General features: G+C 64.7%; 58 protein-coding genes and 1 tRNA gene (1 of these 59 cut by a window edge). 33 read left to right on the top strand and 26 right to left on the bottom strand.

The genetic code is table 11. The features are described from left to right. The 4 genes in view from cheA to AC5FRW_RS10255 are tightly spaced (at most 13 nt apart) and all read left to right on the top strand, a layout consistent with a single transcriptional unit that may run on beyond the window. On the top strand, positions 1–728 hold the 3' portion of the coding sequence (gene cheA / locus AC5FRW_RS10270) for a chemotaxis protein CheA (RefSeq protein ID WP_493568359.1). Its footprint begins 1,219 nt before the window's first position; only the last 728 of its 1,947 coding nucleotides appear in the window; its start codon lies off the left edge, out of view; the stop codon is at positions 726–728. 13 nt (positions 729–741) lie between these two features. Further along, positions 742–1,551 carry a CheR family methyltransferase gene (locus tag AC5FRW_RS10265; RefSeq protein ID WP_493568358.1) on the top strand — a complete coding sequence of 270 codons (810 nt, stop codon included), beginning with the start codon at positions 742–744 and terminating at the stop codon, positions 1,549–1,551. After that, a complete protein-coding gene (locus AC5FRW_RS10260; RefSeq protein ID WP_493568357.1) occupies positions 1,548–2,777 on the top strand; it encodes a HEAT repeat domain-containing protein in 1,230 nt (409 codons plus the stop codon). The genes AC5FRW_RS10265 and AC5FRW_RS10260 overlap by 4 nt, the downstream gene beginning before the upstream one ends. A gap of 5 nt (positions 2,778–2,782) precedes the next feature. Next, positions 2,783–3,646 carry a CheF family chemotaxis protein gene (locus AC5FRW_RS10255; RefSeq protein ID WP_493568356.1) on the top strand — a complete coding sequence of 288 codons (864 nt, stop codon included), beginning with the start codon at positions 2,783–2,785 and terminating at the stop codon, positions 3,644–3,646. An 84-nt stretch (positions 3,647–3,730) separates the two neighbouring features. Here AC5FRW_RS10255 and AC5FRW_RS10250 read toward each other — a convergent pair whose 3' ends face one another. From AC5FRW_RS10250 to AC5FRW_RS10240, 3 genes are all read right to left on the bottom strand, one after another. Beyond that, the gene (locus AC5FRW_RS10250) at positions 3,731–4,609 is read right to left on the bottom strand and encodes a CheF family chemotaxis protein (RefSeq protein WP_493568355.1); all 879 of its coding nucleotides are present in this window, start codon (positions 4,607–4,609) and stop codon (positions 3,731–3,733) included. Positions 4,610–4,719: 110 nt separating this feature from the next. Next, positions 4,720–5,148, bottom strand: coding sequence for a DUF7112 family protein (locus AC5FRW_RS10245; protein ID WP_493568354.1), 429 nt, complete (start codon positions 5,146–5,148; stop codon positions 4,720–4,722). A 6-nt stretch (positions 5,149–5,154) separates the two neighbouring features. Beyond that, the gene (locus AC5FRW_RS10240; protein ID WP_493568353.1) at positions 5,155–5,550 is read right to left on the bottom strand and encodes a 30S ribosomal protein S6e; all 396 of its coding nucleotides are present in this window, start codon (positions 5,548–5,550) and stop codon (positions 5,155–5,157) included. 140 nt (positions 5,551–5,690) lie between these two features. On the opposite strand from AC5FRW_RS10240, the gene AC5FRW_RS10235 reads away from it, so the two are divergent. After that, positions 5,691–6,719 (top strand): LLM class flavin-dependent oxidoreductase, encoded by a 1,029-nt coding sequence (locus tag AC5FRW_RS10235; RefSeq protein ID WP_493568352.1) that lies wholly within the window; start codon positions 5,691–5,693, stop codon positions 6,717–6,719. 87 nt (positions 6,720–6,806) lie between these two features. Then, positions 6,807–7,136, top strand: coding sequence for a hypothetical protein (locus tag AC5FRW_RS10230; protein ID WP_493568351.1), 330 nt, complete (start codon positions 6,807–6,809; stop codon positions 7,134–7,136). A gap of 107 nt (positions 7,137–7,243) precedes the next feature. Here the strand turns inward: AC5FRW_RS10230 and AC5FRW_RS10225 are convergent, their stop codons facing one another. From AC5FRW_RS10225 to AC5FRW_RS10215, 3 genes are read right to left on the bottom strand one after another with little or no spacing between them, the layout of a single operon-like run. Next, positions 7,244–7,660 (bottom strand): dCTP deaminase/dUTPase family protein, encoded by a 417-nt coding sequence (locus tag AC5FRW_RS10225; protein ID WP_493568350.1) that lies wholly within the window; start codon positions 7,658–7,660, stop codon positions 7,244–7,246. A 31-nt stretch (positions 7,661–7,691) separates the two neighbouring features. Next, positions 7,692–8,774 carry an aminopeptidase gene (locus tag AC5FRW_RS10220; protein WP_493568349.1) on the bottom strand — a complete coding sequence of 361 codons (1,083 nt, stop codon included), beginning with the start codon at positions 8,772–8,774 and terminating at the stop codon, positions 7,692–7,694. 49 nt (positions 8,775–8,823) lie between these two features. Beyond that, a complete protein-coding gene (locus AC5FRW_RS10215) occupies positions 8,824–9,807 on the bottom strand; it encodes a Gfo/Idh/MocA family protein (RefSeq protein ID WP_493568348.1) in 984 nt (327 codons plus the stop codon). Positions 9,808–9,999: 192 nt separating this feature from the next. On the opposite strand from AC5FRW_RS10215, the gene AC5FRW_RS10210 reads away from it, so the two are divergent. The 3 genes from AC5FRW_RS10210 (at position 10,000) to AC5FRW_RS10200 (ending at position 12,977) form a co-directional block, all read left to right on the top strand. Beyond that, positions 10,000–10,965 (top strand): C-terminal binding protein, encoded by a 966-nt coding sequence (locus AC5FRW_RS10210; protein ID WP_493568347.1) that lies wholly within the window; start codon positions 10,000–10,002, stop codon positions 10,963–10,965. 214 nt (positions 10,966–11,179) lie between these two features. Beyond that, entirely contained in the window at positions 11,180–12,103 is a 924-nt protein-coding gene (locus tag AC5FRW_RS10205) for a S49 family peptidase (protein ID WP_493568346.1), read from the top strand. Continuing rightward, positions 12,090–12,977 (top strand): hypothetical protein, encoded by an 888-nt coding sequence (locus AC5FRW_RS10200; protein ID WP_493568345.1) that lies wholly within the window; start codon positions 12,090–12,092, stop codon positions 12,975–12,977. The genes AC5FRW_RS10205 and AC5FRW_RS10200 overlap by 14 nt, the downstream gene beginning before the upstream one ends. 368 nt (positions 12,978–13,345) lie before the next feature. On the opposite strand, the gene AC5FRW_RS10195 is transcribed toward AC5FRW_RS10200, so the two are convergent. Continuing rightward, on the bottom strand, positions 13,346–14,251 hold the full coding sequence (locus AC5FRW_RS10195; RefSeq protein WP_493568344.1) for a serine/threonine-protein kinase RIO2: 906 nt from the start codon (positions 14,249–14,251) through the stop codon (positions 13,346–13,348). Positions 14,252–14,398: 147 nt separating this feature from the next. Here AC5FRW_RS10195 and AC5FRW_RS10190 point away from each other — a divergent pair, with 147 nt between their 5' ends. From AC5FRW_RS10190 to AC5FRW_RS10165, 6 genes are all read left to right on the top strand, one after another. Beyond that, positions 14,399–15,394, top strand: coding sequence for a hypothetical protein (locus AC5FRW_RS10190; RefSeq protein ID WP_493568343.1), 996 nt, complete (start codon positions 14,399–14,401; stop codon positions 15,392–15,394). 129 nt (positions 15,395–15,523) lie between these two features. Then, complete coding sequence (locus tag AC5FRW_RS10185; RefSeq protein ID WP_493568342.1) at positions 15,524–16,735, top strand: ABC transporter substrate-binding protein; 1,212 nt, start codon at positions 15,524–15,526, stop codon at positions 16,733–16,735. After that, positions 16,728–17,990, top strand: coding sequence for an ABC transporter substrate-binding protein (locus AC5FRW_RS10180; protein ID WP_493568341.1), 1,263 nt, complete (start codon positions 16,728–16,730; stop codon positions 17,988–17,990). The genes AC5FRW_RS10185 and AC5FRW_RS10180 overlap by 8 nt, the downstream gene beginning before the upstream one ends. 1 nt (position 17,991) lies before the next feature. Next, on the top strand, positions 17,992–19,236 hold the full coding sequence (locus AC5FRW_RS10175) for an ABC transporter substrate-binding protein (protein ID WP_493568340.1): 1,245 nt from the start codon (positions 17,992–17,994) through the stop codon (positions 19,234–19,236). Position 19,237: 1 nt separating this feature from the next. Beyond that, positions 19,238–20,251, top strand: coding sequence for an FAD-dependent oxidoreductase (locus tag AC5FRW_RS10170; protein WP_493568339.1), 1,014 nt, complete (start codon positions 19,238–19,240; stop codon positions 20,249–20,251). 78 nt (positions 20,252–20,329) lie between these two features. Continuing rightward, the gene (locus AC5FRW_RS10165; RefSeq protein ID WP_493568338.1) at positions 20,330–20,563 is read left to right on the top strand and encodes a DUF7576 family protein; all 234 of its coding nucleotides are present in this window, start codon (positions 20,330–20,332) and stop codon (positions 20,561–20,563) included. An 11-nt stretch (positions 20,564–20,574) separates the two neighbouring features. On the opposite strand, the gene AC5FRW_RS10160 is transcribed toward AC5FRW_RS10165, so the two are convergent. Beyond that, a complete protein-coding gene (locus AC5FRW_RS10160; RefSeq protein WP_493568337.1) occupies positions 20,575–21,237 on the bottom strand; it encodes a hypothetical protein in 663 nt (220 codons plus the stop codon). Positions 21,238–21,338: 101 nt separating this feature from the next. On the opposite strand from AC5FRW_RS10160, the gene AC5FRW_RS10155 reads away from it, so the two are divergent. Then, complete coding sequence (locus AC5FRW_RS10155) at positions 21,339–21,671, top strand: DUF8062 family protein (protein ID WP_493568336.1); 333 nt, start codon at positions 21,339–21,341, stop codon at positions 21,669–21,671. A gap of 9 nt (positions 21,672–21,680) precedes the next feature. Here AC5FRW_RS10155 and AC5FRW_RS10150 read toward each other — a convergent pair whose 3' ends face one another. The 4 genes from AC5FRW_RS10150 to AC5FRW_RS10135 form a co-directional block, all read right to left on the bottom strand. After that, on the bottom strand, positions 21,681–22,100 hold the full coding sequence (locus AC5FRW_RS10150; RefSeq protein ID WP_493568335.1) for an acyl-CoA thioesterase: 420 nt from the start codon (positions 22,098–22,100) through the stop codon (positions 21,681–21,683). Then, positions 22,097–22,627 carry a peptide-methionine (S)-S-oxide reductase MsrA gene (gene msrA / locus AC5FRW_RS10145; protein WP_493568334.1) on the bottom strand — a complete coding sequence of 177 codons (531 nt, stop codon included), beginning with the start codon at positions 22,625–22,627 and terminating at the stop codon, positions 22,097–22,099. The genes AC5FRW_RS10150 and msrA overlap by 4 nt, the downstream gene beginning before the upstream one ends. A gap of 79 nt (positions 22,628–22,706) precedes the next feature. Further along, a complete protein-coding gene (locus tag AC5FRW_RS10140) occupies positions 22,707–22,919 on the bottom strand; it encodes a heavy-metal-associated domain-containing protein (RefSeq protein WP_493568333.1) in 213 nt (70 codons plus the stop codon). A 137-nt stretch (positions 22,920–23,056) separates the two neighbouring features. Further along, the gene (locus AC5FRW_RS10135) at positions 23,057–24,688 is read right to left on the bottom strand and encodes an NADH-quinone oxidoreductase subunit D (RefSeq protein WP_493568332.1); all 1,632 of its coding nucleotides are present in this window, start codon (positions 24,686–24,688) and stop codon (positions 23,057–23,059) included. An 84-nt stretch (positions 24,689–24,772) separates the two neighbouring features. On the opposite strand from AC5FRW_RS10135, the gene AC5FRW_RS10130 reads away from it, so the two are divergent. Together AC5FRW_RS10130 and AC5FRW_RS10125 are read left to right on the top strand one after the other, a co-directional pair. Beyond that, complete coding sequence (locus AC5FRW_RS10130; protein ID WP_493568331.1) at positions 24,773–25,462, top strand: helix-turn-helix domain-containing protein; 690 nt, start codon at positions 24,773–24,775, stop codon at positions 25,460–25,462. Positions 25,463–25,469: 7 nt separating this feature from the next. After that, complete coding sequence (locus AC5FRW_RS10125; RefSeq protein ID WP_493568330.1) at positions 25,470–26,294, top strand: lipoate--protein ligase family protein; 825 nt, start codon at positions 25,470–25,472, stop codon at positions 26,292–26,294. 3 nt (positions 26,295–26,297) lie between these two features. Here AC5FRW_RS10125 and AC5FRW_RS10120 read toward each other — a convergent pair whose 3' ends face one another. Beyond that, entirely contained in the window at positions 26,298–26,582 is a 285-nt protein-coding gene (locus AC5FRW_RS10120; RefSeq protein ID WP_493568329.1) for a DUF8101 family protein, read from the bottom strand. Between the two features lie 104 nt (positions 26,583–26,686). Between AC5FRW_RS10120 and AC5FRW_RS10115 the strand changes: the two genes are divergently transcribed. After that, positions 26,687–27,517 (top strand): deoxyribonuclease IV, encoded by an 831-nt coding sequence (locus AC5FRW_RS10115; RefSeq protein ID WP_493568328.1) that lies wholly within the window; start codon positions 26,687–26,689, stop codon positions 27,515–27,517. Positions 27,518–27,712: 195 nt separating this feature from the next. Here the strand turns inward: AC5FRW_RS10115 and AC5FRW_RS10110 are convergent, their stop codons facing one another. Then, entirely contained in the window at positions 27,713–29,284 is a 1,572-nt protein-coding gene (locus AC5FRW_RS10110) for a sensor histidine kinase (protein ID WP_493568327.1), read from the bottom strand. 89 nt (positions 29,285–29,373) lie between these two features. Here AC5FRW_RS10110 and AC5FRW_RS10105 point away from each other — a divergent pair, with 89 nt between their 5' ends. Next, positions 29,374–30,114 (top strand): TrmB family transcriptional regulator sugar-binding domain-containing protein, encoded by a 741-nt coding sequence (locus tag AC5FRW_RS10105; protein WP_493568326.1) that lies wholly within the window; start codon positions 29,374–29,376, stop codon positions 30,112–30,114. A gap of 82 nt (positions 30,115–30,196) precedes the next feature. After that, positions 30,197–30,949, top strand: a complete 753-nt coding sequence (locus AC5FRW_RS10100; RefSeq protein ID WP_493568560.1) for a class I SAM-dependent methyltransferase — start codon at positions 30,197–30,199, stop codon at positions 30,947–30,949. Here AC5FRW_RS10100 and AC5FRW_RS10095 read toward each other — a convergent pair. From AC5FRW_RS10095 to AC5FRW_RS10085, 3 genes are all read right to left on the bottom strand, one after another. Further along, positions 30,918–31,427 (bottom strand): DUF7965 family protein, encoded by a 510-nt coding sequence (locus AC5FRW_RS10095; RefSeq protein WP_493568325.1) that lies wholly within the window; start codon positions 31,425–31,427, stop codon positions 30,918–30,920. The two genes, AC5FRW_RS10100 and AC5FRW_RS10095, sit on opposite strands and share 32 nt — an antisense overlap. After that, a complete protein-coding gene (locus AC5FRW_RS10090; protein ID WP_493568324.1) occupies positions 31,420–31,842 on the bottom strand; it encodes a CopD family protein in 423 nt (140 codons plus the stop codon). The genes AC5FRW_RS10095 and AC5FRW_RS10090 overlap by 8 nt, the downstream gene beginning before the upstream one ends. A 277-nt stretch (positions 31,843–32,119) precedes the next feature. Next, positions 32,120–32,764: a DUF7095 family protein gene (locus AC5FRW_RS10085; protein WP_493568559.1), complete on the bottom strand. Its 645-nt coding sequence runs from the start codon at positions 32,762–32,764 to the stop codon at positions 32,120–32,122. A gap of 94 nt (positions 32,765–32,858) precedes the next feature. Between AC5FRW_RS10085 and AC5FRW_RS10080 the strand changes: the two genes are divergently transcribed. From AC5FRW_RS10080 to ncsA, 4 genes are all read left to right on the top strand, one after another. Beyond that, complete coding sequence (locus AC5FRW_RS10080; RefSeq protein ID WP_493568323.1) at positions 32,859–34,481, top strand: sensor histidine kinase; 1,623 nt, start codon at positions 32,859–32,861, stop codon at positions 34,479–34,481. 59 nt (positions 34,482–34,540) lie between these two features. Beyond that, complete coding sequence (locus tag AC5FRW_RS10075) at positions 34,541–35,581, top strand: DUF2332 domain-containing protein (protein WP_493568322.1); 1,041 nt, start codon at positions 34,541–34,543, stop codon at positions 35,579–35,581. A gap of 66 nt (positions 35,582–35,647) precedes the next feature. Continuing rightward, positions 35,648–36,367 (top strand): lipase family protein, encoded by a 720-nt coding sequence (locus AC5FRW_RS10070; protein WP_493568321.1) that lies wholly within the window; start codon positions 35,648–35,650, stop codon positions 36,365–36,367. 41 nt (positions 36,368–36,408) lie between these two features. After that, positions 36,409–37,410 (top strand): tRNA 2-thiolation protein NcsA, encoded by a 1,002-nt coding sequence (ncsA, locus tag AC5FRW_RS10065; protein ID WP_493568320.1) that lies wholly within the window; start codon positions 36,409–36,411, stop codon positions 37,408–37,410. A gap of 14 nt (positions 37,411–37,424) precedes the next feature. Here the strand turns inward: ncsA and AC5FRW_RS10060 are convergent, their stop codons facing one another. Then, the gene (locus AC5FRW_RS10060) at positions 37,425–38,021 is read right to left on the bottom strand and encodes a HalX domain-containing protein (protein ID WP_493568319.1); all 597 of its coding nucleotides are present in this window, start codon (positions 38,019–38,021) and stop codon (positions 37,425–37,427) included. Positions 38,022–38,095: 74 nt separating this feature from the next. Next, positions 38,096–38,674 carry a DUF7504 family protein gene (locus AC5FRW_RS10055; protein WP_493568318.1) on the bottom strand — a complete coding sequence of 193 codons (579 nt, stop codon included), beginning with the start codon at positions 38,672–38,674 and terminating at the stop codon, positions 38,096–38,098. 237 nt (positions 38,675–38,911) lie between these two features. Between AC5FRW_RS10055 and AC5FRW_RS10050 the strand changes: the two genes are divergently transcribed. Continuing rightward, positions 38,912–39,049 (top strand): DUF7503 family protein, encoded by a 138-nt coding sequence (locus tag AC5FRW_RS10050; protein WP_493568317.1) that lies wholly within the window; start codon positions 38,912–38,914, stop codon positions 39,047–39,049. 4 nt (positions 39,050–39,053) lie between these two features. On the opposite strand, the gene AC5FRW_RS10045 is transcribed toward AC5FRW_RS10050, so the two are convergent. The 4 genes from AC5FRW_RS10045 to AC5FRW_RS10030 all read right to left on the bottom strand — a co-directional run bounded on the left by AC5FRW_RS10045 (position 39,054) and on the right by AC5FRW_RS10030 (position 43,616). Beyond that, positions 39,054–41,159, bottom strand: a complete 2,106-nt coding sequence (locus AC5FRW_RS10045; protein WP_493568316.1) for a hypothetical protein — start codon at positions 41,157–41,159, stop codon at positions 39,054–39,056. A 225-nt stretch (positions 41,160–41,384) separates the two neighbouring features. Continuing rightward, positions 41,385–42,587: a cell division protein FtsZ gene (gene ftsZ / locus AC5FRW_RS10040; RefSeq protein ID WP_493568315.1), complete on the bottom strand. Its 1,203-nt coding sequence runs from the start codon at positions 42,585–42,587 to the stop codon at positions 41,385–41,387. Between the two features lie 2 nt (positions 42,588–42,589). Continuing rightward, on the bottom strand, positions 42,590–42,778 hold the full coding sequence (cdrS, locus tag AC5FRW_RS10035; protein ID WP_493568314.1) for a transcriptional regulator CdrS: 189 nt from the start codon (positions 42,776–42,778) through the stop codon (positions 42,590–42,592). Positions 42,779–43,004: 226 nt separating this feature from the next. Then, positions 43,005–43,616: a double zinc ribbon domain-containing protein gene (locus tag AC5FRW_RS10030; protein WP_493568313.1), complete on the bottom strand. Its 612-nt coding sequence runs from the start codon at positions 43,614–43,616 to the stop codon at positions 43,005–43,007. Positions 43,617–43,834: 218 nt separating this feature from the next. Between AC5FRW_RS10030 and AC5FRW_RS10025 the strand changes: the two genes are divergently transcribed. The 5 genes from AC5FRW_RS10025 (at position 43,835) to AC5FRW_RS10005 (ending at position 47,754) form a co-directional block, all read left to right on the top strand. Continuing rightward, positions 43,835–43,908, top strand: a tRNA-Tyr gene (locus AC5FRW_RS10025). Between the two features lie 274 nt (positions 43,909–44,182). Then, positions 44,183–45,535, top strand: a complete 1,353-nt coding sequence (locus AC5FRW_RS10020; protein WP_493568312.1) for a PAS domain-containing protein — start codon at positions 44,183–44,185, stop codon at positions 45,533–45,535. Positions 45,536–45,582: 47 nt separating this feature from the next. Continuing rightward, entirely contained in the window at positions 45,583–45,894 is a 312-nt protein-coding gene (locus AC5FRW_RS10015) for a HalOD1 output domain-containing protein (RefSeq protein ID WP_493568311.1), read from the top strand. Next, the gene (locus AC5FRW_RS10010) at positions 45,891–46,112 is read left to right on the top strand and encodes a DUF7576 family protein (protein WP_493568310.1); all 222 of its coding nucleotides are present in this window, start codon (positions 45,891–45,893) and stop codon (positions 46,110–46,112) included. The genes AC5FRW_RS10015 and AC5FRW_RS10010 overlap by 4 nt, the downstream gene beginning before the upstream one ends. Before the next feature lie 310 nt (positions 46,113–46,422). Further along, on the top strand, positions 46,423–47,754 hold the full coding sequence (locus AC5FRW_RS10005) for a hypothetical protein (protein WP_493568309.1): 1,332 nt from the start codon (positions 46,423–46,425) through the stop codon (positions 47,752–47,754). 70 nt (positions 47,755–47,824) lie between these two features. On the opposite strand, the gene AC5FRW_RS10000 is transcribed toward AC5FRW_RS10005, so the two are convergent. Then, complete coding sequence (locus AC5FRW_RS10000) at positions 47,825–48,898, bottom strand: glycosyltransferase family 2 protein (RefSeq protein WP_493568308.1); 1,074 nt, start codon at positions 48,896–48,898, stop codon at positions 47,825–47,827. Between the two features lie 104 nt (positions 48,899–49,002). On the opposite strand from AC5FRW_RS10000, the gene AC5FRW_RS09995 reads away from it, so the two are divergent. Continuing rightward, positions 49,003–49,500 (top strand): PPC domain-containing DNA-binding protein, encoded by a 498-nt coding sequence (locus AC5FRW_RS09995; RefSeq protein ID WP_493568307.1) that lies wholly within the window; start codon positions 49,003–49,005, stop codon positions 49,498–49,500. A 22-nt stretch (positions 49,501–49,522) separates the two neighbouring features. Here the strand turns inward: AC5FRW_RS09995 and AC5FRW_RS09990 are convergent, their stop codons facing one another. Both AC5FRW_RS09990 and AC5FRW_RS09985 read right to left on the bottom strand, forming a co-directional pair. After that, positions 49,523–51,385, bottom strand: coding sequence for a S9 family peptidase (locus tag AC5FRW_RS09990; protein ID WP_493568306.1), 1,863 nt, complete (start codon positions 51,383–51,385; stop codon positions 49,523–49,525). 149 nt (positions 51,386–51,534) lie between these two features. After that, positions 51,535–52,461, bottom strand: coding sequence for a phosphotriesterase family protein (locus AC5FRW_RS09985; RefSeq protein WP_493568305.1), 927 nt, complete (start codon positions 52,459–52,461; stop codon positions 51,535–51,537). 670 nt (positions 52,462–53,131) lie between these two features. On the opposite strand from AC5FRW_RS09985, the gene AC5FRW_RS09980 reads away from it, so the two are divergent. Continuing rightward, the gene (locus AC5FRW_RS09980; RefSeq protein ID WP_493568304.1) at positions 53,132–54,118 is read left to right on the top strand and encodes an aldo/keto reductase; all 987 of its coding nucleotides are present in this window, start codon (positions 53,132–53,134) and stop codon (positions 54,116–54,118) included. The last annotated feature ends 524 nt before the right edge of the window (positions 54,119–54,642 follow it).

Raw genomic sequence — 54,642 nt, 5'->3', positions numbered from 1 at the left:
CCCGGACCGGCTCCGTCGAACTCCGGGCCTCTCGCGAGCGCGACCACGTCATCATCGAGGTCGAGGACGACGGTGCCGGTCTCGACGTGCAGGGGATCAAGAACAAGGCCATCGAGAAGGGCGTCCGGTCGCCCGAGGAACTCGAAGCGATGGACGACTCGGCGATCTACGACCTGATCTTCCATCCGGGCTTCTCGACGGCCGACGAGGTCACGGACACGAGCGGGCGCGGCGTCGGGATGGACGTGGTCCACGACACCGTCACACAACTGGACGGCTCGGTCAACGTCGAGTCGACGCCGGGACAGGGATCGACGGTTTCGCTGCGCCTGCCGGTGACGATGGCTATCGTGAAGGTTCTCTTCGTCGAGGTCGGTGACGAGGAGTACGGCATCCCGCTGAAGAACGTCGACGAGATCACCCGCGCCGACGACAAAAAGCACGTCAACGGCAAGGAAGTGATCAAGCACAACGACGAGATCTACCCGATCATCCACCTCGGGGATACCTTCGACGTGCCCGGGCAACACGCCAACGGCGACGGTATGCTCGTCCGCGTCAGAGAATCCGAGCGACAGGTCGCCTTACACTGTGACTCGGTCAACAGTCAGGAGGAAGTCGTCGTCAAACCACTGGAGGGCATCCTCAGTGGCACGCCCGGTCTCTCCGGGACGGCGGTGCTCGGCGATGGCAACATCGTCCACATCCTCGACGTGGTGACGCTATGATGGGGGACCGACGATGAGCAAAGGTGACGAGCGTCAGTTCCAGACCCTGATCGATTTCATCGGGTCGGAGATGGACTTCGAGTCGGGCTTTTACAACGATGCGTACCTCGACCGCCGGATCACCGCTCGAATGCGCCGGACCGACACCGACACCTATCAGGCGTACAAGCGATTGCTCGAGCGAGACGACGGCGAGCGCGAGGAACTGCTCGATTCGCTGTCGATCAACGTCACCGGCTTCTTCCGCAACCCCGAGGCGTGGGAGAGTTTGCGGAGCGTTCTCCGTGACCTGACTGCCCAGAAACGTCGGGTGCGCCTCTGGAGTGCGCCCTGTGCCGACGGCCGGGAACCGTACTCGGCGGCGATGCTCGCACTCGACGACCCGGAAATCGACGACCGATCCGTCTCGATTCTAGCGACGGACATCAACCACGACATCCTCCGCGAGGCCCGCAAGGGCACCTACGAGACCTCCCATACGACCGACATCGCGAAGGAACTGGCCCCGCTCGACGATTACGAGGACTACATCGAGCAGGAGGGCGATGCGTTCCGCGTGCGCAAACCGGTCTCTGATATGGTCACCTTCGAACAGCACGACCTGATCCGTGGCGACCCGAAACGGGACTTCGATCTGGTTTTCTGTCGAAACCTGCTCATCTACATCGACGGCGAATTCAAGGTCCCCATCTTCGAGACGATCGAACAGTCGCTGCGGGCCGACGGCTATCTGATGATCGGGATGACCGAGACGCTGCCCTCCGCCTGTCGTAGTTCCTTCGAGGCGGTGGACAAGCAACACCGCATCTACCGGAAGTCATGAGCCTCTACCAACTGGAACGGGACGGCAAAGTACAGGACCTGATTCGGGCGCTCCGGGAAGCGGACAACCCCAAGGTCCGTGCGCGTGCAGCGGAGCTACTCGGAAACTTCCCAGAACACGACGACCGCAAGGACATCGTCAACGCACTGGTCGGCGGTGCCCAGAGCGACGACAGCCGCATCGCCGCCCGTGCCGTCGACTCGCTGGACGAACTCGGTGGCGACGCTATCGAACAGTTGATCGCCGACATGGCCGGCGTCGACTTCGGCGAGGACGGTGGCGCTGGGTGGGTCAAAGCCAAGGCGTTCGTGCAGGCACTTGACGCCGACGTGCCGGAGTTGCGGATGGCCGCGGCCAACGGACTCGGCCAGCTCGAACAGGCAGACACCGTCAGTCACCTCGCCGACGCCTTCGACGACAGCGACCCGCGCGTCCGGGCACGGGCCGCGCGAGCCTGTGGCAAGATCGGCGACCCGAGAGCAGTGGCACCGCTCGAATCGCTGCTGTCCGACCCGAAGGCGGCCGTCCGTCGCGAGGCAGCCAACGCGATGGGTGCGGTCGGCAATCGACAGGCCCTGCAGGCACTCTTACCGCTGTACGAGGACGACAACGAGCGCGTCCGGCGGATCGCTGTCGGTGCGTTCGGCAACTTCGGCAACGACCGGCCGGTCGACTATCTGGTCGAGTCTCTGACCGACGAGTCACCGGCGGTCCGTCAGGCGGCGGTGTACTCGCTGATCGAACTGCTCTCGAACGTCCCGACCGAGCAGAGCCACCAGATCAGGGACACCGTCGTCGAGAAACTCTCCTCGACCGACGACCGCAGCGTCGTCGTCCCACTGGTCGAGATTCTAGAAGAGAGCAGCCAGCCCGCACAGCGACGGAACACGGCGTGGCTGCTGGGGCGCGTCACCGGCGAGGAAGAGCGCACGCGCGTCATCGAATCGCTGATCGACGCGCTGTTCGAGGACGATCAGATGCTCCGGCAGTTCACCGCCACCAGCCTCGCAGAGATCGGTGGTGACGACGTGGAACGGCGCCTGCTGTCGGTCGTCGAGGACGACAGCAACGACCCGGACGTGCGCGCACAGGCGATCTTCACGCTGGGCAAGATCGGCACCGAACGCTCACGCAAGACGCTGGATCGGATCATCAACGACACCGAGAACGAGACGATCCGCAAACGCGCGTTCTCGGCTATCTCGAAACTCGGCGGACGGCGGTGAGGTAGATGGGGAACGGCGAACAGAAACTGGCCGATACGAAGGGCAAGTTCGTACAGGTCGTCACCGACGGCCGAAAGCGAAACGACATCGACTGGCAGCCCGGTCGGATCATCCTCTCGAACCGGCGGATGGTACTGGTCAGTAGCGAAGGCAAGCGCCAGATCCCGCTCTCGAAGATCACCTCGATCACGGGCCGGGACAACGTCAACAGGGCCATCGCGAAGGTGTCTGGCTATCTCTCCTTGCAGGTCGGTGCCAACGTCACCCTCATCGCGCCCCAGAACATCGAGGAGTTCGAGGCGACGCTGTACAGCGCCTTGCTCGACCAGACCGTCGTGCTGGTCAAACACCCGGCCGTCGAGGGCGGAGTCGTCCAGGACGCCGACTGGGAGAAAGGGCGCATGAAGATCGGCGACGACGCGGTCGATCTGGCGCTCACGTCCGGTTCGTTCGTCGAACTCGAAGTCGACGACGTTGGCAGCGCCGAGTTACAGACAAAGACCGTGATGGGCAAACAACGCCGCGTCGTCGAGGTCGAACACACTATCGAAGGGACCAGCGTCGAGACCCACGTTTCGGGCAGCAAAAGTGACGTGTCCGTGCTGGCGTCCTACGTCCGCCGTGGCGAACAGGCCAACGAGGTCGACGTGGAACTCTCGAAAGAAGAGAACGAGGTGCTCATGGCGCTGTACACCGGGGTGTCACCCTTCCAGATCCCTGACTTCGTCGGCATGGACATCGAGCAAGTCGAGGAGATCTACGACCGACTCATCGAGTATGGTATCCTCGAACCCGTGCGAACGCGCCGTGAAGTCGAGCTAGAGGCTCGTGGTCGCTCGATCGCCGGGGAAGCGGTCTCCGAGCAGTGACTCGCTGCAACTGCTCTTTTTGATCGCCTCGCTGGTCGCTGCCGTGGCAGTGACTGCGACCGGCCATCTCGCCGGTGAGCGCACTCAGGAGTTCACGTCTTCGAGGTAGCGACTCGCGACGACCTCGCCCTTTGGTGTGAGTGCTGGACCGTCCGGTGAGTCCTGTACGAGACCGTCGTCCTCCAGATCCTGTAGCAACATCGTCACCTGTGCGCCGTCGATACCGAGGATGTCCGCCAGTGGCATCCCCTCCATATCGCCAGTCGAGTAGATTGCGACCAGTATCTCGGTCTTGTCGTTGGTGAGTTCGATGTCGCGCAACTCCTCCATGAGGTCGCTGTACTCCAGCCGGAGGTATCGGCCGAGGATCGACATCTTTCGGGGCGAGGGCATCGCTGCCATCGTCGTCACTGCGGTCCCGTTCATCATGTGCCGGAAGGTGAGTGTCGGCCGGTTGGCACCCCCGATTTCGCGGGTCGTCCGCTGGAAGTCCGTCACTGTCGCCAGATCGACCATAAAGGAACGATTCGGCGAGCGGAACTCGACGGTCCCGTCCTCGATGTACAGGCGTGCCGTCGAGAACTCCTCGTCGGTCACCCGGCCACCGACCCGCGCGCGTTCCTTGACAGTCGTCTCGGTTCCGTTGAGGATCGCCTTGAACAGCACCGTCGAGAACTTCGTGATCTTGTCATCTTCGGCCTCGACGACCGCGACGTAGCGTTCCTGATCGCGCTCGAACGCCACCGTCACCGTCGAGTCGAAGAAGTCACCCAGATCCGGGGGGATGTGGCCGACGGCGATGTCGAACACCGACGACAACGGAATGGTGAACTTGTCGTTCTCGTTGGCCGCGAGCACCAGTCGCTTCTGGCTGAGCAGCACCCGCCCCCGAACCGGTTCGGTGGTCGCCATCACCTCCGCGTTGAAATTGCCGACGAAATCAGCGATGACGGATTCCGACATTGATCACTCGTCGTCTCCTACCGCGGCAGGAATCTTATGGGTTTCGCGCCAATATCAATCGAGAGAACGAAAATCGCCGCTGATACTGTGGGGCGACGCCGCCGAGGCACTCACTCGTCGAGTCGCTCCGCGATACTGGCAAGCGAATCGTCGGGGGCGTCGGTCGCCGAGTAGACGACCCGCTGGCCCGGTGTCCGAAGCCCGTAGGTGTATCCCGGGGTCACGATGTCGAGGTGTACCGAGCCACCGAGCGCGCAGTCACTCGCTTCGAACCACTCGACCAAGCGGTTCTCACCGTCGTCCTCGCGAGCGAGGCGCTTGTTGTCTGTGACGTGACGGAGCATCAGCGTCCCGTCGAGGGTCGTCTCGACGGCGGCGTGATAGCTCGTCCCGTCGAGCACGCACTCGATCACGTCGTCCGCCGACAGGTCGAGGTCCTCGGGCAGTTCGATCCGGGGACGGCCGGTGCGCCCGACGCGTCCGATCGTCACCCGACGGGTCTCGACGGCGTCGTGATCACTCGGAAGTCGGTCGGCCACGACCGGTTATTCGTCGTCGTCGCCTTCGCCCAGCAGGTCTGCGACCTCGCCGCTGCCGTGCTCGCTGACTTTCGCGTTGATCTGGGCGGTCTCGTCGCTGATCTCGCGGCCACGGACGGTGATGCGCTTTCGCTCGCCGTCGCGGGTCGGCTTGTAGCCGACGCCGCCGTCGGTGAGGATCGACTTCGTGCCGATGCCGCGCACGTCGGGGCGCATCGGGCGACCGGCCGCGTCGGAGCCGCCGGTGAGTTCGAGCGTGAAGCCGTCGAGACCGACGGCACTGCCGTCGACCTCGTCGCCGAGTTCGCGGCCCATGAATCGGTTTGCGTCCTGATCGTCGACATCGAGCTGGTAGGTGGTGCCGGTCTCCGGGTCGGAGAGAGCGACCGTGAATTCTGCCATACCCACTGATATTGCGCGCCACTTCAAAAGCGCGTCGGACTGTCTCTCCACTTGCCCCGACGCCACGCCGTACTCCGCTGGTACCACTCGCCGACTGTCACGGGCCGAACCGTTATTCGGCTGAGTCTCCGAGCGACGGTATGGATCTCTCCGTCGTCGACCTCTCTCCGGTTCCCGAGGGTGGTACTGCCGCCGATGCCTACGAGAACACCGTCGCAGCAGCGCGACAGGCCGAACGGCTCGGCTACTCCCGGTTCTGGGTGGCCGAACACCACGGCATGGGTGATCGACTCGCCGGGACGACACCCGAGGTGTTGCTCGCCCATCTCGCCGCAGAGACCGAGACGATCAGGCTCGGTTCGGGAGCGGTGTTGCTCAACCACTACCGACCGTTCAAAGTCGCCGAACAGTTCGGTGCGCTCGATGGGCTTGCACCGGGACGGATCGACGCCGGACTGGGGCGTGCGAACGGCTCACCGGCCGTCGACCGCGCGTTCGGGACCGAGCGCCACGTCGAGAACCCGGACGAAGACCACGCCGAGAAAGTCGAGGCGGTCGTCAATCACCTCTACGAGGACTATCCCGACGGCCACGCCTACGCCGACCTGTCGATTCCGCGCTCGAACGCGGCTCCACCCGTTCCGTGGGTGCTGGGTTCCAGTCCGTCGAGCGCACAGATCGCCGGTGAACTCGGATTGCCGTACTGCTTCGCTGCGTTCATCCGACCGCAGTTCGCCGCGTACGCCTTCGAGGACTACATCGATCACTTCCAGCCCTCGCGGCTGGCCGGCGGTCTCGACGAGCCACACAGCATGGTCGCGGTCAACGCGGTCTGTGCCGACACCGACGCGGCGGCGGCGCGCCTCCGAGCGGTGGCCGAGGCGAGCTACAAGCGGATGGAGCGGGGCGAGGTCGGCACGACCCCGTCGGTCGACACTGCCATCGACGAACTCGGCGGTGTTCCCGACCAGACGCCCGCGCGCCTCGACGAAGACGAGTGGCCGCGTGCGCTGTCGGGTAGCCCATCGACGCTCGCGGGACTGCTCGAACAGCTCTCGGATCGCGTCGGTGCCGACGAGGTGATGATCCAGCACGTCGTCGCCGATCACGACGACGCGTTGCGCTCGCACGAACTGCTTGCCGACGGTGTCGGGCTCACGCCGCGCTGATCGGCCGTCCTCGCGAGGCTGTTGGACGATAGACACTCAGAGCGGCGAACGGCTATGTTTATTATCGACAATGTTCGATTCCAAGGTATGGCAACACATAGTCCTCCGAGCGGTGACGATGGCACCGGTGACGTGACACTCCCCTCCGTCGTCCCGTTCGAACTCCCGTACGTGAGTCGGATGAGCTGGGAACTCGGATCTCGCGTCGTCGAGGACGACCAATCGACGGCAGTCGGTGAGTGGGACCACACTGGCCGGCCGTGGTCGCTGTCGGTGTTCCGCGTCACGAGCGCGACGTGTCTCGTCCGCCTTCGAACACCGGTCGGCCGGGAACGGTTCTACGGGACCGCCCAGAACGATCTTGCATCTGCCCTCCCGGCTCTCGACGATGCACCGTCCTGGCACCGTCGCGAGTGATACTGTCGGCTGTAATTCTGTGAAGCACTTCGCCATCACGGAGTGACGAATATCTTGAAATAGTTACAGCCAACAGTATGAGCATCGATCTGCCCAGCGAGGGTCGGCTACTCTCGGGCGTCGACGACCGTCGTCACACGAGCGTTTTCTTTGAGCCTGATCCCCGCACCGCCGACCGACAGGGGAATCCGGTGGAGTGCATCGAGCGTGAGCGTCGGGTGTGAGACGCCCCGTTCCAGCAGTTCGGTGCGGGGCTGGACCGTTACCGTCGCGTCATCGGCCAGCGACTCGTTGTATCCGAGCAGGTACTGCCCCGCCTCCAGCGTCCACCACTCGTAGTCGTCGTCGGGATTGCGCTTGCTCGACGCGTGGGCGACGGTCTCGGCGGCTTCGAGTTCACCACCACCGAAGTCGACGCGGCCGGGTTCGGTCACCTCGTAGACCTCGGCGACCGTCAGATCGAAGCCGTCGTCGTGGCCCTGCGTCGGTTCGTGGACGATGTCGGTGACGTACTCGGCGTACATGCCCGGACGGTCGGCCGCTTGGCTGAAAAGCTCACTCCTCCCACCGGAACTGCCCCGCTTCGAGGACGGTCTCGCCGTCGATCTCCAGTCTGCCGGACTCCCGGAGGTCGGTGAGCAGGTCCACGTGAACGGCGCTGTCGTTGCCCGGTCCGTCTGGGACACAGGCGTCGTAGGCCCGCCCGAGTGCGAGGTGGACCGTCCCGCCCATCTTCTCGTCGAAGAGGATGTTGTCCGTGATCCGGTCGACGCCGCGGTTCATGCCGATGCCGAGTTCGCCCAGCCGACGCGCTCCCGCGTCGGTGTCGAGTACCTCGCCGATGGCTGCCTCGCCCTGCGCGGCGCTGTAGTCGACCACTTCGCCGTCCTCGAAGACGAGGTACACGTCGCGCACGCGCGTACCGTCGACGGTCATGGGCACGTCGAAGGTGACCTCCCCCTCCGTGGCGGTCGGTGCGGTAAACACCTCGCCTGACGGGAGATTGTGCGAGTCGTAGGCCACCGAGGCCGCGGAGTTGACCGCCACTCGGTCGGTGATCGACATGGTGAGATCGGTGCCCTCACCGACGATCCGAACCGCTTCGCCCGCGTCGAGCAGGTCTTTCAACTGGGCCATCTCCTCGGCCAGTGTCTCCCAGTCCCGAAGGACGGCGTCGTAGACGAAATCGCGGTACGATTCGTAGCTCATCCCCGCCCGCTGGGACATCGCTCTGGTCGGATGTTGCGTCGACACCCAGTCGGTGTCGAGTCTGGCCTCTCTGATTCCCTCGCGGGCCCGCCGGTAGGCTTGCCGGCGTTCGCCGGGCACGTCGCTCGACTCGGCCGTGTTTCGGCTCCCCTTCAATACGAGCACGCTGTCGGCTCGTTCGTAGAGGGCCTGCTCGTAGGTCGGATCGTCCTCGAAGTCGCCGTCGTGGGCACGCAGGTACGCCCGCGTCATCTCGTCCGATCCGTAGGTCGCCAGTAGATTCGCCCCGCGTTCGCCCAGTGCCGTGGCGACGGCGACTCCGAGGTCGTGTGCGCCTTCATCGACCTGTACGATCACGTCGTCGCCCGCTTCGATCTGTGCGCTCCAGTCGACCAGTACCTCGGCGTGGTCGCTGACTCGTCGGTCCATACCCGCTCGTCGGCCGGTGCGAATAAAACCCCACTGCCGGCCGGTCGTGCTATTCGTGGTCGACGCTGACTGGCTGGCCGGACGCGGCGCTTTCCTGGAGCGCGTCGATGACGGCCATGTTGTTGATCGACTCCGTCCGGTCGACGCGTGGGGACTCGCCGCGCTCGATGGCGTCGGCGAACCCCTCGACCTGCAGACGGTACTGGTCGACGCCGCCGAAGGTCTCGGTGTATTCCTCGCCGTCGGCCATATACGACAGCTCGAGATTCTGGTCGGGGTCGACGTCGAAGGCGTCGGGCACCCGGAGCCAGCCGTCCTCGGCGAGGACGCGGTACTCGTGGGTCAGCGGCGTGTCGAAGCCGCCGGTGATCTGGGCGGACACACCGCCGGGATAGGTCAGCAGGCCCGACAGCTGTGAATCGACGCCGGCGTCGTAGCTGTCGGCTTCGTGGGCGAAGACGCGGTCGGGTTCGCCAAGCAGGTTCCGCGTCGCACTGACGGCATAACAGCCCACGTCCATGAGCGCGCCGCCGGCCAGGTCGGGATCGAGGCGGATGTCGTCGCTGCGGTCGCCCATCTGGAACGTGAACGTCGCTTCGACGTGGCGAATGTCGCCCAGTTGCTCGGCTGCGATTTCGCGGGCGCGCTCCGTGCGCGGATGGAAGTGATACATGAACGCCTCCATTACCGTCACGTCCTGCTCGGCACAGTAGTCGAACAGCGCCCGGGCCTCCTCGGCGTCGGCGGTCAGTGGCTTCTCACAGAGGACGTGCAGGCCGTGGTCGGCGGCCGCGCGTGTCCACTCTGCGTGTAGCCCGTTCGGGAGGGGATTGTAGACGGCGTCGATGCCGTCGTCGGCAAGCAATGCCTCGTAGCTCCCGTATGATCGCTCGATTCCCAGGTCGTCGGCGACGGCACGCGCTCGATCCCCGTCCCGGGAGGCGATGGCACCGACCGTGTGCTCGCTCGCCTGAATCGCCGGAATCACGTCTTCACGCCCGATCTTCGCCGTGCTGAGGATACCGAACTCCATGCATAAACGTGCGCACGGCCGTGGCATAAACGCTGACCCACTCGTGGGCCGGACTACGGACTCGCCCCTGTCTCGTTCGACGCCGCGATACCTTCTGCAGTGCATTTGATATCGCGGGAACTGGTTTATCAGCCATCATCCGTTCGCGTCGCCACCGCGGCCTTTTACCCACTGACTTACTCAGTCTCCTCTATGGACGAGATACTCGTCAGTGACGATCCGATGATCGACCCCGCGGTGATCGCCGATGGCGTCCCGGACGCTGCCGTCAGCGTCGCGACACTGGACAGTGAGCAAGCGATCGTCGAAGCCGCCGCCGGGGCAGTCGGTCTCGTCGTCGACGTGAACACACCGGTCCCGGCGGCAGTGATCGCCGAACTTCCAGACCTCGAAATCATCGCACGCGCGGGCGTGGGCTTCGAGAACATCGATGTCGGGACGGCCGCCGACCACGGCGTGACCGTCACCAACGTCCCGGAGTACTGCACCGACGAAGTCGCGACCCACGGCGTTGCGCTCCTGCTCGACTGCGTGCGCAAGGTCGCCGAGTACGACCGCGCGACCGGGGACGGCGCGTGGGCGTGGGACGATGGCCGCCCGATCCACCGGTTTCCGGGGACCACGCTCGGTCTCGTCTCGTTCGGACCGATCGCTCGCCGATTCCACGACCGCCTCCGCGGGTTCGACCTCGACGTGATCGCGTACGATCCATACGTCGACGCCGACGAGATGGCAGATGCCGGCGTGCGGAAGGTGACCTTCGAGGAACTCTGTACGCAGGCGGACCACGTCTCGTTGCACGCGCCCCTGACCGACCAGACCGAGGACCTGATCGACGCCGACGCGCTCGACGAAATGCGGGACCACGCCGTGCTGGTCAACACCGCGCGCGGTGGCCTGATCGACGAGTCGGCACTGGTCGACGCACTTCGGAGCGACCAGATCGCGGCTGCCGGTCTCGACGTTCGCCGTGAGGAGCCACCGGCAGCAGACGACCCACTCCGCGCGCTCGACAACTGCGTGCTTTCCCCGCACGCCGGCTGGTACTCCGTCGAGGCCCGCGAGGAACTCAACGAGACAGTTGCACGGAACCTCACGGCCGCACTCGCCGGTGAGACCCCACCTGACCGCATCGACCCGGAACTCGACTGGCTCTGATACTGCCGGCTGTCACTGTTTCATACGGACGGTTGTAGCGATTTACCGGTGAGCGTCTACCCCGTGGCGACGCTCACCGGTACGCAACTACAACTTTCCGTATCAGGAGATTCGCGACCACGGGGTCGCGAAATTCGTTACAGACGTACAGCCGGCAGTATGACCCGCCCGCGGTCTCGTGGCTTTTTGTCGCTGGGAGCAAAAATCAGAACGAATGGCGAACCCGATCGACAGACGCGTCAAAACGCTGCTGACCTCCTACACGGTTCTCGTGGTCGTCGCACTCTTGCTCGGTGCGGTCGTCGGCCCGGCCGCCTCCAACGCCCTGTTCGATGCCGAAGAGCGCGGCACCGTCGCGGTCGTGACGATCGAGGGACCGATCACCGGTCCGTCCGCGGACGACGTTACCCGTGAACTCCGTGCCGTCCGGCGGAACGGAACCATCGATGCCGTCGTCCTGCGGATCGACAGCGGTGGCGGGAGCGTCGCAGCCAGCGAAGCCCAGTATCGGGCGGTCAAACGACTCGCGCGCGAGAAGCCGGTCGTCACGAGCGTCCGGGGGATCGCCGCCTCCGGTGCCTACTACACGGCCCTCCCGAGCGACGAGATCTACGCGACACCGGGGGGACTGGTCGGGAGCGTGGGGGTGCGGGCGTTGATCCCACAGCCCGACGGCGTCCCCGAGCCAGTGACGACTGGCCCGGACAAGGTCGGTGGTCTCACCGACGACGACATCCGCGCGCAGGTCGAGACACTCAAGCGCTCGTTCGTCGACACGGTGTATGCCGAGCGAGGCGACCGGCTCACGCTCACCCGCCCAGAACTGACCAACGCGAAGGTCTACTCCGGGGCGGGCGCGGTCGAGAACGGCCTGGTCGACGCGGTCGGCGATCTGGAGACGGCCATCGCCTCGGCAGCCGATGCCGCGGGCCTGTCCTCGTATTCGGTCGACTACCGGTCGACGACGCCGGACCTGCTTTCGCTCCTTCGCGGTGCCGAGACCAACGGGTCGGCGGCCGGCTCACTCGACCGAGCGGCGCTGTTTACGACCCCCGGAATCGACCGCCCGCGGTACCTGATGTTGTGGGGCGACCTCGACGCCGAGGCTCGGGAGGTGCACACCCATGGGGCTGCGTGATATCCTTCTCCGGGTCGGGGTGTTCCTCGCCGTCTTCGCCGTGGCGACGATACTGACCGGACTGGGAAGCATCCCCATCGCGCCGGACGGGCCGAACCAGACCGCGCCGCTGAGCGTCGAGAGCCACCAGCCCGACTCGATTCTCGCACAGCCATCCGAGGAGACTGGCGACGTGAGTGCTGATCCCGACACGACAGGGCAGACGGTCGTCATCGACCAGAGTCACAACAACAGCGTCACTCCCGACCAGATCAGCCCCTTCGTGACACGTCTGTTGTCGGCTGGGCACGAGGTGGTGTTCTACACCGACGCAATGGCCGATAATCAGTCGCTCAACCGCACGCTCGCGCGCGCCGACGCCTTCGTCGTCGTGGCTCCCGGCGAGCAGTACAGCACGAGCGAACAGGCCCGCGTCGCCCGCTTTGCCGACCGTGGCGGGCGGGTCCTGCTGGTCAACGAACCCACAGCCCAGGTCGGTGACCAGGCGACGCGGCCGACGCCCATGACGAATCTGGCCGGCGCGTTCGGTCTCGGGTTCGACGCTGGCTATCTCTACAATCTCCAGACGTACGACACCAACCACCGTGCAGTCTTCGCCGTGCCAGCGACCGAGGGACCGCTCACTCGCGGGATCGACCGTCTGACGGTCTACACCGCTCGCCCCGTCGTCGGTGGGTCGGCTGCGGTCGTCACCAACGACTCGACGCGGCTCTCGACCACGCGCCGAGACGGTGCGTACACGGTCCTCGCCCGCGAGGGCAACGCCGTCGCGCTCGGTGACCGGACGCTGTTAGGTCCAGACTACGTCCACACCAGCGACAACGAGGTACTGGTGAGCAACCTCATCGAGTTTCTCGTCTCCGGGTCGACGTAACGCCGAGTCCGCTGGGGACACGTGTTCTCTCGCCTAACAACACGACGCGGTGACGCGTCGGGGCCACGGTACGATCTATCGGCGGTCCACCGCAGCGACGACTCCGTACCCGGCCGACACCGATCTCGATGCCTGGTCCCGATAGCTGCGCCCCGTACCGACACCTTTCCTGTCGCCAGTGTTCCGTGTTGTTCGATTGACCGCTCACAGACTCGCTCACGGCCTGTCGCCGGCCAGTACGAACGGGCCTGCTGATAGCGTGGTGGCCACATTTGATATCGCGTTATATGGTTTACGTATGTGGTACTGAGCACACTCTGTGGTCGAAAATCATCAGCCAGCGATCAAAGTTGCCGGGGCGACGGGTCTCAGTCGTGGTCTGCGAGTGCCTCGAACTCGCCCGCCAGCAGCGCTTCGCTGATGCTGTCGGTGTCGACCTCGTCGACGAATCGGGGGTATTTCCGTCGGAAGTACCCGACGATGTTCTCGACGTCACGGGTCAGCAGTTCGTCGGCGTTGGCGTGGTCGGTCGGGACCGCTTGGGGCCAGTCGAAGATGGTGATGCCGTCGGTCCCGACGAAGACGTTGTACTCGCTCATGTCCGCGTGGACGAACCCGGCGTCGTAGGCCGTTCCCATCTCGTCTATGATCAACTCCAGTACCGGGCGAACCTGTTCGTCTTCGAGTCTCGTCCGTGATAGCTCGACGCCGTCGATCTTCTCCATGACGATTGCGTGACGGTTACTGTCGATCGGCTGGGGGACTCGAACGTCCGGATACAGCGTTTCGAGTGCCTCGTACTCCCGTTCGGTTGCCTTTCGGGCAGTGTACTGCCAGGAGACGTGGTCGCGGTCGGCCGTGTACTCCCGTTCTTTGTTGACTTCTCGGAACTGGGTGTACCCTTCGCGGTGGAACTTCAGGGCCATGGGCTTGTACGATCGGACCTCGAACACGTCGCTCTCTTTGCCGACGCCAAGCGGTGCACCGAAGTCCTCGATCGTCCCGCGCTCGACCAGCGCGTGCAGGGCCAGCGCGTCGTACCCTTCGAAGGTCAGCTTGAACCCCTCGTACTGCATGGTTTTGCGTTCGAGAAAGCCCCGGTCAGCACAGCGGTCCAGCCGGTAGTCCACGTCCTCGGGTGTCAGCCGCGAGAACTCGGGGAGCTTCTCACGGTTGACGTACTCCGAGAAGCGCATCCCCTGTTCGACGCCCGAGAGCAGGTGAAAGTCCTCGGGTTCGAGATCTGCCATCTCGCTCGCGACGTTCTGGACCATTAGCGGCCCGTAATCGCCCGACTCGTATAAGTTCGGCGCGTCGGGCTGGCCGGGACAATATATCGCATTACGCTATATCGAATCTACTGGTCGGTCCCGGGTCGCATCTTTTACGGTGCTCTGTGACGCGCCTCGGGATAGGCACACATGGACGAATCGCCACCGATCGATCGCATCGGTGAACTGCTCGCAGCGGGCCGGCTGGCGGACGGACGTGCATCGCTCGCTCGCCTGCAGACGATGCCATCCGAGGATCGGAAACGCGTTCTCCGGTCGCTCAGAGAGGTAGCCGAGGACCGGCCGTCGCTCTTCGAGGGATTCACGTCCGACCTCGTCTCGTTCCTCGGCGACGACGAGCGCGCGGTTCGGTTGACGGCGGTCAAGCTGTTCGTCGTGATCGCGACGGGAGCACCGGACGCCGTCGTCCCGGCGGTCGAGACGCTCGCTGCCCGTCTCGCGGACGACGACGAGTTCTACTTCGTCCGCGCTCGTGCGGCCGAGGCGCTGGGGTACGTCGCCCTCGCCGACCCCGAGGCGGTCGCCACGCCCGAGACGCTCGCCGAACTTCGGGTTGGACTGGCTTTCGAAGCGCCGGAAGTCACGGAGAAACTCGCGAAGGCGCTGGCACACGTTGCACTCGCCAAACCCCGCCGACTCCGCCATCAGGTGGGAAAGATCGCTGGGCACCTCGACGACGATCAGACGCTCGTGCGCTACCATCTCTGTACGGCACTCGTGGCGATCGGCTGTGTCGAACCGGACGCGCTGGCCGACGGCCGGGACGCGCTGGCAGCGCGTCTCGACGACGAGAACGCCTACGTTCGCGGTCGCAGTGCGGAGGCGCTCGGACTCCTCGCGACGACCGATGCGGTGACGACAGTCCCAGCGGACGACCTTCGGTCGTTGCTCGACGACGATGCGTTCGTGGAAGAGCGAGCACGCTTTGCGGTCGACGCGTTCGCGGACGACAGCGAGTCGGTCCCGGTCGATCCGGCCACCCGTCTCGGGACCGTTCGTGAGCGGACCGACGAGATCGCAGACGAGATCGAGACGCCGGATGCCGACGGGGAGTGTCCACACTGCGGGCTCGCACTGCCCGAGGGTGGCCCGCCGATGTGCCCGCAGTGTGGTGCACCCCGGTGAGCGTGCTGGCTACCCAGCCACTGTGATTCACCCTGCCGACCCGGTGTCTCGTGATTGTCGAGTAACACTCCGTTTTTGGCACACCTAAGAATCGAAATCCCTTTATCCATTTAGGCTGCCCTAAATCGCATGGATGGAGATTCCAGTCGGCCCGCTGGGCCGACGCGCAGGGAACTGCTGAAGTATGGCGGGACAGTCACTGCTGCTGGCGTCCTCGCTGGGTGTTCCAGCAACTCGGGGTCGGACCAGACAGCAGAACCGACGGCGACCGACACCGAGACGGCGAGCGAGACGCCGTCGTCGACCGAGACGGACACGCCGTCACAGTCCTACTCCGTGACGATGGAGCCGGTCGGGACGCTCGAACTCGACGGCGTCCCGGAGACGGTCGCGCCGTTTACCGCGGACTACATCGACATGCTGGTCGCGCTTGGCCACGCCGACGCGGCCCAGTCGATCTGGTATCGCGGTCGCTACAAGACGATCCACTACGAGCAACTCGACGGCGTCTCGATCGACCTCGATGGACTCACACAGCTGTGGAACGACGGCATCTCGAAGGAGCCGTTCTACGAGATGGACGCGGACCTGCACCTGATCGATCCCAACGCACTGACCGACTGGTTTCAGGCGTGGGACCAGCAAGACCTCGACGAAGTTCGGGACAACGTCGCGCCGTTCGTGGGCAACGTGATCTTCCGACGAACTGACGACTGGCACGACTATCGCTACTACTCGCTGTACGAGGCCTTCGAAAAGGTGGCCGAACTGTTTCAGGAGCGAGAGCGCTTCGAGGCGATCCAATCGATCCACGACGAACTGGTCGCCGACGTACAGACCCGGCTGCCGGCCCCGGACGACCGACCGAACGCGGCGCTCGTGTTTGCCGGTGAGGAACCCGAGTCGTTCACGCCGTACCGGCTCTCGGGCAACGGTGCCAACAAGGAGCACTTCCACACGCTCGGGCTGTCCGACGCGTTCGCCGGCACCGGCGTCGACGGACTGTCCACGAGTGACACGGGAACGATCGACTACGAGACGCTGCTGGAGATCGACCCCGACTCGCTGTTGCTTCGCTACCACCGCGAGGGGAAGACCCGTGAGGAGTTCGAGAACGACGTGCTCGCGTACATGCAGGACCACCCCATCGGGAGCCAGCTAACGGCCGTCCAGAACGAACGCGTGTTCCGCGGCGGCCCGATCTACACCGGTCCGCTGCACAATCTCTTCATGATCGAACGGTATGCCCTCGCCTACTTCCCCGAAACGTTCTCGGAGGACCAGCTGTTCGACCGTGATCGTCTCTCGCGGATCATCACCGAGGGGGTCAGCGATGCGTGACGACCCGACGACCGACGCACCGACGCGCCGAACACTGCTGAAATACGGGCTGGCTGCGGGGAGTACCGCGCTGGTGGCTGGCTGTTCGAGCAACTCGGGGTCGGACCAGACGCCCGAGGAGACGGCGACTGACACGGCGGCGGCCACCGACACCGCCACGGAGACTGCGACGGCCGAAGGTGCGGAGTCGACTGCCACCGAGGCGGCGACTGATTCGTCGTACTCGGTGACGATGTCGCCGGTCGGCGAGGTGACCTTCGAGTCGGTGCCCGAGTCGATCTTCACGCGCCTGACCCACCACGCCGGGATGGCGTTCGCGCTGGGCCGGGGCGAGGACGTGAACGCGATGCACGCCCCCGAGTACTACAATCGGCTGTGGAATCAGATCACGCCGCGACTGCCCGGCGTCGAACTCGACTGGTCGGGGCTGTACTCCTCGTGGCAGGCCAGCAAGGAGAAGCTGTACGAACTGGACAGCGACGTCCACCTCGCCGACCCGGCGTGGATCGTCCAGCTCGGTAGCTGGAGCATGGCCGACATCGAGGAAGTTCGAGACCGGATCGGGCCGTGGTTCGGCAATTCCCTCTCCGACACCCACCAGACGCCGCCCGATTCTTACGCCGACAGTTACGAGTACTACAGCCTGTGGGAGCAGTTCGAGAAAGTCGCACAGGTGTTTCGGGAGACGGCCAAGTACGAGGCGCTGGCCGAGATCCACGCGGACCTGCTCTCGACCATCGAGACGAACGTCCCCGCCACAGACGAGCGTCCGTCGGCGGTGATGCTCGCTTCGACGAATCTCGAAGAAGACATCTACGCGTACTCGCTCGACACGCCGGGCTTCCTGACGGCCCACACACGCCCGCTCGGGCCGACCGACGCCTTCGAGGGGTCCGTCGAGTCTGGCTCGACCGTGGACTTCGAGACGCTGCTTTCGGCGGACCCGGACGTGATCTTGTTGCTGGCCGGCTTCCAGCCGAGTGTCAACATGGCCGACGCCCGCTCGCTTCTCGAATCCGACCCCGTCGCCAGCCAGATCACGGCAGTAGAGAACGACCGCGTCCACGCACAGGGCGCACGGTATCAGGGACCGATCCTCAATCTGTTCCAGCTAGAGATGACGGCCAAGCAACTGTACCCCGACGCCTTCGGCGAGTGGCCCACCTACGTCGAGGGACCGTATCCAGAGATTCCCGCCGAGGAACAGCTGTTCGACCGCCAGCGCGTCGCGGACATCGTCAACGGAGCGTTCTGAAATGACCGACACCAACGACACCACTTCGACCGACGCACCGACACGTAGAGCACTGCTGAAGTACGGACTGGCCGCCGGGAGTACTGCACTGCTCGCGGGCTGTTCGAGTAACTCGGGATCGGACCAGACGCCCGAGGCGTCGACGGCGACCACGGCTGACCCGACGGACACGGCGACCGCGACCGAGACGGCGACGACGACACGCGCCACTGAGACGACCCCCTACTCGGTCAGTATAGAACCGATGGGCGAGGTCACGTTCGACACGGTCCCGGAGACGTGGCTGTCCTTCCTCAGCACCTACGGCGATATGGGGATCGCCCTCGGCAAGGCAGACGGGCTACGCGGCCTGTGGAACCCGGCGGACGTACCGACGACGTTCTACGATTTCCTGCCCGGCGTCGACGTGTCGCTCGACGACGTCACGCAGATCGCCGGCGACGGCGGCTTCGACAAGGAGATCTTCTACGAACTGGACTGTGACCTCCACCTGGTCGATCCCAACTGGCTCGGTGTCCTCGCCGACGACTGGACACAGTCCGACGTCGACGAGATCACCGACGGCGTCGCGCCCTTCCTCGGGAACTACATCCGACGGCGCGGCGACGACTGGCACGACTACCGCTACTACTCGCTGTACGAGGCCTTCGAGACGGTCGCCGACGCGTTCCGAGAGCGCGAGCGCTACGAGGCGTTCGAATCGGTTCACGACGAGATGCTCTCGACCATCGAGTCGTCGCTCCCGGCGACCGAGGAGCGCCCGACGGTCGGTCTCCTCTCGGTGAACTCGGACTTCGAGAACGGGTCGTTCTGGGCGTACCCCGTACAGGACGGCAACAACCACAAGCAGTATCGCGACCTGGGGATGCGAGGGGCCTTCGACGCCCACATCGACGGCGGGTACGCCAACTGGGACTACGAGCAACTCCTCGCGGTCGATCCGGATGCGATCGTCTTCCAGTACGGCTTCTCACACGTCTCGTCGGCGGAGTTCGAGACCCGGATGGAGGCGATGCGCGAGGACCCGATCGGCTCGCAACTCAGTGCCGTCCAGAACGACCGGCTGTACCGGGGCGGCGCGTCGTATCAGGGACCGATCGTCAACCTGTTCCAGACGGAGGCCGCCGCCCGTCAGTTCTACCCCGACGCGTTCGGCGAGTGGCGCGGGATCGAGACCCTGCGAGACGCCGAGCTGACGCTGTTCGATCGCCAGCGAGTCGCGGATATCGTCAACGGAGCGTTCTGAGATGGGCGACACCGACGGCGACGACACGGCAGCCGTCGAGTCGCGCGGTGCCACGGCTCAGTACGATGTCGTCGTGGTCGGCGGCGGCCCGGCCGGCTGTTCGGCCGCCGTCTTCACGGCCCGCTACGGTCTCGACACCGTGGTCTTCGACCGCGGGCGGTCCTCGCTCCAGCGGTGTGCCTACCTCGAAAATTACCTCGGATTCCCCGGTGGGATCGACATCGAGACGTTCACCGCGCTGGCGAGAGACCACGCCGAGTGTGCCGGCTGCGAGGTCGTCGACGACCTCGTCGAATCGGTCGAGCGCGGGGATTCGGGCTTCGTCGTCGAGCCACAGGCGGGCGAGCCAGTCACTGCCGAGTGGGTGATCGCCGCGACCCGATACGGCGGCGACTACCTCCGGCCGCTCGGTGGCGATGCGATGTTCGAGATCCACGAGCACGACGGCGAGGAACACGAGCACTTCGATCGGGAGTACGCCGATGCGGACGGACGGACACCGATCGACGGGCTTTACATCGCGTCGCCGACGGGCGAGCGGGACGCACAGGCGATCATCGCCGCCGGGCAGGGTGCCCACGTCGCACGGACGCTCCTCGCAGACTATCGCCAACAGGAGGGCTACCCCGAGGGTGTCCTCGCGAATCGGTACGACTGGCTTCGGCCCAACGCCGAGTTCGAGGGCGAGTGGGCCGACCGGGACCGCTGGCGCGAGTGGTTCGACGACGAACTCCCTGACGATCACGACGTACCCCCGGACCGTCTCGACGAACTCCGCGAAGCGACCGTCGACCGGGCGTTCGACACCCACCGGTCGGCGGCCGATGTCGAGCGCCTGACCGCCGACGGGCATCGACGGCTCGCCGAGCACCTCGATTCGGACGTGCTGGCCGAAGTCGTCGACGAGCAATGCGTGCTCGATCAGGTCGACGACGCGACGCTACTCGGGGCCGTCGACGACGAGCAGATTCGTTCGTATCTCGCGGACGAAGCAGAACGCGTGGACCTGTCCTGAGAGGGCACAGCACTGCTCTTTTGTCCGTTCACCCGTCGCGAGCGACGGATTCGTGTCGCTCCGGGACCAAGGGCCGTCGTGGAGTTCGTCCAACCGCGTCACATGGGCGGGGACTGCTACGTGTCGGGCGTGACCGTCGGAAAGTCACCCGACGACGAGACCGTCTGGGACTGTCCGGGCTGTCCTGCTCACGTGTACGCCGACCGGTGGCACGTCGCCGCGACCGTCCGTCGGCGAGGGCAGACCCAGCGCCATCGCTACTGTGGTGTCGCGTGCCTGCAGGAGTGGCTCGATCTGGCAGTCAGACCCTGAGACGATCGGCGCTAGCGACCGATCGATAGCTCGTATGGATCGTAGTCGGGGCGGCTGTCGACGCCCCGTGGGCAGTCGTATCGCTCACGAAACTGCCGCCGGATCTCGCCTGCCGCCTCGGTAAAGACCACGAGGACGCCGTAGGGTTCGCTGAACGTCGACGCGTCGACGGGGTCCGGGTCGAGGAAGACGGCGTCGGTCGTCGGCGCGGTGGCACTCTCGACGGTCGTCAGCTTCGCCTCCATCGGGAGCAAGCCGGCCAGCACTGACGGCACGAACGCACCGCCCGGCAGCGGTGCGCGTGGCTGGACCCAGCACTCACCGACCGGCTCACCGTCCGATTCGATCACGCTGTGTGCCGGTCCCTGCTCCTGCGTGTCCCACGTCTCGCGTGCGATCTCGGGCAAGTCGGCGTCCGTCGCGAAGCCCACGTCGACGCCGCCGACGCGCTCGAACGACTGGAGCGACCACGCTTCCTCGTCGTCGCCCAGATCACCGACGACGGTCCCCTCGATCAGGTCCCCCGTAACGAGGGCGTCGACCTCGGGCTGGCGCTCGCCGTAGCCCGACTGGTAGGTCGTGTACAGCCGGGTCCCTTCGGTGTCGAAAAGATTGATGTGCGGTACTGCCTCGACCACCCGATAGACCCGGAATCGGCTCGCCCGCTCGTCCATGTCCCGACCGACGGGCCGGGGACACGAGTACCCGTCGGTCGTGCCGATCGATGCCGTGGCGCGGGCAGGAACTACTTGGGGATGCTCGCCGTAGCGTCGGTGTGCACGACGCCGACAGCGGTCCCGAGGACCCGGACGACGCACCGACGATCACCTGCCGCCGGTGTGATCGTGAGTGGGACCTCGGTGCGGAACTCGATACGGTGGGGAATCAGGCCTTCGAGCAGTTCGCACTGGATCACAAACGCCACACCGGGCACTTTCCCGACGGGATCGAGACGTGGCGTGCGGTGTGTCGGCACTGTCCCGAGCGCGCCGAGCGACTCGCGGAGGGTGCCATCGAGCGGTGGGCGACCACCCACGTTCGTCACACGAACCACGCGGTGACGATACACGACGCCGACGGGTCCGAACGCCTGATCGAGGACGCGTAACGGGCCTGTCTACAGCCCTTCGAACTCGCTGATCGACTCGCGCCAGCTATCGGGCAGCGCGACCGGCCCGGCCGTCGCGCGGTCGTAAGCGACCATCGTCGTCTCGCCGGTCGCGGCCACGCCACCCTCGGTTCTGATCTCGTACTCGAACGGGAAGCTCTTCTCGCCCAGTCGTGGCACCCGGACGCCGACGGTCACGTCGTCGTCCAGTCGGATCGGGCGCTCGAAGTCCAGTTGGAGGTTCGCGACGACCATCCCGGTCTCCTCGCCGGTGCCGGTGATGTCGGCCGACTCGCCGCCGACGACGGCTTCGAGGTAGTCGATCCGGGCTTCCTCGATGTAGGTCCCGAAGACGGCGTTGTTGACGTGGCCGTAGCTGTCGATGTCGTTGTAGCGCACGTCGACGCTCGTGGTGAACTCGAAGCTCATGCCAGTAGCTCCCGGAACTCCTCGTTGAGCTTCTTCAGTTTCGGGTCGATGTTGACGGCACAGTAGCCCTGATCGGGGTTGCGCTCGTAGTAGTCCTGATGGTACTCCTCGGCGGGGAAAAACCGCTCCAGCGGTTCGATCTCGGTGACGATCGGATCGCTGTACTGATCGGCGAGGTCGGCGACGAACGCCTCGACGGTCTCGCGCTGGTCGTCGTCGTGGTAGAACACGGCCGAACGGTACTGACTCCCGGTGTCGGGTCCCTGCCGATCTTTCGTCGTGGGGTTGTGCGTCGCGAAAAACACCGTCAGCACGTCCTCGTAGTCGAGCACGTCGGGGTCGTACTCGACCTGCACACACTCTGCGTGGCCGGTGTCGCCCGAACAGACGGCCTCGTAGCTCGGGTCCTCGACGTGGCCGCCGGCGTACCCGGAGGTCACGGACTCGACGCCCGCGATCTGTTTGAAGACGGCTTCGGTACACCAGAAACAGCCACCAGCGACCGTCGCGGTCTGGAGTTCGCTCATCACTGCGTGGTATGTGCCTGGGACACAAAACTGCCTCGGCAATCCGATCCGTCGCATCGGCCGGTCCGCGCTCGGCCCGTCACCGGGCCGACATCGAATCGCCCGCGGCCGAGATGGCGTCGCGCAGTTCGTTGCTGTCGACCTGTGCTGGCTCGTAGCTGACGCCGACGGTTCCCGTCTGGTGGTCGGCGGTCGCCCAGTAGACGCCGTGAACGTTGATCAGCGCCGACGTGACGATTCGCTCGCACTCGTCGCACTCCATGGACTGGACTTCGAGTGCGATCTGTTCCATGCGTGGGCTTCGACGTTATCAGATATAATACTGTGGGCCGTATCTGGTAGCGAAGGAGACGGCTTCTGTGGTCGATCCAGCGGGACCCGGTATCGAACGATCTTCTGGACTGTCACTGGCGCAAAACCGACTGACAGCTAGCGGTCGACTTCGCCCATGATCGTGTCGAGGCTGCCGATCGATGCGACGAGGTCGGCGACGTACTCGCCCTCGGCCATCGCGGGCAGCGATTGCAGATTCGAGAACGAGGGGCCACGAATCTTGAATCGGGCCGGTGAGTCGGTGCCGTCGGCACGGATGTAGATGCCGAGTTCGCCCTTGGCGGCCTCGACTGCGCGGTAGATTTCACTGTCCGCGTCGGGTCGCAGCGTCCGCGGGACGTTGGACTGAATGTCACGGTCCTCCTCGGGCCACGCTTCGAGCAGGTCGACACACTGTTCGACGATCCGGGCGGACTGTTCGACCTCGCGGAGGCGTACCAGCACGCGAGCGAAGTTGTCACAGCCGTCCTCGGTCACGACCGACCAGTCGAGTTCGTCGTAGTAGCCGTAGGGGTCGTCACGCCGCAGGTCGTAGTCGACGCCGGATCCGCGGGCGACCGGGCCGGTACAGCCGAAGTCTTTCGCCATCTCCGTCGGGAGGACGCCGGTGTCGATGGTGCGCATCTGCAGGATTTCGTTGTTCGTCATCAGGTCGTGATACTCCGCGACCTTCGGCGGGAGACCGTCGATGAACGTCCTGATCTTGTCGAAGAACGCTTCGCGAGGCTCTGGCACGTCCCACGCGACGCCGCCCAGTCTGAGATAATTGAACATCAGTCGCTGGCCGGTCAGGTCTTCGAGGAAGTCCTGAATGATCTCGCGGTCACGAACCGCGTACTGCCAGACGACGTTGAATTCCCCGACCACGTCGAGGGCGTACGTACCGAACGCGAGAAAGTGCGACAGCATCCGCGAGAGTTCGCCACACATCGTCCGCAGCACCTGCGCATAGTCGGGCACCTCGATGTCACACAGGTCCTCGGCCGTACGGGCGTAGGCCCACTCGTTGAGCAGGCCGGCCCCGCCCCAGTCCCAGCGGTCGGGGTAGGGCATGATCTGGTGGCGATAGGTCCCCTGCTGGCACATCTGTTCCTCACAGCGATGGATGAAGCCGATGTCCGGTTCCACGTCGGCGACGTTCTCACCGTCGAGTGTCACCCGGAGGTGGAGGACGCCGTGGGTCGAGGGATGGTGGGGACCCATGTTGAGGTGCATCGTGTCGGGACCATCACGCCGGTCTTCGAGGATGCGCTGGTGCTCTCTGAACGGCACGATCTGGGGTTTGTGCTGATTGTAGTCGGCCCGCATCGGGTGGCCTTGCCACGTCTCGGGCAGGAGAATCCGGCGCAGATCGGGATGACCCTCGTAGGTAATACCGAAGAGATCGTACGCTTCGCGCTCGTGCCACTCGGCCGTGCGATAGACCCCTGCACCACTTTCCGAGCGTGGATCGCTCTTGAGCGTCGGGACGACCACCGAGCATTCGTCGGTCGGGTCGTCGTACTTTCGAAGGTGATAGATCGTCTCGAAGCGGTCGGCGTACTCCTGTGCGGTGACACAGGCACAGTGATCGTAGCCCGCTTCGGTCTTCAGCGTCGAGAGGACGCGTTCGACGGCGTCGGCCCGGACCACGACGGCAGGTGCGTTGCCGTGTGCTTCGACATCGACGACGGTCTCTTCGGGCAACACCGGGATCGGTTCGGGCGGGGCTGTCGTGGCCTGTTGCATAGTCGAACGATTGGCCCGGCAGTCGCCTCGTCGTTGTGCCTCACGTCCGAGGTTCATTTATGTACGCCCCCGCAAACGGCCGGTGTGAAGTACGTCAGGCTCTCGCTGGCTCACGACCCCGACGTTCGCCATCCGATGCACCAGTTCGTCGTCGACCACGACGGCTTCTCGGTGTCGCGACTCGTCAGCACCTCGCCGACGGTCGAGGGCGTTCGAACGGCCCTGTTTCACGTCGAGGGCAGCCCACTGGCCGAGTACGAGGACGCGCTGCTCGGGACCGACAGCGTCCTCGACTACGCCGTCTCGACGTGCCCGGACGACTCGTTTTACCTCTACACTCGGGACGCTCTCTCCCAAGACGGCCAGAGCCTCGCCGACGCCTTCGCCCGCGTCGGTCTGGTCTTGCTCTATCCGATCGCCTACCACGGCGACGGCAGCGTTCGATTCACGCTCGTCGGTCCCGGCGATGTGGTGCAGGACGCACTCGGTGATCTCCCGGCCGGTATCAGCCCCGACGTGCGCGAGGTCGGCGAGTACACGCACCGCCGCCTCGATCCCGGCAATCGGCTCACCGACCGGCAGTTCGAGGCCGTCACGACCGCCGTCGAAGTCGGGTACTACGACGATCCGCGAGCGGGAACCGTCGCCGACGTGGCCGACGAACTGGACTGTGCGCCCGGTACTGCGGCCGAACACCTCCGGCGGGCCGAACGGACGATCATGGCCGACGCCGTCAGTGCCGGGCCGGAATCGCCTTCTGGTCCGCCCGTCTAGAGTGACCATGACCGAACTCGGGGACTGCTCGTGGCGTGTCGTCGACGAAGAGACTCGCGGGGGGCCGACGAACATGGCACTGGACGAGGTCGCGGCCGAGACCGCGGCCACGGACGGCGTCGCGACAGTGCGACTGTACCGGTGGCGACCGAGCACGCTCTCGCTGGGATACAATCAGGACCCCGAGACGATCGACTGGGACTACTGCGAGCGCGAGGGGATCACCGTCACGCGACGGCCGACCGGCGGTGGTGCGATCTATCACGACAGCCACGGCGACATCTCCTACTCCATCGTCGTGCCCGCCGACGCCGTCCCCGGGGACCTGATGGACTGCTACGGGCAACTCTGTACGCCGGTCCTCGATGCCTTCGACGGAATGGGTGTCGACGCGCACTTCGCCGACGAGAAGCGGCCTGCGATCTATCAGCCAGCCTGTTACCTGCGCGAACTCCACCCCGCCCACGACATCGTTGGCCCGGACGAACGGAAGATCAGTGGCAACGCCCAGTATCGCCAGCGCGACGCCGTCGTCCAGCACGGCTCGCTGACGTTCTCGACCTCGCCAGAGCGCCACTGTGCCTGTTTCACCGGTGACCCCGATCCCGACGCGTTCGCTGACCGCGTCGGCGGAATCGACGAGTACGCCGACTGTACGCGGTCCGACGCCGTCGCGACGCTTCGCTCGACGCTCGTCGACTGGATCGAGGGACTCGGTGGTACGATCGACTCTCGGGGTTGGCAAGACGACGAACTGGTCCGCGCACGCGAGCGCGCGAGCGAGAAGTTCGAATCAAGCGAGTGGACGCGACAGCGACGAGGCAGTGAGTGACGGTCAGGCCGTCTCGACCGTCAGTCGCTCGCCCATCGCACGGAGGTACTCGCAGGCGACCGCGTCGCTCGTGTCGTCGTCTGCGAGCAGTCCGGTGACGGTCTCACAGCAGTGTTGTAGCTGATCGTGCTGTCGCCCGGGCGGGACCTTGTTCTCGGTGACCGTCGCGACGGTGTCGATGGCGCTGCTCGCGGTGTCGTACTCGCCGGCCGCGATGGCGTCGGCGGTCTCGGCCAGCAACTGATCGAGCACGGCGTACACGTCGGGTGCGAGTGCGTCCTCGGTCACGAACATGCTTGGGTTGGCATGCACAAAACGGTCGCGCCTGTCGCACTCACCGTCCGTCGGCGGCCTTCGGAAGGGCTTTGCTCCGGCGCGCTCACCCGTCGCACATGCGTGTCGGAGCACACACCTCGATCGCGGGTGGGGCGTACAACGCCGTCGAAGAGCAAGTCGAGTACGGCGGGAACTGCGGCCAGATCTTCAGTCACTCGCCGCAGGTCTGGCAGGACCCCAACATCGAGGACGACGAGGCCGCAAAGTTCCGCGAACTGACCGACGACCACGGCGTCGGGCCGTGGGTCATCCACTCCTCGTATCTCGTCAATCTCTGCACCCCGAAAGACGATCTGCGCGAGAAGTCCATCGACTCGATGCAAAAGGAGGTCGACGCCGCCGACAAACTCGGCGTCGAGTACGTCAACGTCCACCTCGGTGCCCACACCGGCGCGGGCGTCGAGGGCGGGCTGGACAACGCCGCCAGCGCGCTGGACGAACTCGACATCCCGGATGGCGTCACTGTCCTCGTCGAGTCCGACGCCGGCAGCGGGACGAAGCTGGGCGGCGACTTCGAGCACCTCGCCGCAGTGCTGGACCGCTCCTCGCAGGATCTGGAAATCTGTGTCGATACGGCCCACGCCTTCGCCGCGGGCTACGACCTCTCGACGGCCGACGGCGTCGCGGAGACGATCGCCGAGTTCGACGACGTGGTCGGGCTGGAGAAGCTCGCCTGCATCCACCTCAACGACTCCAAACACGAGTGTGGCACCAACAAGGACGAACACGCCCACCTCGGCGAGGGCCACATCGGCGAGGACGGGATGAGCGCTCTCCTGACCCACGACGCACTCGACGACGTGCCATTCGTTCTGGAAACCCCGACTGAGAACGGCAAGAGCTTCGAGTGGAACATCGAGCGTGCGAGAGAGTTGGCCGACGCGTAAGCGTCGGCGAGAAGCGAACGGGGAGCGCGAGGCGCGCCAGTCGGCGGGCCTCGAAGCGAGCGTTGAACGCAGTGATTCGCGAGCAACGTGACCCGTGAACCGGGCGGCGCCGAGTGAAGCGAGGGGCCGCCAGAAAGCGAGCGGTGAGGGACGAGCCGTGAGTTGGCCGACGCGTAAGCGTCGGCGAGACCGCTCTCAGTTCGTCTCGAAGACGAATCGGGCACCGCCGGCGTCGCTCTCTTCGACGCGGACCGTCCAGCCGTGGGCGTCGGCGATACGGGCGACGATCGCCAGTCCGAGGCCCGTCCCCCCGCACCCGGAGTGGCCCATCTCCATGACCGTCTCGCGTTCGTCCGATGGGATGCCGGGACCGTCGTCCTCGACTGCGAAGCCGTCCGCCGTTTCGACGACGCGAACGGTCAGGCCGGTCCCACCGTGTTCGGCAGTGTCCTGCCGGCCCTGTGAGTCCGGGCTTGTCGTCCCACCGTGTTCGACAGTCTTCTGCCGAGCCTGCGAGCCGGCGTTCGTGGTCCCGTGTTCGACGGTGTTGCGAAACAGGTTTTCGAGGAGCCGAGCCAGTCGATCACCGTCGGCCTGAATCGTCCCAGACAGGTCGGTCACGAGCGTCGCGTCGGCGGTGTCGACCGTCTCCCAGGCTCGTTCGACGGTCCGTTCGAGATCGACCGTCGTCTTCGTCACCGCGCTGTCGCCGCCCTGTGCCAGCGCGAGGACGTCTTCGATGATGGTCTCGATCCGGGCTGCGGCCCGACCGATCTCGTCGAAGCGGTCATCGTCGTATTCGGCTCGAAGCTGTTGGACGTAGCCGTCGGCGACCTGCAATGGGTTTCGGAGGTCGTGGCTGACGATCGAGGCGAACCGTTCGAGCCGTCGGTTCTGCTCGGCCAGCTCGCGTTCGCGGGCCGCGAGCTGTTCTTTGGTCTCGATGGCATCGAGGGCGTCAGCGATCGTCTCGCCCAGTTCCGCCAGCACCTCCCGCTCGGTCTCGTCGAAGGCACCTGCCCGGGTCGTACACAGCAAGACCCTGCCGTAGTGGGTGTCGCCGAGTGCGATGGGGACGACGATACCCGCCGTGTACGGTCGCCAGCGGTCGTCGAGGTCGACGACGCCGTCACCGTCGGCAACGAGGTGGTCGGCGATCGCCTGTGGATCGATCTCTGTCCGGGTCCCATCGTCACGGGCGGTGATCGTTCCGCTCCCCTCGAACCGGGCAAAGGCGTAGGCCCCCCGTTGGGTAAGCTCCTCGCAGACGGCCCGCTCGACGGCTTCGCGGTCGTCGGCACGCACGAGCTCGCGATTCACGTCCCGGACGATCTCGTTGATCCGGGAGAGCTGTTCGACCTGTCGGTCGGTTCGGTATTGGCGGGCAGCGGTCCGGGTTCGACGGACGAGTCGGTCGTACGGGTCGGCGTCGGACTGGATCGGAATGTAGTCGAAGAGGTTCCGGCCGGAGACCTCTCGCGCGACATCGTGGTTCGCCATCCGAGTAAACAGGATCACCGGGAGTGACGGGCGTTCGGCGTCGAGCGCTTCGACGACTGCGAGTCCACCGCGAAACTCGATCCCGTCGGCCCGGGGGACCTCGTAGCGCGTAACACAGACCTCGATCTCGGGGTGCTCGCGGACGGCGGCGAGTGCCTCGCGCTCGCCGACGACAGCTTCGACGGTGAAACCGGCGGCCGAGAGCCGGTCTGCTGGCTCAGCCCCGTCGTGACCGCCAACGTACAGCACCTTCGGCGAACCCTCCATGTATCGACCGTCGGGGCGGAGCTGCAAAAGCGTATATCTCGACACTGGCAGTCGATGGTTTATTATCGGTGTGAAACGTAATCTTGGTGATGGCTCCCGACGACACGCCGACAGATCGCGACGCTGTCGTCGATCGAATCAGGTCACTCGTCGCCAGCGCGACGTTCGAAGTGACGCTGTCGGTGCCGATTGCTGCGATGCCGGCACTGGGGCCGGCACTGGAAGACGCCGTCGACCGTGGCGTGCTGGTGCTCGTCTTGCTCTGGGAGTCGCCCTACGAGCCTCAGTCGGACGTGGACCCGAAATTGAGCGACCGCTCGACGGTCGCTCGGCGCTCGCCCTCCATCGCACCCGTGTTCTGCTGTATCGACGACGAGCGCGGGCTGATCGGTGACGCCGCGGCGCTCGACGACGACAGCCCCGACCACACCGTCGGGATGTTCGATTTCCACGACATCGCCAGTGGGCTGTATCGGGACTTCCTCACGAACTTCTGGATGGCGTCGACCGAAGTCCACGCCGTCGACTGTCCGACGCTGCCCCGGACCTACGACGGGATCCGTCACGTCGTGACCCACATCGCCCTGTGTCTGCGCGCGGACGTGCCCCTCGACTGTCGCGTCGACGGTCGTGATCCGATGACGGACGAGCAACGCACCGTCGAGGGACGAGTCCTGAACGTGCACCAGCGGATGGTGTATCCGGCGTCGGCGTCACTACCGGTCGAGAACTCCTTCCTCGTCGATGCCGACGGTCGCCAGTGGATCGGCGGTGCCTACGCGTTCCTCGAAGATATCGCTGCGGACGCGATCACGCTCCGCAGCGCGTGATCGCGTCGTTTTTGCCCGTCGCCGGCGAACCGTCGGCGTGCGCAGATTCGACGCCGACTATCTCGAACGCACCCGGGCGGGGATGTGGACGGACTCCCGAGCGGCGCTCGACGACCTCGATCTGGACGACTGTGAGCGTGTCCTCGACGTTGGCTGTGGCAGCGGCGAACTCACTCGCGTCCTGCGCGAGGAGACGCCGGGCGAGGTCGTCGGTGTCGACGCGGATGCGACGCTCCTCGCAGCCGTCCCCGAACCGACCGTCCTCGGTGACGCCACGCGACTCCCCTTCACCGACGACGCCGTCGATCTGGTGGTCTGTCAGGCGCTCCTGATCAACCTCCCCGATCCGGCGGCCGCACTGGCGGAGTTTGCTCGCGTCGCCCGCGAGCGCGTAGCGGTGATCGAACCAGACAACAGTGCTGTCAGCGTCGAGTCGACCGTCGACGCGGAGCCGACGCTTGCCCGTCGCGCCCGCGAACTGTACCTCGACGGCGTCGAGACGGACGTGGCCCTCGGTGCGAGCGCGGCCGATCTCTTCCCCAACGTGGGGCTGTCGGTCGTCTCGACCAGTCGGCACGATCAGGAGCTGACGACCGCCCCGCCGTACACCGAAGCGGCGCTGACGGCGGCAAAGCGAAAGGCGACGGCCGCGGGACTGGCCGACCGTGCCGACGTGCTGGGCGACGCCGCCGACGGGGACGAGTTCGACCAACTCCGGCAGGCGTGGCGCTCGATGGGGCGCGACGTGATCGAACAGATGGGTGCGGGCGACTACGAGCGCACCGAGACGGTCCCCTTCTTCGTCACGGTGGGTCGGGTCGCGTCGTCGGAGTGACGGTCTCGGCGATCCTGAAGAGCAGTAGATCGAGCGCGAGCGAAGAAATACCCACGACGGCACCAATTAGCGCCGCGATCGGCGTTCCGATCGCAGCGATCAGCGCGACCGACAGCAGTTCGAGCGACGTGACGAGTGTCGTGGGCACCCCGAGTGCCAGCACGATCCCGAGCAGAAAGACGATGCCGTCGAGGGAACCGAGCGCTCCGGCCCACAGGACGAGCCGCGAAGGTGGGTCTCTGGTCGGATCGACGCGGGCGAGCAGCCAGCGCGTCGATGCCCACACGACGAGCCAGAGGAACGCGAACACGCCCAGTCCGAGTGCAGTGCCGAGATTCGGTAGCGCATCCGAGAGGCCGCCGCTGGCGTAGGCCGGGACCAGCAACGCGAGGACGAACCCGACCGTGTTCACCGTCGCGAGCGTAACGACCGTGAGTGGCCGGTGCCCCGGCCCGGACGTGCCGGTCGTCTCAGCCATGGGCCAGTACCTCCGCGATCGCGACGAGAGCGAGGAGCGAGAGCGTCGTCACGCCGTAGGCTCGCTCGTACCAGCCAGTCGCCGTGGCCGACCGTTCGTCTTCGAGACGCGCGATCACCAGCGTTCGGACGGCCGAGGCGAGGACGACCAGACTCACCAGCGTGAGTTTCGCGAGCAGGAGTCGTCCCCAGTCGGTCGCCGGCCCGGGCGCGCCCAGCGCCCCGAGGTTGCCGATGCCGGTGGCGACGAGGACACCGATAGCCGGCCAGAAGAGCCACTCGTAGGTTCGCGCCAGCGCGGCGGTCGACTCGCTCTGCCGGCGGGCGCTCAGCCACACCGTCGCTGTGCCCCCGACGAGGACGGCCATGCCGAACACGTGGACGGTTCTGACTACGAGATGGAGGGACTCGCTCATCGTCGGTGGTTCAGCGACGATCAAAAAAGTGTCACCGCCTGTCCGGCAGGACAGGGTGTGTCGATCTACACCTCCCCGTCCTGTACGGACGGGCAGTCGCTTCCACCTCCCCGGGCTGGTCGTCCGAGGAGTCGTTTCACACCTGCCCGCCTTGGTCAGACGGGCAGTCGCTTCCACCTCCCGTCCTGTGCGGACGGAGAGTCGATCTACACCTGCCCGCCTTGGTCAGACGGGCAGTCGCTTCCACCTCCCCGGGCTGGTCGTCCGAGGAGTCGTGTTACACCACGTCGCCCCGAACCGACATCCCGTCCTGTCGCTCGCGTGTGGCAGCGAGCACGTCGGCGGCCTCGGTGGCTTCGTCGGCATCCATCCCCAGCGTTTCGAGTGCGCCCGACAGCGTCGGGAAGGCGAGTTCGCTCGCCCGAAGTTTGCGGACGGCTTCCTCGCTGCGCTGGCCTTCGGCCCAGAGACAGACGCCCCGCGGGTCGAGTAGCTGTTCGTAGTTCTCGCGTGCGCGTGCACCCTTCAGTCGCTGGGTGACGTTGTTCTCGAAGGATGCGTTGCACACTTCGAGGTGGATCGGCTCGTCGTCGTCGAGCAGGTGGGCTGCCAGACATTTCTCGGGGGCGGCGTGGCCGTTCGCGTTCGCACGGATGTATTCGGGGTGTTGCTCGGCCCACTCGGCGCGGACGGTCTTGCCGACGCCCTCGACGCCGAGTCGCTCGTGAAACTCGTCCTCGCGGTCGGGCGCGTCGCGCATGAGGATGTCCTTGGTGAGATAGATATCCAGTCTGTCGATCGGGTCGAGTCCCAGCGCCACGTCGCCGTACACCCACACTTCGCGCACCGGGACCGGCATCGTCTCGTCGGCGACGGCATCGACGACTTCGACGGCCCGGTCGATCGCCGCCGTTCGGCTCAGATCACTCATTGCCGATGGCTACCCGCCGGATGGAGAAATGTCTACTGCTCGATTGCCCCACTCTTTATGCTGACCGTCGTGGAACGAATCAGTAATGCGATTACGGCGACGGTTCCTCGTCGCGTTTCTGGTGCTCGCGGTTGTCCTCTCGGCGCTGTCGCTGGCCGGGTTCACGTTGTACCGGAACGCAACGATCGAGCAGGAAGCAGCGACCCTAGAGCAGGTCAGTCAGACCATCGCCTCGCAGGTCGATGTGGTGCTGACGGAAAAACGCCAGACGGTGCGGCTGTGGGCCAAGACACCGTCACTGGCCGATCACGGATCACAGGCCCAGGCGAGTGATGTGCGCACCTTCGTCACGTCGACGGCTTTTAGCGGCGCATCGGTCGTCGCTGCCAACGGCACCATGACGGCCTTCTACTCTCGGGGGACCAACGAGTCCCGGTCCGCGTCGCTGATCGGCCGGTCGTTCAACGAACGAACCTACTTTTCGGAGGCGATGGCCGGAACGAGCTACGTTAGCGACCCTGTCGCCGCCGAGAGTGGAAACTTGATCGTCACGATCAGCGCTCCGATCCGCTCTGACGGCCGGGTCGTCGGTACGTTCAACGCCGCGTTCCACGTCCGTGAGGGGGACCTGTTCGGCCCGATTCGTGCGCGTGATGCTGACTCGCAGGGCGTGCTCGTGGTCGCAGACGACACGCCGATGTACGTCGACGGGCCGCGACCGACCACCGACCAGACGGTCGCGGTCGCCAACGCGACCGTCGAACAGACTGGCTGGACAGTGTCGGTCACGCAAACCGACGCGGCCGTGCGCTCGCAGTTGCGCTCGATCACGTTCCTGCAGTTCGGGACGCTCGGTCTCGCACTGGCTGCGCTCTCGCTCTTTGGGTGGTGGCTCTACCGGGAGTACGTCGCCAACTTCGAGCGATTGCAGGAGGGGTTCTCGGCGCTGGTCGCCGGCGAGTACGGGACGACCGTCTCGCTGTCGGGACCGACCGAGTGGATGGCCGTCGCGAACCACTTCAACGAACTGAGCGAGACACTGGCACGACGCCGCGTCGAGGTGACGGTGTTGAACCGGGTCCTGCGCCACAACCTTCGGAACGCGATGACGGTCGTCTCCGGCACTGCGGCCCGAATCGAGGAGACGACCGACGACGAGCGACTCGCGAAGGACGCGGGGATGATCAAACGCCGCGGCGAGTCGCTGCTCGCGCTCGCCGACCACGCCCGTGTCGTCGAGTCCTCGTTGCAGGTCGACCGCAGCAGGTCACCCCCGCGACCGATCGGTGCCATCGTCGAGGAGTCGGTCGCCGGCCTCCGTGAGGAGTACCCACACGCGATCGTCCAGACCGACGCGGTTCCCGACGAGACGTTCGTCCCGGATGGTGATCTGGTGACCGTCGTCGTCGACGAACTCGTCCGCAACGCTATCATCCACGGCAACGCCGAGCCGACGGTGATGATCGACGTGGCTGCCACGGACGAGACGGTGATACTCACGATCAGCGACGACGGTCCCGGTCTCCCCGAGGTCGAGCAGCGACTCCTCACCGAACAGTTCGTCGAGACGCCGACCGATCACGGCTCTGGTCTCGGCCTGTGGGTCGTCAAGTGGGTCGTCGGGTGGCTGGACGGATCGGTCTCTGTGACCGTCGACGACGGCACGCTCGTTTCGGTGACCCTACCTCGCGTGTCCGACGAGGAGTAGCGCGTCTCCGACGCCCGCGATGGGGCAACGGTAATGCGGGCGTCGCCGGTAGTACCGATATGACAGACCTCCAGACGGCCTTCCGCGAGCAGGCCGCGTGGGCCGCCGACACCTCGCCGCTGTACGAACGTATCTGTCGGATCGTCGCCGACGACCCCGACCTCCTCGCGCTCGCTGACGAAGCTCCGCCCGAACGCGCTCGCGACAAGGTGTTTCTCGCCGCCGTCCACGCCGAAATCCTCGACGGTGTCGACCACCCGCTGGCTGCGTACTTCCCCAGTGTCACCGACGAGCCACGACCGCCCGACGACGAACTGGCCGATACTCTCCGTGACTTCTGTGTGACCCACGCCGAGGCCCTCCGCGCTTCCCTCGCGACGCGGCGGACCCAGACCAACGCCGTCCGCCGCAGCGCCGTCCTCTACCCGGCCTTTGCCCACGTCGCGGCCCGCACCGACGGCCCGCTCGCACTCGTCGAGGTCGGGCCGAGCGCTGGACTCAATCTCCTGTGGGATCGGTATCGATACGTCTACGACGACACCGAGACACGCCGTGTCGGCCCCGAAGGGTCGTCGGTGACGATTCGCTCGTCGATCCGCGAGGGCTGCCCGCCACTGCCGCCGGAATCGCCGCCGGTCCACTCCCGGGTCGGGATCGACCTGCATCCCCTCGACGTGACCGACGACGGCGACGTGGCGTGGCTCCGTGCGCTCACGTGGCCCGAACACCACGACCGCCGCGCAGTGCTCGCCGACGCCGTCGCGGCCGCCCGCGCCGACCCACCGCGACTGCTCGCCGGCGACGTGCTCGACGAACTCCCGGCCGTCCTCGACGCGATTCCCGACGACGTACCGGTCGTCGTCTACAGCACGCTCGTGCTCTATCAGATGCCGGCGGCGGTGCGGACGGAACTCCGGGCACTGATTGCCGAGTACGCAACTTCCCGGCCGCTCCACTGGCTCACCGGGAGCGGAGGCCACGACGACCCCGGAGACGGGATCGGTCTCGACTGGCACCGCCCCGTCGACGGTGACCTGCGGACGGACCGGCTGGCGACCTTCCAGCCCCACGGCGAGTGGATCGAGTGGCACGACGTGTGAACGGTCGACAACACCCGCTCCGTGGTCTCCGCCCGGCTTTTTGACGGTCGGGACCGTGGTCGACACATGAAATTCGACCGGTTCGAGGCCACGGGGGACGCGGCGAACGACGATCCGCCGGACTGCCTGTTCGTACTCGGCTGGGGGAATCGTCCCGAACACGCGCCGGTCCGGTGGCTGATCGACCACATCCGAGCGGACGGGTGGACAGTCCACACCGCGACGCTGCCACCCCACGTCGTCGACGTGGCCCGCGAGTGGGTCCGGCCGGTCGAGTCCTACGCCGCCGACCTCGACGACCCCGCCGTGATCGCCCACAGCGCCGGCGGTCTCACCGTCGCCCACGCCGATATCGACGCCCGGACGACGACCTACCTGAGTCCGTGGTGGGGTGATCCTCCCGCTCGTCAGGGACCAGTCGTCGACGTGCTCTCGAAGCTACCGGGTGACCAGCGCTTTCTCCCCAGTGGCATCGACGACCGGGACGTACTGGGCGAGTACGCGACCGCGCAGCAACTTCGCGACGGTCCCGACTGGGTCTCGCCCGCCTTCCTCCGGGCGACGAAACGCGCCCATCGCACACGACCTGCCATCGCCGACGACGCCGTCGTCTTCTGCTCGCTGACTGACTCGGTCGTCTCGACGGCCGCCATCGGGCAGGCGATGCCGAGCGAGCGGACGGTGCTGTACGACGGCGGCCACGAACTCTTTAGCTCCCGGTCCCGCGACGAACACCTGCCGACGATCCTCGAAGCGCTCTCGGCGGGCGTCGACGCACTGGCGTGAGAACGAAACCCTCTCCCCGACTGGCACGCTACGCTCCGCCAATGGAGTGTGACAAGTGCGGCGAACCGGCGGTGATGCACGCGGCCTACTCCGGGCTTCACATGTGCGAGGAGCACTTCTGTCGCACCGTCGAGAAGCGCGTGCGCCGCCGCATCCGCGAGGACGGGCTGGTCCCACGGGATGCGACGCCAGACGACCCCGAGACGTGGGTGATCGGTCTCTCGGGAGGCAAGGACAGCGTCGTCCTCACCCAGATCTTACACGACGTGTTCGCCGACGACCCTCGGATCGAACTCGTCGCGCTGTCGATCCACGAGGGCATCGAGGGGTATCGCGACAAGAGCCTCGACGCCTGCGTGGCACTGACCGACGACCTCGGGATTCGCCACGAGGTCGTCAGCTACGAAGACGAGTTCGACGTGCGCATGGACGAGGTCGTCGAGGACGACCCCGAGAACATGGCGGCCTGTGCCTACTGTGGCGTGTTCCGCCGAGATCTGCTCTCGCGATACGCCGAGGAACTCGACGCCGACAAACTCCTGACCGGCCACAACTTAGACGACGAGGCCGAGACCGCGCTGATGAACGTTCTGGAGGGCGACGTAACCCAGATCGCCCAGCACTTCGACTCGTCGCTCGGTCCCTTCGAGGCCGCCGGTGACGGGCCGGCCGACCGGGCACGCGCCGAAACCGACCAGCACATCCCCCGGGCCAAGCCGCTGCGGGACATCCCCGAGAAAGAGGTCGCGCTGTACGCTCGCTTCGAGGAACTGCCGGCCCACATCACGGAGTGTCCCCACGCTGACGAAGCGTACCGGGGCGAGATTCAAGAGCTCATGCTCGGGCTAGAGGAGAATCATCCCGGTACGCGCCACTCGATCATGGCCGGCTACGAGAAACTCGCCGCCATCGCCGCCGAGGCCTATCGAGGTAAAGACGACCGGGAGGCCGACTTCGGCGAGTGCGAGCGCTGTGGCGCGCCGACCGGTCGCGACCGCTGTCGGAAGTGTTCACTGCTGGACGCGCTCGAAGCCGTCGAGTAAAACCGGGCCGATCTTCAGAGGTCGTCGAGCGAGAAATCGCCGATATCGCCGTCCTCGCCGAGTGCTGCGTCGAACGCGTCGGCGTCGTCCAGCCCAGCTGCGATCTCGTCGAGCCGCGTGCGCAGCGTGAACAACCGTTCGCGCAATCGCGTGAGTTCCGGTGGGTCCTGCTGGGTGCCACTCGCCGCGTCGGCGTACTCGCTTGCGATCGTGTAGTAGCGCCCGAGCAGCCTGTCGTACTGGACTCGGCGGTGGAGGCGATCGACCGTCGCCCGGAGTTCCTCGGTCTCGATCGGCTTGTGGACGTAGCCGTCGAGTCGCTCGTCGGTTCGTTCGTGGCCGTCGACCAGTGCAGCCGCCTCGAAGGCGATTCCGTCCTCGTCCTGTCGGTCGATGGTCTGGTCGAGGTCGAACGCGTCGTCGGCCAGATCGAACAGGACCACCGACACCGACTCGTCGAGACTCGCCCGCGCGGCCGATTCATCGTACGCAGTCCGCACCGGCCACTCGCTGCGGAGCGTGGCCGTCACGTCCTGCCGAAGGTCGTCGTCGGCGATACAGACGAGTACGACATCGCTGGTGACGGAGACGTCACAGGTCGCGTGACTCATTGTGCCACCCGCCGCGTGGTCACCGCTCGAAGGCCGGTCACACCGGTCGTGCTGTGTTGATTGAACATTGTGTCTCACTCGGATCGGGTTCCGTTCTCGACGACGGCGTCGAACAGTGTCGAGTACAGCGTCATCGTCTCCTCGTCGTGGACGGTCCGGTCGATGTAGTAGTAGCCCGTTGCCCCGTGTGCCCGGACCTGCGATCCCAGCGCGTGCAGGAACTCGAAGGTCGGCTCCTGCCCGAGACACTCCTGTAAGTCCGTGATCGAGTCGAAACAGACCACGGTCTCGCGCTCGTCGTCGAGTTTGCTCGCGATCCGTCGGCCCAGTTCCTGCACGGACCCGGAGCTATCGATGTACTCGATCGTCGCCGCTCCGATTGCCGGTGCGGATTCCGCCGTTGCAGACCGGGTCATGCCGTCGATGGCGAGACTGGACAGTGACGGGCCGGGTCCCAGTCGGTCGCGCCACGTTCGAACGCTCTCGACGGGCGAACCCGCGATGGTCACGGTCACCACGTGGTCTGGCACGTCTCCATCGGCGGTCGCCAGATCACAACACAGCCGATCGGCCGTGTCTCCGACACCGGGTGCCGCGAGCAACACGTTCGACGCGTCTGCGACAGCAGGCCCCAGATCGAACGGATCGGTCACCGGTCCCACCTCCCGTCTCCACCGGGAGCGGAATGCGTACTATTCACTAGGTTTCCAATCGGACTACTCTTTCAAATATCTTTGTTTAATTTCATTTCCAGATGCTAAAACCATGATATTTGGTAGTACAGATCTCATATTGGTGGTTTAGCCACTTTTTACACTATAATTTCATCTATAAGTTATTATAATTCTTTAGATAAATATATTTCCACTCCGCCCATCTACTCGAATGCAATGAGCCAGACAATGTCTGTCAAAAAGACGATCGCATCGCACCCAAAACTCATCGGCATGATCTTCACCGTGCTCCTGCTGCTGACGCAGGCCGGTGCTGCTGCTGGTGCAGGTGGAACAACGTTTGTTGGTCCCTAAGTGACTATAACTCGTAATCGTCGCTCCAAAGCAGAGTGTTTTCGGTAACAATCGGGAATGGTTGCATTTCGAAAAAGTCCTTCAGATCGCTTTCCGTAACAGTATACACCTTTAGCACCCCGGAATTGAGATATCGTGTGTTAGAATTTGTGAGTAGTGTTCTAAAAATTGAGCCCATTGGGTAGCGCTCAGTCGGATATGCCTTGACTGTTACATCAAACTCTTTACCACCTGTCTCTTCTACAGTTGCAGAAAACGGGGTCCCTGACTCACTCTCGACCAACATCGTATTGCCATCACCGACGACCATGTACCGCTGTGCGAGCCGATTTCGTTTCTTCAGCAGACCGAGCATCGACAGCAGGGAGAAGCCCTGATTCAGGAGGCGGGCGACGGTGCGACCAATTTCGGTCGCAGTCTTGTTGAGCACGTCGGTCAGGGTGACGATACCGCCGATGGCACCAGCGTCGACGAGCGCGCGCCCCTGACTGTAGGACTGGCAGGCGTTGAGCAGGAAGGCGTTGATGTTCACTTCGTCGAGGGTCTCGGCGTCGAGGTGGCCGTCCGTACAGCGGATGCCCGACGGGTCGACGTGGCCGATGTAGTGGAGGAAGTCGGCGTCGGTCGTCAGCAACTCGGCCAGTTCGTCGGTCGTGACTCCCTCGTGGGTCGAGATGTCGAACTCGATCCAGTCGCGCGTGCCGTAGATGTCGCCGACGACGTTCTCGTCGCTCATCTCCGGTTCGTTACAGACCACGAGGACGCGCGTGCGGCCGTCGGTATCGGCGTCGAAGTCCAGCCGTCGGTAGTACTCCTCGCGGGTCATCTTGCTCGCGCCCAGTGGGATCCCGTCGCCGACGTAGGTCTGCTCGATGCTGTCGGCCGACTGGGGCGTGAAGACGGTCTGGTCGAGACCGCCGGTGCCGTCGTTCCGCCGGGTCGTCGTCGAGCGCACGAAGCCATCGCGCGAGCGGAAAAAGGAAGTCACCTCCGGCGAGAGGTCGGCCTCGGAGCCACCGACGACACCCGGGCCGTCGGGACAGCGGACGACCGCGAGTTCGTCGGCGAGGAAGGGCAACACCGAGACCGCCGACGGCTCCGGGACGATGTCGGCCGTCAGCTTCCACGTCGGCAGTGCGTCGGCGATGTCCTCGTACGGGATCTGGAGATATTCCCGTAGCTGGGCGGCCAGTGGGAGGTCGTACAGCCACGCGAAGTCCAGATCGACGGCCGATTCGACGACCTCGCGCTCGTGCAGCGGAATGTCGTACATCCCTTCGGTCCGGGTCACACAGTCAAGCAGGAAGATCTGTTTGAGGACGCGCGCGACAGTCACCTCGTAGTCGTCACCGTCGGAAAGCGAGAACGAGGTCCCATCGGCGTGGAGTCGCGGCGCCGAGCCGAGTTCGACCGTCGCACCGAGGTAGTACGACAGCGACGTGACCGGGAGGAGCGCGTCCAGCCGTGGCGGGACCTCGATCGTGACCCCCGTCTCCGGGGCGGTGATCGCCGCGGGCACGTCGAGTTCGTCGCCCGTCTCGATCAGTGGTGGATGGCCCCGGAGCGTCGGGAACGAGCGCTCACAGCTCGTCGTCTTCAGCGCCGAGCCGAGATGTGAGAGCGCCGTCGCCACGTCGTCCAGTTCGGTCGTGGTCGTGATCGTCGCCGCTGGCTGTTCGTGCAGCGAGCGGATGCCGACCCTGATCTCGGCGGCACCGGGAAAAGAGAGTTCGACGCGCTCGGCTGCTGGCTCGAACACGACACCGCCGTCGACGTGGAGGTACAATTTCATCTTCGCCGAGGAGAGTTCGACGTAGTACTCGCCCGACTCGACGGTCGTTCGCTCGCCACTGGTACACTCTGCGACGATCGAGAGGTCACCGTCGCGAACCAGCGCATCGATCTGATACGGCGTCTCCAACGTCGTCGCCGTGATCGTGGCCGCCGTGTCGACCGGTGGCTCGAACGTGGCCGGATCGATCGACTCGGGTGCGACGGCACTGTGTGTGAGCAGGGTAAACTGTGCGCTCTCGATCGGATCTGTCAGTCTGAGTCCGTAGGGGGCTTCGACCGCCGTGATGGAGGGCGTCTGTTGCGTAGCCATGGTCATGCAGGGACTCGTCGACGACGGCCCGCAGTCTGTCTACTCACGTCCTTGACCCGCGGACGAAAAAGTATTATCTCTACGTTGCGACAGGTACCTTTCGTTCGTTACGTTCCTATCGAAGGTGTGTTACGATTGGTAACGCAGTAGCGGTGTCAAATGTTTTTCTCTGACAACAGAATAAAATGTTGGTGGTGGTGCCGGCGCGACCGAATCGAACGCCGTGCCCGGTCAGATGACGTCGATGCCGTTGTTCTTCTCGCGGGTGTCACGGCCGCCGTCGGTGTGGCCGTAACTCTGGGAGCCTTGCGTGCTCTGATCGTCGAACTCCTCGACGTTCTGACTGGCGTCGAAGCTCGTTTCGTCGCCGACTTCCTGAATCGCCTGTCGGGACTTGTCGGCCTGTTTCTGCGTGCTCGGGCCGAGGACCTGTGCAGACTGGACGCCGGTCATGATCGCCATGACGCGCACCTTGCCCTTGTACTCTTCCTGAATACGCGCGCCCCAGATGACGTTGGCGCTCGCTTCCAGGCGTTCGGTGATGTTCTGGGCGATCCCTTCGGCCTCCTTCAGCGTGAGGTCGGGGCCACCAGTGATGTGGACCAGTCCACCGCTCGCACCGCGGTAGTCCACGTCCAGCAGTGGGTGGTTCATCGCGTCTTTGACGACCTCCTCGGTCTTGTTCTTGTCCTGGGTCTCGCCGACCAGCATGACCGCGACGCCACCCTGATTCATGATCGAGGTCATGTCGGCGTAGTCGAGGTTGATCAGCGACGGCTGAGTGATCGTCTCGCTGATCCCCTTGACTGTCTCGGCGATGATCTGATCCATCACCGAGAACGCCTTGCCGATCGGGAGGTTCGGGACGTAGTCCAGCAGTCGGTTGTTGTCCAGCACGATAATCGAGTCGGCCTCGTTGCGGAGGCGTTCGAGCCCTTCCTCGGCTTTGACCGTGCGGGCACGCTCGACGTTGAACGGCGTCGAGACCATGCCGACGACGATCGCACCCTGCTCTTTGGCGATCTTCGAGACGACCGGCGCTGCACCGGTGCCCGTACCGCCGCCCATGCCGGCGGTGACGAACACGAGGTCCGCGTCGCCGAGGACTTCCTTGACAGTGCCCTGTGCCATCTCGGTGGCGCGCTCGCCCATCGACGGGTCGCCACCGGCACCGAGGCCGTTGGTCAGGGACTTGCCCACGAGGATCTTCGTGTCGGCCTCGATCATCTTGAGGTGCTGCTTGTCGGTGTTGATCGCGACCGTGTCGGCACCTTCGACACCGATGTTGTACAGGCGGTTGACCGTGTTGTTGCCGGCACCGCCACAGCCGACGATGACGATCCGGGGGTCACCGAATCCGTCGACATCGTCGTCGGACAGCTGTTGCTGTTCTGCTTCGTCGCGTTCGAGGGCCTCCTTGACGATATCCTGCATCGTTAGGCCCTCACCCAGTTGCGGCGCTTTCGCTTCTCGGATGGTCGTTCTTCACCAACATCCTGCTCGGCGAGCATCTCCCGCACGGCGGACCGGATCGCCTCGCTCCGGTTGGGGTATTCCCCCGTTTCGACCATTTGTTCGACCTCTTCGATCTGCTGCTTCGGAATCCGTAGTGTCACACGCTCCATAGTTATCTCGTTCCCCGGTAAGACGGGCCTGTTTACACGCCGGCCGTGCGTTTTACACGGCGTAACCGCAGGACGGCGGTGGGACATCCACCGCGCGCAACGCCGTGTAAGACAACCGTCTTACGCAGAACATACCACAGAGTGTGGTATAATAAAACTTGCGGCGGGTGTATGACAAGCGTCCGTTTACGCAAGTAGGATGTTCATACGCTGCGTTTTCACGACTTTAGCTGTTGTCCAAAACGTCCGCTGCGGGGGTTCGACGGCCGCAACTCGGACAGAACCCCCAGTCCGACCGGAGTTCGTCCCCGCAGTCACAGAACACACGTCGGGATGCCTTTTCACCACAGTTCGGGCAGTAAACGTGGTCTTGCGTCACGTTTTCGCCACATTGACCACATGTCTTACGTCCGCTCTGGGGCGTGTTTTCACTCGGCCGTTCGCCTGTCTTACGACTCGAACGATCGTGTGACGCATCGGGCTGACTCTCCCCTGACGCCTCGGCAGTGCTGTCCGACACCGACCCAGATCCGGCGTTCTGGCCGTCCAGCGTAATGTTTACGTTCACGTCTTGGGGTGTCTGGGGTGAGCGGGGCTGCTCGAAGCGCTGATCGAGCCGCTCCTCGATGATGGCGTCGACTCTGTCGACGATCAGCTCGTCGATGCTGTCGTCACCCTCGTCCGACGACTGGGACGGCTGTGCCGTCGTCCCGGCGGCGTCGGTCGATCCCTCCAGGAACTCCCGGAGTGCTTCGCGCATGACCTCGCTCTTGGAGGCGTCGAACTCCTCGAGCTGGTCGATGAGGTCGTCGTCGGCGCGAAACGTGATCTTACTCATCCGACTCGTCATACACATTATCGCCGGGGTATTTTAATCTTCCCGAGCGTCTGACGCCCGTCTGCCACGCTTTCAGCCCCGCTCGCGACGAGCGAGGTCGAACAGGATTCGTCTTGGATACCCGCGGCTGTCGGACACCGTCGACAGTGTGACACCCTCCCGCCCTCGGTCGGAATGATAACCGTTAAGTCTGACACCGGCGCTACGTACGAGTGCAACCGCCCTTAGCTCAGACTGGTAGAGCAGTCGACTGTAGATCGACTTGTCCCCCGTTCAAATCGGGGAGGGCGGATTTTCTGAGTCCGAACCGATGAGTGGCCCGAGCGGCGTCGCCTTCTCCTGTTCGAAACGGGCGAGCGAATCTCCACTTGCGTGTTGGCTGGATTACCGGCACGTGCTCTTGTGTTGGATACGAATCGCTGCAGCATTACCAACAACTGTCTACCAGAGAATCATTCGAGCGATCAGATAGATACCGGTCCACGTCTCTCCATTGCCCATTATCTGCTTCTACACGCCGTCTACTCCGGGGGGTGTTTTTGCTCGTTGCTCCCGTCTGGTTCGTAATGGATGATACTGATTCACAGGCTATCGAAGAGGAGGTCCTCGCTGTCTTTGATGGGGTAGACGACCCGTGTGAACCGCTTACGACCAGTGAGGTCGCCGAACAGGTCGATCGGTCCCGTCGGACTGTGTACAACACACTCGACGCGCTGGCCGAGAGTGGCAAGGTCGAATCGAAGCAGGTCGGTGCCCGAGCACGGGCGTGGTGGCGTCCGTTTTCATCGGCTGCTCGAAATCCCACGGAGCGATCGCTCGACAATGCATCGCCCCCTTCGTTGAGTACGCAGGACAGGACTCTCATCGAGCGTATTCTCGAAGCCAGTCCCGTCAGTATCGTCGTCGTCGACCCCTCTGGCAAGATTTCGTTTGCGAACGAGCGCGCCGAAATGACACTCGGACTCGAGCGCGATGAGATTACTGACCGAACGTACCACCAACCGGAATGGCGTATCTACTACGACGACGGGACGCCAGTCTCCGAAGCGGAACACCCGGTCACTCGCGTTCTGGAAACGGGTGAGCCTGACTTCGGGTTCGAACACTGGATCGAACTGCCGGACGGAACGGAGCGGTGGCTGTCGAGCAATTCTGCGCCGGTGCTGAACGAGGACGGAGCAGTCGAGTACGTCGTCGTCGGTTTCGAAGATGCGACACCACTGAAGGAACGTGAGGATAAGCTGACGAGCGACAAACGGCGGTTGCTCGAACTCTTTTCCGAACAGTTGTTCCAGCCGTTCGTCGAGGAGGCTGATGGCACGGTTCACATCGGCGTGGACGAGGTCGTGACGCTCCCCGATGAGACAGCACTCCTGTACCTCACGGCGACTGGCATCTCGGCCAGGGCACTGACCGACATCTTCGACCGCGATTTTGCTGTGCTCGACGTGCGATTGCTCAGTTCGACTCCAGAGCAGAGTCGCTTCGAGATCCACGTCGAACCCCCGACAGTACCGGTCGTCTTCGATAGTCTCGGGGGGCGGGTAACGTCGTTGATTCGCCACCGAAACGACGACAAACCAGTCCTGACCGGCGAGCTGCCCGGAGATGTCGACCCGCGGACGGTGATTCAGGCGGCTCGAAACGTCTATTCGGATGTCGAACTGGTGTCGCAAGAACTCCGCTACACGCCACGTCTCCTGTACGACATCGTCGAAGCGGAACTCACAGACCGGCAGTTCGTGGCCCTGCGAACGGCCTATTACGGGGGGTATTTCGAAACCCCTCGAACGAGTACCGGAGACGAGTTGGCCCACCAGCTAGGCGTCACGCGTCAGACGTTCAATCAGCATCTTCGCAAAGCCGAGCAGGGCGTGTTCGAGCAGTTGCTCGAAGCGTCCGGCCGAGGGGCACGCTGACTAGTCAGTCTGACCGCTTACGCCCGTCGCCTTCTTTCGTTATGACGATGAGCTCCAGTACGGATCGATTCGACGAACTCGACCGCGTCGGGTACGATCCAACCACAGAGACGTACCACAACGAGTGGGGCAGGGAGGATTCACACTCGCTCTGTTGTGCAATCGTCGAGACAGTTTCGGCAGTCACCGGACAGGAACCAACCGCGATGGAACCGCTGTACTCGGTCATCGACCCAGAGGCGCTGGAATCGCTCCTGTCGACTGCACGTGACAGTACCGTGCAAATCTCGTTCGCGTTCGAGGGGTGTACGGTCACTGTCACCGGCAGCACTGCGGTGGTCGTCGAGCCAGCAAAATGACCGACGCGCAGTCATCGTTTCCAGTGGTGTGCGATCACTGTGCCACCCCGCTCGAAGCGGAGACGCGGTATCCGACGGCGACCATCGACGGGGACGAGGACGACCTCGACATTTTCACCTTCTGTAGCGAGGCGTGCAACGAGACGTGGCTCGCCGAACGTGATGTCGGATCGACACGCGGGAAACGCGGCGCTGCTTCTTCGGAAACCACGGACTGATACGGATTAGTGTAGATCTTTACCGGATCGACCGCGCGACGGCGTGCGGCTGACCGGGAAAACGGCTACAATAATCCGTATGAGTGGTGTTGCTACTCGGTCTGTCTCAGCACCTGCACACGGTGTCACCGGCGCGGCGACTCTCTGCCCGTTGGATTCACGAACGAGACGATTCGGCTCCGTCGAAGGTCCGTTCGTGGTCCGAAGGCGTCTCCTAACAAAGATACGAGACACCCTGCGTAGCAGTGGATGACGCAACAACGGACAACAAGTCGTGTCGTTTGCGGTCGATTCGGACGGGGGCAGCGGCATGGCTGAGATCAGTGTCGAGTCGGTGGCCGTCGACGGGTCGACAGTCGAGTACGCGGTCGAGTACTCGCGGGACCTGCGGCGATTTTTCGACGCCTCGACGTTCTCGGTGTCCTACGATGTCGACGTCGAGGACGTGCCCCGCGGTGTGTTGACCGTGCCGGTGCTGGCGCAGGTCTGTCCGGTCGCGTGGGCCACCGACAGCACGGTCTCGGTCGACACGGTCGACCGGGCGTTCGTCGAGGGACTGGACGCGGTTCGCCAGACCCTCGAACGGATGTACCCCGCGGTGATGACCGGTGGCGAACTCGACGCCGACTCGGTCGTCGAGTACGACCACGATCCGGGCGCGTTCGACGGCGCGGCCCAGCTATTCAGTGGCGGCGTCGACTCGCTGGCGACGTACGTCCGCCATCGAGAGGCCGATCCGGCGTTGATCGCGATTCAGGGCTGGGTCGTCGGCGTCGACGAGGACGACCGCTGGCAGCGGGCGATGGGCCACGTCGAGCAGTTCGCCGACCGAACTGGCTCGGAGACCCACGGTGTCACGGCCAACATCTCGACGTTCCTCGATCACACGATGTTGAACGTCCACTACAAGCACCACACCGACGGCGGGTGGTACAGCGGGATCGGTCACGGGATCGGCCTGCTGGGTGTCTGTGCGCCGCTTGCCTACAGTCAGGGCTACGGCGTCGTCCACATGGGATCGACCCACTGGGACGGGTTCGAACTGGACTCCGTGACGTGGCCGGGCCGTGGCTCCCCGTGGGGTTCCCATCCCGAAATCGACGACAACGTCCAGTGGGCCGGAACGCGGGGGCACCACGACGCCTACGACATCACTCGGCAGGACAAACTCGAACTGCTGGCCGACTACGCCCGCGAGACCGACCAGCGGTTCGTCGTTCGGACCTGTACCTACGACGACGCTGGGGGCAACTGCAACCGCTGTGAGAAGTGTGTGCGGACCGCGACGGGACTCATGCTCGCGGGCGTCGATCCCAACGACTTTGGCTACCGTGTCGACGCGGACTGGTACGACTACGTGACGAATCGATTCGAGGAGAACGACTGGGCGCTGGACGAGCACGTCCAGTACTACTGGGAGGACATTCAGGCTCATCTTCCGCCCGAGGGACCGCTGCCCCACGAGGAGAGCGAGGCGTTCGTCGAGTGGATCGCGCGCAACGACTTCGCGGACAACGTCGAGCACTCGACTCAGCCAGCGTGGGTTCGCTTGCTTCGCGTGGGCGCGCGGAACGCGCCCTACGAGGTCTACGAGTACCTCTATCCGATCTACGATCGACTGCGGCCAGATCCGTACAGCTGACCGGCCGCTTTCGACCGTTCACACTGTGTGCTTCTGTCGGCGGGCAGCACGCGTCGCTTCTCGCCGCCGTTTACTCCGTCGCCGAGGGCTGGGGCTGGTCAGCGAGCCACACCGACCCGGTCTGGACGGTCTCGACGGCGTCGAGCGGGAACGCGTCACGGTCGGGGAGCGACTCGAACCCGAGGACGAACCCGAGCGGGAAGAGCACCGTCGAGATGGCGCGCTTCGCCGCTCCATCGACGCCGAGACGGTGACAGAGGAAGGCTCCACCAGCGGCCGAGAGGAGCGCCCACGCGACCGCGAGCAGTGGCTGGACGACGAGTGTGACGAGACCTATCACGAGCCACGTCGTCGAGACGACCTTGTCCCGGAAGTACCACAGCCACCGACCGAGCAACGCAGGCCGAGCGAGGGCCTTGCTACAGACCTGTCCGCCGGCCCGATAGTAGCCCTGTCGCCAGCGGCGGAACTGATCGAGCGGCGAGTCCGGGATCGGGTGGGTCCCGGCGACCATCGGCAGTCGACGGAGGTCGTAGCCCGCCAGTCGAAGCTGGAAGCCCAGATCCACGTCTTCCCACGCCGCCAGAAACGGGTGGAAGCCACCGACCTCGGTCAGTGCTCGCCGGTCGTAGAGCGCGACGCCGTGGCAGTAGTCGACGCTCGCCGCCTCCTCGGTGCGCCGGTCGTTCAGGTGGCCGTCGACGCCTGCGAGGTTCGGACCCCGACGGAGTGTGGTGAGGGCCGCGGGGACCCACGACTTCGAGATCACCACGTCGCCGTCGACGAACAGCAGGGCGTCGCCGCGGGCGTGCTTGGTCCCGACGTAGCGACCAGCGCCCGGCGTCGTCAGGCTGTCGTCGGGAATCTGATAGATGTTCACGTCGTACTCGCTGGCGATGGCGACGGTGTCGTCGGTCGAATTGGAGTCGACGAGTAGCACCTCGAAGCTCGTGACACCTCGGCAGGCCTCGAAGACCGCTTCGAGGGCGTCCGCGATCCGGTCGGCCTCGTTGTAGGTGACGACCACGACGGAGAGTTCGGGATCCACGTCCGGCGTTTCGTCGGTTCGTGTCGTCCGGTCGCTGCTGGCGTCCTGTCCCACTCGATCGACTGGCGAGAGGCTCCCGTGCACGTACTCGTCCAATAGCCGATCGGGGCTTCGTTATGGCACTCCTACTCGGCATCAAAACGATAAATAATTAATTTTGATACGTCAGATATATGCATTTTCAATCTAACCGGCCAGTAATGAAATTACGTGAGGTGCAGACAGTCGGTGAGTACGTCGCAACGCTACGGGCTGGCGAGGACTGGCGTGCCGAAATCGAAGCGATGGCCGGGGCCGCAGAGGCCGACGCCGCGTGGTTCACCGCCATCGGTGGCGTCACCGACGCCGAAGTGTCGTACTACGACCAGTCGGCCCGATCGTACGGGTCGACGACGTTCGACGAACCGATGGAGGTCGCCGCTTGCGTCGGCAACGTCGCTCGCATCGACGACGCGGACGACTCGCTCGTCGCCCACACGCACGCCACACTGGCGCGCCCGAACGGGGACGTGGTGGCCGGCCACTTGACGGGGGCGACAGTGTTCGTCGGCGAGGTGTACATGCGTGTCTTCGACGGCCCACTCGTACGCGAAGCCGCGTCGACACCGGCGATCAAGACGGACGAGACGTGGCGTGAACGATGCCACAGGGGCGAGCGCACGGTCGACGACGTGACTGGTCTGGCACTCTGGCGATAGATCGAACGGGAAGCACGCCGCCTCAGAGCCGCCGGTCGAGGAAGTCAGCGAGCGTCTGGAACATCCTGATCTTCTGGTCGACGTCGGTCGAGGCGTGGCCTTCCTCGCCGAGTTCGACGTACTCGTAGTCACCGTCTTCGCCCGCCTCGTAGCCCAGTTCGTCGAGGCGGTCGCGGAACAGACGGGCCTGTGAGACCGGGACACGACGGTCGTTGACGCCGTGGACGATCAGGAGCGGCGCGGCGAGGTTCTCGGCGTGCGTGATGGGGCTTCGTTCGTCGTACAGGTCGGGATTTTCCGCCGGGGAACCGACGTTCTTCTCTAGCAGCTCCGTTCGGAAGTGGGGCATCGTGTTCTCGTACATGTCGTGGAGGTCGGTCAGACCGATCCAGGCGACACCGGCATCGTACAGCTCCGGGTACATCGTCATCTGACAGTACGCCGAGTAGCCGCCATACGAACCGCCGAAGACGGCGATGCGGTCCTCGTCGACCCAGTCCATCTCTTCGAGAATCGTCGTCCCTTTCGCGATGTCGGCCTGCTCGTCGCCGCCCCAGTCGTCGTACAGCGTGCGGACGAACTCCCGCCCGCGCCCCGTCGAACCTCGATAGTTCACCTTGAGTACGCTGTAGCCCTGCGAGCAGAGGAACTGCGTGTACAGGTCGAAGCCGCGCGTGTCCTGTCCGCGTGGGCCGCCGTGGGGATTGACGATGGCCGGCGACGGGCGTTCGCCGGCGTCGTACAGCAACGCTTCGATCTCCAGCGATTCGCTGTCGGTCCCGTCGAGTGCCGGCGGGACCGTCTCGCTGTCTTCGAACGCCGCCATGCCCGCCGACTCGAACGTGAAGTACTCCGCGTCGACGAACATCTCGGGGTCGAGATCACCGTACGTGGCTTCGATCAGGGGATCGGTCTCGTCGCTGGTCAGATCGTACCGCAAGAGATCCGGCCGACGGTCCGGCGTCGTGTGTGAGAGGACGAGCTGCTCGTCGTCGACGACGGCGCTGCCGGCCCGGCCCAGCGACGCGACGCCCGGCGGCAGGTCGAGTGTCGTCGCCGCACCGGTCTCGATGTCGTAGACGACGATCTCTTCCATGCACTCTCTGGTCCGGGTCGCGAGGAAGCGGTCGCCGTCGGGGAGGAACTCGTGTGCGGCTTCCTCGAACTCGCCGCCGTACCAGGTGACTTCGTCGGTCGTCAGATCGTAGACGCCACAGCGGCCCAGATCGGTCGAGTTGTCGGTCACGAGCAGGCGCTCGCCGTCGGGTCCCCAGTCCTCTGGCGCGACCTCTGCGCCGGTGTCGCCGATCTCCAGATTTCGAGGGTTGGAGCCGTCGGCGTCGGCGACGTAGGTGTCCATGTTCTCGTAGATCTCGGTCTCGTTTGTCGCGTAGGCGATCCGGTCCCCATCGGGCGAGAGGAGGCCGGCGTAGGTCGCGCGCTCGTAGTCGGTCAACTGTGTCGTCTCGCCTCTCGCGAGGTCGTGACGGTACAGTTGCATCTGGCCGGTCGCGGTCGATCCGATCAGGAGGGTCTCGCCGTCCTCACCCACGTCGTTGAGCGTGTTCTGGCCGTCGAACTCGACGACCGACTCGACCGTGCCCTCGCGGTCGATGGCGTAGATATCGTTCTGTTCGTTGCCGCCCTCGTCGAGATGGAAGAACACCTGCTCGCCGTCGGCGGCCCACTCGACGTGCCACCGGGCGTTGCGCGGCACGTCGCCGTCGCTCCACCGGGTGCGCTCGCCCGTCGCCACGTCGATCACGTGGAGTTCGTTGCGTCCCGTCTCGTCGTAGTAGACGGCGACTTCGCTCCCGTCGGGCGAGACGGTCGCGTGGTGGAAGGTCGGAAGGCTTGCCAGTGCTTCGAGGACATCCTCGTCCATAATCCGGTCCTGTTCTCGGTACTATAAGAAACTGTGCCCGGTCCGGTACCGGGACCGACGCCGAGGGTCACGCGCCTTGCCCCGCCGGCCCGATGGATAGGGTCGTAGGCAGTGTCAAACGACGCCGTAGAGATACCCTACTCGCCCCGTCAGCGGGCGTACGCGTCGAAGGGGTTGTCGTGAGTGAGCCGTTCGACAGTGGCCTCGTCGACCCCCGTCGCTCGCAGTTTGGGCAAGAACTCTTCGACGAGGTACGTGTACTCTCTGGTCTCGCCACCATCGGGTTCCGACGGGTCGTACCAGCCCCGGTCCTGGCTCAGGAGGAGCTGGTCGCCGTAGCCGGCGTCGAGCATGTGTTCGATCAGGTCGAGGTAGCGTCGGTCGTCTTGGTCGTCGCCGCCGATCCAGTCGTACTCGATCCACGCCCCGCGCGCTGCGACGCGTTCGTGGGCCGCCACCGGCTCTGCCTGCGAGTGGATCCAGATGAACTGCTCGGCCGTGTAGCCAGCCGCTTCGAGCAGGTCGAGTTGCTGGTGGACCACGTCCTCGTGGAGCGTGTGGCTGCCGATCACGGCACCGGTCTCCGCGCCTGCACGCGCCGCCGCACGGAGAATCTTCGTCTCGTCGTCGGAGAGACCGGTCGGATCGTCGTCGTCCGTACTGACCTTGATCCACGCCGCTTTGACGCCGGTGTCACCGACGCCCTCGGTCAGTTCTCCGACCATCCACTCGTACAGTTCGTCCTCGCTGGCCTCGCGGACCCACTCGGGGATCGCTGGCTCCTGATAGACGCCGGTCGGGACGACGATGGGAAAGTCAGTGGCTTCCGACACGGCCAGGTCGATGTCGACACGTCGGCCGACACCGTCCGGCGTGCATTCGACCAGCGCGGTGACGCCGGCGTCACGTGCCCGTTCGAGCATCGGTCCCATTCGCTCGACGACCGGTGCCACGTCGGCGTCCCGCCAGTTCGCTTCCTCGCGTGGCCCCAGATCGACGAAGACGTGTTCGTGTGGGAGGATCAAGCCGAGGTTCTCACGACTGTAGGTCCCGAGTGTCGTGTACAGTGTTGGCATAGCTCCTAATTAGTGGGCGACACGGTAACTTCTCTGGGACGTTCGGGTCGGTGTGATCAGCGTGACCGACCCGGTAACGTAGGCTTGTCGTAACGACTCTTCACTCACCGGGTGTGTGCTCGGCCGATAGCCGTCGCCAATCTCGTGGCGTCTGGAGAGAATCGACAGACGGAAGCGGGGTAAAATGGCATAAACGATCAACTCTCTTTTTAGCAGCGTGGGGCCAAAGCAGCATGTGGTCGTCAATGGGAGTGTTCGATAAAGCAAAAGACGTTTCCCACCTCGGGGAACCCGATGGGGACCGTCCGTATCTGTGCATGCGATGCGAGACCGGTCTCCAGGTTCAGTACCACTCCTGCCCGGCGTGTGGCGGGTACGATATCCGCCGGGCCAAGTGGGTGCGAGAATGATCTTCGGCGGCCACGATTACGACGCGGCGCCCGCTGATTCGGACGGTTGGCACCGTTTCCCGCTCGACTCTCTGTCGTCGTGCGGTCGATCCGGTAACGACCGATAGCTGTCCGTCTGACACGGTGCTTGCGCCGTCGCGCCGACGAGGCGCGTGCCTGTCTCCGGCCACTGGCCGGCTCTCACCGTCGCTTGTTTCCTGTCCCGCTCGTTGGCACACACCAGCCACAGACACAAGTAGTTCAGACTCCATCGCCAGCGTATGCACCGGCGCACACTCGGCACGACGGGTATCGACGTGACTGAAGTCGGACTTGGCACCTGGAACATCGGCGGTGGCTGGGGCGAGGTCGACGACGAGACGGGCCGCGAGGCCGTCCGGGCCGCCCTCGATGCGGGGATCGACTTCATCGACACGGCCGACGTGTACGGCGACGGGCGCAGCGAGCGCCACATCGCCCACGTCCTGGACGAGCGCGACGCCGACGACGTGACCGTCGCGACGAAGGCGGGCCGGCGACTGGACCCCCACGTCGCCGAGGACTACGACTACGAGCACCTCTCGGCGTTCGTCGACCGCTCTCGGGAGTACCTCGATCAGGAGACGCTCGATCTCCTCCAGTTGCACTGCCCGCCGACAGAGACGTACTATCAGCGCGAGACGTTCGGGGCACTCGACCGGCTCCGGGCCGAGGGGAAGATCGAACACTACGGCGTTAGCGTCGAGAAAGTCGAGGAGGGCCTGAAGGCCATCGAGTACCCCGGCGTCGAGACGGTCCAGATCATCTTCAACCCCTTCCGCCAGCGCCCCGCCGACCTGTTCTTCGAGGAGGCGAAACGGCGCGACGTTGGCGTGATCGTCCGGGTCCCGCTCGCGTCGGGCCTGCTGACCGGCCAGCTGTCGCGTGAGGACACCTTCCCCGAGGACGACCACCGGAACTTCAATCGCGAGGGCGAGGCGTTCGACCGTGGCGAGACCTTCGCGGGCCTGCCCTACGAACGAGGCCTCGACGCCGTCGACGAACTCCGCGAGCACGTGCCCGAAGATCTGACGATGGCCCAGACGGCCCTGCGGTGGATTCTCGACTTCGAGGCCGTCTCGACGGTGATCCCCGGTTCGACCTCGCCCGAACACATCCGCCAGAACGCCGCTGCCAGCCAGGCGGCGCCCCTCTCCCATCAGACCCACGGCGCGATCCGGGACATCTACGAGGAGTTCGTCTTCGACGACGTCCACCACCGCTGGTAGTCGCCGGTCGCCTCCACCGTCGACTTCGACCACGGCCGACCGACAGTCGGGCCTGCCCGCTCGTGATATTATTCGAAAATGATACTTGTTCGATAGCCACTCACCACCAGCTGTCTCGGTGTATTCGTCCGGTCGATGACGACCCTCGACGACTCGCCGAGTGGCCGATCCTCGCCGCCCGATCCGCTCGCCGGGGCCAGAAAAATCGGTTTACTGACACTGTTTACGGTGATCCGAGCCTACACTTCGATCTCGCTGTCGACGTTTGTCTTCGAAACCGAATGACCTGCTGTCTGTGGCTTTATTTACTATATCTGACTGTAAACGACCACTCCAATATAAGGAATCTGGTACTTAACAGTCGGTTTCGTTTCGGAACGTTGCCATTCGTCAGACGATCGTCTGGCGCGCGTCGTTCATGTGACTGAACCCGATGTCTCCTTTCGGCAGGCTACGCTGGACAGTGTCGTCGGGACCAGTAGTTCTTTCGGCCGCAGACAGAACGTCTCTGTTTTCTTTCACTG

It is taken from the genome of Halomicrobium sp. HArcht3-1, from assembly GCF_058933345.1.
The sequence above is the reverse complement of the archived record's forward strand: the minus strand, read 5'-3'. Positions and strand labels throughout refer to the sequence as shown.

What these genes read in the sequence shown, in the direction of transcription:
- AC5FRW_RS10070 (WP_493568321.1), top strand. Translation starts at nt 35,648, where the DNA reads ATGAAATTCGACCGGTTCGAGGCCACGGGGGACGCGGCGAACGACGAT.
- AC5FRW_RS10215 (WP_493568348.1), bottom strand. Translation starts at nt 9,807, where the DNA reads ATGGAGTTCGGTATCCTCAGCACGGCGAAGATCGGGCGTGAAGACGTG.
- AC5FRW_RS10205 (WP_493568346.1), top strand. Translation starts at nt 11,180, where the DNA reads ATGGCGAACCCGATCGACAGACGCGTCAAAACGCTGCTGACCTCCTAC.
- AC5FRW_RS10240 (WP_493568353.1), bottom strand. Translation starts at nt 5,550, where the DNA reads ATGGCAGAATTCACGGTCGCTCTCTCCGACCCGGAGACCGGCACCACC.
- AC5FRW_RS10255 (WP_493568356.1), top strand. Translation starts at nt 2,783, where the DNA reads ATGGGGAACGGCGAACAGAAACTGGCCGATACGAAGGGCAAGTTCGTA.
- cdrS (WP_493568314.1), bottom strand. Translation starts at nt 42,778, where the DNA reads ATGGAGCGTGTGACACTACGGATTCCGAAGCAGCAGATCGAAGAGGTC.
- AC5FRW_RS09980 (WP_493568304.1), top strand. Translation starts at nt 53,132, where the DNA reads ATGCACCGGCGCACACTCGGCACGACGGGTATCGACGTGACTGAAGTC.
- AC5FRW_RS10135 (WP_493568332.1), bottom strand. Translation starts at nt 24,688, where the DNA reads ATGCAACAGGCCACGACAGCCCCGCCCGAACCGATCCCGGTGTTGCCC.
- AC5FRW_RS10220 (WP_493568349.1), bottom strand. Translation starts at nt 8,774, where the DNA reads ATGGACCGACGAGTCAGCGACCACGCCGAGGTACTGGTCGACTGGAGC.
- AC5FRW_RS10060 (WP_493568319.1), bottom strand. Translation starts at nt 38,021, where the DNA reads ATGAGTCACGCGACCTGTGACGTCTCCGTCACCAGCGATGTCGTACTC.
- AC5FRW_RS10015 (WP_493568311.1), top strand. Translation starts at nt 45,583, where the DNA reads ATGAGCTCCAGTACGGATCGATTCGACGAACTCGACCGCGTCGGGTAC.
- AC5FRW_RS10100 (WP_493568560.1), top strand. Translation starts at nt 30,197, where the DNA reads ATGTGGACGGACTCCCGAGCGGCGCTCGACGACCTCGATCTGGACGAC.
- AC5FRW_RS10080 (WP_493568323.1), top strand. Translation starts at nt 32,859, where the DNA reads ATGCGATTACGGCGACGGTTCCTCGTCGCGTTTCTGGTGCTCGCGGTT.
- AC5FRW_RS10075 (WP_493568322.1), top strand. Translation starts at nt 34,541, where the DNA reads ATGACAGACCTCCAGACGGCCTTCCGCGAGCAGGCCGCGTGGGCCGCC.
- AC5FRW_RS10200 (WP_493568345.1), top strand. Translation starts at nt 12,090, where the DNA reads ATGGGGCTGCGTGATATCCTTCTCCGGGTCGGGGTGTTCCTCGCCGTC.
- AC5FRW_RS09995 (WP_493568307.1), top strand. Translation starts at nt 49,003, where the DNA reads ATGAAATTACGTGAGGTGCAGACAGTCGGTGAGTACGTCGCAACGCTA.
- AC5FRW_RS10005 (WP_493568309.1), top strand. Translation starts at nt 46,423, where the DNA reads ATGGCTGAGATCAGTGTCGAGTCGGTGGCCGTCGACGGGTCGACAGTC.
- AC5FRW_RS10050 (WP_493568317.1), top strand. Translation starts at nt 38,912, where the DNA reads ATGAGCCAGACAATGTCTGTCAAAAAGACGATCGCATCGCACCCAAAA.
- ncsA (WP_493568320.1), top strand. Translation starts at nt 36,409, where the DNA reads ATGGAGTGTGACAAGTGCGGCGAACCGGCGGTGATGCACGCGGCCTAC.
- AC5FRW_RS10250 (WP_493568355.1), bottom strand. Translation starts at nt 4,609, where the DNA reads ATGTCGGAATCCGTCATCGCTGATTTCGTCGGCAATTTCAACGCGGAG.
- AC5FRW_RS10230 (WP_493568351.1), top strand. Translation starts at nt 6,807, where the DNA reads ATGGCAACACATAGTCCTCCGAGCGGTGACGATGGCACCGGTGACGTG.
- AC5FRW_RS10125 (WP_493568330.1), top strand. Translation starts at nt 25,470, where the DNA reads ATGACCGAACTCGGGGACTGCTCGTGGCGTGTCGTCGACGAAGAGACT.
- AC5FRW_RS10175 (WP_493568340.1), top strand. Translation starts at nt 17,992, where the DNA reads ATGACCGACACCAACGACACCACTTCGACCGACGCACCGACACGTAGA.
- AC5FRW_RS10150 (WP_493568335.1), bottom strand. Translation starts at nt 22,100, where the DNA reads ATGAGCTTCGAGTTCACCACGAGCGTCGACGTGCGCTACAACGACATC.
- AC5FRW_RS10185 (WP_493568342.1), top strand. Translation starts at nt 15,524, where the DNA reads ATGGATGGAGATTCCAGTCGGCCCGCTGGGCCGACGCGCAGGGAACTG.
- AC5FRW_RS10030 (WP_493568313.1), bottom strand. Translation starts at nt 43,616, where the DNA reads ATGAGTAAGATCACGTTTCGCGCCGACGACGACCTCATCGACCAGCTC.
- AC5FRW_RS10010 (WP_493568310.1), top strand. Translation starts at nt 45,891, where the DNA reads ATGACCGACGCGCAGTCATCGTTTCCAGTGGTGTGCGATCACTGTGCC.
- AC5FRW_RS10170 (WP_493568339.1), top strand. Translation starts at nt 19,238, where the DNA reads ATGGGCGACACCGACGGCGACGACACGGCAGCCGTCGAGTCGCGCGGT.
- AC5FRW_RS10235 (WP_493568352.1), top strand. Translation starts at nt 5,691, where the DNA reads ATGGATCTCTCCGTCGTCGACCTCTCTCCGGTTCCCGAGGGTGGTACT.
- AC5FRW_RS10195 (WP_493568344.1), bottom strand. Translation starts at nt 14,251, where the DNA reads ATGGTCCAGAACGTCGCGAGCGAGATGGCAGATCTCGAACCCGAGGAC.
- msrA (WP_493568334.1), bottom strand. Translation starts at nt 22,627, where the DNA reads ATGAGCGAACTCCAGACCGCGACGGTCGCTGGTGGCTGTTTCTGGTGT.
- AC5FRW_RS10210 (WP_493568347.1), top strand. Translation starts at nt 10,000, where the DNA reads ATGGACGAGATACTCGTCAGTGACGATCCGATGATCGACCCCGCGGTG.
- AC5FRW_RS10190 (WP_493568343.1), top strand. Translation starts at nt 14,399, where the DNA reads ATGGACGAATCGCCACCGATCGATCGCATCGGTGAACTGCTCGCAGCG.
- AC5FRW_RS10090 (WP_493568324.1), bottom strand. Translation starts at nt 31,842, where the DNA reads ATGAGCGAGTCCCTCCATCTCGTAGTCAGAACCGTCCACGTGTTCGGC.
- AC5FRW_RS10105 (WP_493568326.1), top strand. Translation starts at nt 29,374, where the DNA reads ATGGCTCCCGACGACACGCCGACAGATCGCGACGCTGTCGTCGATCGA.
- AC5FRW_RS10140 (WP_493568333.1), bottom strand. Translation starts at nt 22,919, where the DNA reads ATGGAACAGATCGCACTCGAAGTCCAGTCCATGGAGTGCGACGAGTGC.
- AC5FRW_RS10160 (WP_493568337.1), bottom strand. Translation starts at nt 21,237, where the DNA reads ATGGACGAGCGGGCGAGCCGATTCCGGGTCTATCGGGTGGTCGAGGCA.
- ftsZ (WP_493568315.1), bottom strand. Translation starts at nt 42,587, where the DNA reads ATGCAGGATATCGTCAAGGAGGCCCTCGAACGCGACGAAGCAGAACAG.
- AC5FRW_RS10265 (WP_493568358.1), top strand. Translation starts at nt 742, where the DNA reads ATGAGCAAAGGTGACGAGCGTCAGTTCCAGACCCTGATCGATTTCATC.
- AC5FRW_RS10260 (WP_493568357.1), top strand. Translation starts at nt 1,548, where the DNA reads ATGAGCCTCTACCAACTGGAACGGGACGGCAAAGTACAGGACCTGATT.
- AC5FRW_RS10180 (WP_493568341.1), top strand. Translation starts at nt 16,728, where the DNA reads ATGCGTGACGACCCGACGACCGACGCACCGACGCGCCGAACACTGCTG.
- AC5FRW_RS10020 (WP_493568312.1), top strand. Translation starts at nt 44,183, where the DNA reads ATGGATGATACTGATTCACAGGCTATCGAAGAGGAGGTCCTCGCTGTC.
- AC5FRW_RS09985 (WP_493568305.1), bottom strand. Translation starts at nt 52,461, where the DNA reads ATGCCAACACTGTACACGACACTCGGGACCTACAGTCGTGAGAACCTC.
- AC5FRW_RS09990 (WP_493568306.1), bottom strand. Translation starts at nt 51,385, where the DNA reads ATGGACGAGGATGTCCTCGAAGCACTGGCAAGCCTTCCGACCTTCCAC.
- AC5FRW_RS10115 (WP_493568328.1), top strand. Translation starts at nt 26,687, where the DNA reads ATGCGTGTCGGAGCACACACCTCGATCGCGGGTGGGGCGTACAACGCC.
- AC5FRW_RS10225 (WP_493568350.1), bottom strand. Translation starts at nt 7,660, where the DNA reads ATGTACGCCGAGTACGTCACCGACATCGTCCACGAACCGACGCAGGGC.
- AC5FRW_RS10045 (WP_493568316.1), bottom strand. Translation starts at nt 41,159, where the DNA reads ATGACCATGGCTACGCAACAGACGCCCTCCATCACGGCGGTCGAAGCC.
- AC5FRW_RS10095 (WP_493568325.1), bottom strand. Translation starts at nt 31,427, where the DNA reads ATGGCTGAGACGACCGGCACGTCCGGGCCGGGGCACCGGCCACTCACG.
- AC5FRW_RS10110 (WP_493568327.1), bottom strand. Translation starts at nt 29,284, where the DNA reads ATGGAGGGTTCGCCGAAGGTGCTGTACGTTGGCGGTCACGACGGGGCT.